51 protein-coding genes (2 of these 51 running past the window's edge) are annotated in these 56,651 nt (G+C 60.4%); 25 read left to right on the top strand and 26 right to left on the bottom strand.

Going from position 1 to position 56,651, the window contains the following annotated elements; translation table 11 throughout:
* The 3 genes from ACZCWR_RS30725 to ACZCWR_RS30715 form a co-directional block, all read right to left on the bottom strand.
* Window positions 1-1,330 carry the 5' portion of a malate synthase G gene (locus ACZCWR_RS30725; protein ID WP_487305436.1) on the bottom strand. It extends 848 nt beyond the left edge of the window, so only the first 1,330 of its 2,178 coding nucleotides appear in the window; its start codon is at window positions 1,328-1,330; the stop codon falls past the left edge of the window.
* 123 nt (window positions 1,331-1,453) lie between these two features.
* Entirely contained in the window at window positions 1,454-2,161 is a 708-nt protein-coding gene (locus ACZCWR_RS30720) for a UPF0149 family protein (RefSeq protein ID WP_487305435.1), read from the bottom strand.
* A 412-nt stretch (window positions 2,162-2,573) separates the two neighbouring features.
* Complete coding sequence (locus ACZCWR_RS30715) at window positions 2,574-3,890, bottom strand: MFS transporter (RefSeq protein ID WP_487305434.1); 1,317 nt, start codon at window positions 3,888-3,890, stop codon at window positions 2,574-2,576.
* A 156-nt stretch (window positions 3,891-4,046) separates the two neighbouring features.
* On the opposite strand from ACZCWR_RS30715, the gene ACZCWR_RS30710 reads away from it, so the two are divergent.
* Together ACZCWR_RS30710 and ACZCWR_RS30705 are read left to right on the top strand one after the other, a co-directional pair.
* A complete protein-coding gene (locus ACZCWR_RS30710; RefSeq protein ID WP_487305433.1) occupies window positions 4,047-5,243 on the top strand; it encodes a M20 aminoacylase family protein in 1,197 nt (398 codons plus the stop codon).
* Between the two features lie 307 nt (window positions 5,244-5,550).
* Window positions 5,551-6,069, top strand: a complete 519-nt coding sequence (locus ACZCWR_RS30705) for a DUF4019 domain-containing protein (protein ID WP_487305432.1) — start codon at window positions 5,551-5,553, stop codon at window positions 6,067-6,069.
* A 7-nt stretch (window positions 6,070-6,076) separates the two neighbouring features.
* On the opposite strand, the gene ACZCWR_RS30700 is transcribed toward ACZCWR_RS30705, so the two are convergent.
* The gene (locus tag ACZCWR_RS30700) at window positions 6,077-6,382 is read right to left on the bottom strand and encodes a high-potential iron-sulfur protein (RefSeq protein WP_487305431.1); all 306 of its coding nucleotides are present in this window, start codon (window positions 6,380-6,382) and stop codon (window positions 6,077-6,079) included.
* 289 nt (window positions 6,383-6,671) lie between these two features.
* On the opposite strand from ACZCWR_RS30700, the gene ACZCWR_RS30695 reads away from it, so the two are divergent.
* Together ACZCWR_RS30695 and ACZCWR_RS30690 are read left to right on the top strand one after the other, a co-directional pair.
* Entirely contained in the window at window positions 6,672-6,794 is a 123-nt protein-coding gene (locus tag ACZCWR_RS30695) for a hypothetical protein (protein ID WP_487305430.1), read from the top strand.
* 828 nt (window positions 6,795-7,622) lie between these two features.
* A complete protein-coding gene (locus tag ACZCWR_RS30690; protein ID WP_487301204.1) occupies window positions 7,623-8,753 on the top strand; it encodes an IS481 family transposase in 1,131 nt (376 codons plus the stop codon).
* A gap of 170 nt (window positions 8,754-8,923) precedes the next feature.
* Here ACZCWR_RS30690 and ACZCWR_RS30685 read toward each other — a convergent pair whose 3' ends face one another.
* Both ACZCWR_RS30685 and ACZCWR_RS30680 read right to left on the bottom strand, forming a co-directional pair.
* Entirely contained in the window at window positions 8,924-9,052 is a 129-nt protein-coding gene (locus ACZCWR_RS30685) for an MFS transporter small subunit (RefSeq protein ID WP_487305429.1), read from the bottom strand.
* A 31-nt stretch (window positions 9,053-9,083) separates the two neighbouring features.
* Window positions 9,084-10,481 (bottom strand): L-lactate MFS transporter, encoded by a 1,398-nt coding sequence (locus ACZCWR_RS30680; RefSeq protein WP_487305428.1) that lies wholly within the window; start codon window positions 10,479-10,481, stop codon window positions 9,084-9,086.
* A 500-nt stretch (window positions 10,482-10,981) separates the two neighbouring features.
* On the opposite strand from ACZCWR_RS30680, the gene adh reads away from it, so the two are divergent.
* Entirely contained in the window at window positions 10,982-12,502 is a 1,521-nt protein-coding gene (gene adh, locus ACZCWR_RS30675; RefSeq protein ID WP_487305427.1) for an aldehyde dehydrogenase, read from the top strand.
* Window positions 12,503-12,584: 82 nt separating this feature from the next.
* Window positions 12,585-12,974 (top strand): DUF779 domain-containing protein, encoded by a 390-nt coding sequence (locus ACZCWR_RS30670; protein ID WP_487305426.1) that lies wholly within the window; start codon window positions 12,585-12,587, stop codon window positions 12,972-12,974.
* Between the two features lie 856 nt (window positions 12,975-13,830).
* Here ACZCWR_RS30670 and ACZCWR_RS30665 read toward each other — a convergent pair.
* Both ACZCWR_RS30665 and ACZCWR_RS30660 read right to left on the bottom strand, forming a co-directional pair.
* On the bottom strand, window positions 13,831-14,613 hold the full coding sequence (locus tag ACZCWR_RS30665) for an enoyl-CoA hydratase (protein ID WP_487305425.1): 783 nt from the start codon (window positions 14,611-14,613) through the stop codon (window positions 13,831-13,833).
* A 12-nt stretch (window positions 14,614-14,625) separates the two neighbouring features.
* The gene (locus tag ACZCWR_RS30660) at window positions 14,626-16,293 is read right to left on the bottom strand and encodes an acyl-CoA synthetase (RefSeq protein WP_487305424.1); all 1,668 of its coding nucleotides are present in this window, start codon (window positions 16,291-16,293) and stop codon (window positions 14,626-14,628) included.
* Window positions 16,294-16,513: 220 nt separating this feature from the next.
* Here ACZCWR_RS30660 and ACZCWR_RS30655 point away from each other — a divergent pair, with 220 nt between their 5' ends.
* Window positions 16,514-16,756 (top strand): hypothetical protein, encoded by a 243-nt coding sequence (locus ACZCWR_RS30655; RefSeq protein WP_487305423.1) that lies wholly within the window; start codon window positions 16,514-16,516, stop codon window positions 16,754-16,756.
* A 36-nt stretch (window positions 16,757-16,792) separates the two neighbouring features.
* Here the strand turns inward: ACZCWR_RS30655 and ACZCWR_RS30650 are convergent, their stop codons facing one another.
* From ACZCWR_RS30650 to acuI, 3 genes are all read right to left on the bottom strand, one after another.
* Window positions 16,793-17,419, bottom strand: a complete 627-nt coding sequence (locus ACZCWR_RS30650) for a glutathione S-transferase family protein (RefSeq protein WP_487305422.1) — start codon at window positions 17,417-17,419, stop codon at window positions 16,793-16,795.
* A 12-nt stretch (window positions 17,420-17,431) separates the two neighbouring features.
* Window positions 17,432-18,058: a glutathione S-transferase family protein gene (locus tag ACZCWR_RS30645; protein ID WP_487305421.1), complete on the bottom strand. Its 627-nt coding sequence runs from the start codon at window positions 18,056-18,058 to the stop codon at window positions 17,432-17,434.
* A 1,052-nt stretch (window positions 18,059-19,110) separates the two neighbouring features.
* Window positions 19,111-20,088, bottom strand: a complete 978-nt coding sequence (gene acuI / locus ACZCWR_RS30640; RefSeq protein WP_487305420.1) for an acrylyl-CoA reductase (NADPH) — start codon at window positions 20,086-20,088, stop codon at window positions 19,111-19,113.
* A 113-nt stretch (window positions 20,089-20,201) separates the two neighbouring features.
* Here acuI and ACZCWR_RS30635 point away from each other — a divergent pair, with 113 nt between their 5' ends.
* Window positions 20,202-20,597, top strand: coding sequence for a DUF1801 domain-containing protein (locus ACZCWR_RS30635; RefSeq protein WP_487305419.1), 396 nt, complete (start codon window positions 20,202-20,204; stop codon window positions 20,595-20,597).
* Window positions 20,598-20,817: 220 nt separating this feature from the next.
* The gene (locus ACZCWR_RS30630; RefSeq protein WP_487305418.1) at window positions 20,818-21,954 is read left to right on the top strand and encodes a porin; all 1,137 of its coding nucleotides are present in this window, start codon (window positions 20,818-20,820) and stop codon (window positions 21,952-21,954) included.
* A 1,017-nt stretch (window positions 21,955-22,971) separates the two neighbouring features.
* On the opposite strand, the gene ACZCWR_RS30625 is transcribed toward ACZCWR_RS30630, so the two are convergent.
* Window positions 22,972-24,138, bottom strand: coding sequence for a porin (locus tag ACZCWR_RS30625; protein WP_487305417.1), 1,167 nt, complete (start codon window positions 24,136-24,138; stop codon window positions 22,972-22,974).
* A gap of 331 nt (window positions 24,139-24,469) precedes the next feature.
* Here ACZCWR_RS30625 and ACZCWR_RS30620 point away from each other — a divergent pair, with 331 nt between their 5' ends.
* Window positions 24,470-25,072, top strand: a complete 603-nt coding sequence (locus ACZCWR_RS30620) for a hypothetical protein (RefSeq protein ID WP_487305416.1) — start codon at window positions 24,470-24,472, stop codon at window positions 25,070-25,072.
* 51 nt (window positions 25,073-25,123) lie between these two features.
* On the opposite strand, the gene ACZCWR_RS30615 is transcribed toward ACZCWR_RS30620, so the two are convergent.
* Entirely contained in the window at window positions 25,124-25,288 is a 165-nt protein-coding gene (locus ACZCWR_RS30615) for a hypothetical protein (RefSeq protein ID WP_487305415.1), read from the bottom strand.
* A 442-nt stretch (window positions 25,289-25,730) separates the two neighbouring features.
* On the opposite strand from ACZCWR_RS30615, the gene ACZCWR_RS30610 reads away from it, so the two are divergent.
* The 7 genes from ACZCWR_RS30610 (at window position 25,731) to ACZCWR_RS30580 (ending at window position 30,211) form a co-directional block, all read left to right on the top strand.
* Complete coding sequence (locus tag ACZCWR_RS30610) at window positions 25,731-26,510, top strand: acetoacetate decarboxylase (RefSeq protein ID WP_487305414.1); 780 nt, start codon at window positions 25,731-25,733, stop codon at window positions 26,508-26,510.
* A gap of 24 nt (window positions 26,511-26,534) precedes the next feature.
* A complete protein-coding gene (locus ACZCWR_RS30605) occupies window positions 26,535-27,317 on the top strand; it encodes a 3-hydroxybutyrate dehydrogenase (protein ID WP_487305413.1) in 783 nt (260 codons plus the stop codon).
* A gap of 9 nt (window positions 27,318-27,326) precedes the next feature.
* Window positions 27,327-28,568 carry a DUF3734 domain-containing protein gene (locus ACZCWR_RS30600; protein WP_487305412.1) on the top strand — a complete coding sequence of 414 codons (1,242 nt, stop codon included), beginning with the start codon at window positions 27,327-27,329 and terminating at the stop codon, window positions 28,566-28,568.
* A 182-nt stretch (window positions 28,569-28,750) separates the two neighbouring features.
* Window positions 28,751-29,242, top strand: coding sequence for an Hcp family type VI secretion system effector (locus ACZCWR_RS30595; protein ID WP_487305411.1), 492 nt, complete (start codon window positions 28,751-28,753; stop codon window positions 29,240-29,242).
* Entirely contained in the window at window positions 29,239-29,661 is a 423-nt protein-coding gene (locus tag ACZCWR_RS30590; RefSeq protein WP_487305410.1) for a DUF3592 domain-containing protein, read from the top strand. The genes ACZCWR_RS30595 and ACZCWR_RS30590 overlap by 4 nt, the downstream gene beginning before the upstream one ends.
* Window positions 29,648-29,947, top strand: coding sequence for a hypothetical protein (locus tag ACZCWR_RS30585; protein ID WP_487305409.1), 300 nt, complete (start codon window positions 29,648-29,650; stop codon window positions 29,945-29,947). The genes ACZCWR_RS30590 and ACZCWR_RS30585 overlap by 14 nt, the downstream gene beginning before the upstream one ends.
* Window positions 29,948-29,965: 18 nt before the next feature.
* Window positions 29,966-30,211, top strand: a complete 246-nt coding sequence (locus ACZCWR_RS30580) for a hypothetical protein (RefSeq protein ID WP_487305408.1) — start codon at window positions 29,966-29,968, stop codon at window positions 30,209-30,211.
* 42 nt (window positions 30,212-30,253) lie between these two features.
* Here the strand turns inward: ACZCWR_RS30580 and ACZCWR_RS30575 are convergent, their stop codons facing one another.
* Window positions 30,254-31,879 (bottom strand): ABC transporter substrate-binding protein, encoded by a 1,626-nt coding sequence (locus ACZCWR_RS30575; protein ID WP_487305407.1) that lies wholly within the window; start codon window positions 31,877-31,879, stop codon window positions 30,254-30,256.
* A gap of 142 nt (window positions 31,880-32,021) precedes the next feature.
* On the opposite strand from ACZCWR_RS30575, the gene ACZCWR_RS30570 reads away from it, so the two are divergent.
* The 3 genes from ACZCWR_RS30570 to ACZCWR_RS30560 all read left to right on the top strand — a co-directional run bounded on the left by ACZCWR_RS30570 (window position 32,022) and on the right by ACZCWR_RS30560 (window position 37,700).
* Window positions 32,022-32,993: a threo-3-hydroxy-L-aspartate ammonia-lyase gene (locus tag ACZCWR_RS30570; protein WP_487305406.1), complete on the top strand. Its 972-nt coding sequence runs from the start codon at window positions 32,022-32,024 to the stop codon at window positions 32,991-32,993.
* Window positions 32,994-33,306: 313 nt separating this feature from the next.
* Window positions 33,307-35,628, top strand: coding sequence for a DNA-binding protein (locus ACZCWR_RS30565; RefSeq protein ID WP_487305405.1), 2,322 nt, complete (start codon window positions 33,307-33,309; stop codon window positions 35,626-35,628).
* A 101-nt stretch (window positions 35,629-35,729) separates the two neighbouring features.
* On the top strand, window positions 35,730-37,700 hold the full coding sequence (locus ACZCWR_RS30560) for a hybrid sensor histidine kinase/response regulator (protein ID WP_487305404.1): 1,971 nt from the start codon (window positions 35,730-35,732) through the stop codon (window positions 37,698-37,700).
* A gap of 7 nt (window positions 37,701-37,707) precedes the next feature.
* On the opposite strand, the gene ACZCWR_RS30555 is transcribed toward ACZCWR_RS30560, so the two are convergent.
* Genes ACZCWR_RS30555 through ACZCWR_RS30545 form a run of 3 tightly spaced genes read right to left on the bottom strand, consistent with a single transcriptional unit; the run spans window position 37,708 to window position 39,918 of the window.
* Window positions 37,708-38,295 carry a flavin reductase family protein gene (locus ACZCWR_RS30555; protein WP_487305403.1) on the bottom strand — a complete coding sequence of 196 codons (588 nt, stop codon included), beginning with the start codon at window positions 38,293-38,295 and terminating at the stop codon, window positions 37,708-37,710.
* Between the two features lies 1 nt (window position 38,296).
* Complete coding sequence (locus ACZCWR_RS30550; RefSeq protein ID WP_487305402.1) at window positions 38,297-39,013, bottom strand: GntR family transcriptional regulator; 717 nt, start codon at window positions 39,011-39,013, stop codon at window positions 38,297-38,299.
* On the bottom strand, window positions 39,010-39,918 hold the full coding sequence (locus tag ACZCWR_RS30545) for a polysaccharide deacetylase family protein (RefSeq protein WP_487305401.1): 909 nt from the start codon (window positions 39,916-39,918) through the stop codon (window positions 39,010-39,012). Before ACZCWR_RS30545 ends, ACZCWR_RS30550 begins: the two co-directional genes overlap by 4 nt.
* Before the next feature lie 268 nt (window positions 39,919-40,186).
* Here ACZCWR_RS30545 and ACZCWR_RS30540 point away from each other — a divergent pair, with 268 nt between their 5' ends.
* The 4 genes from ACZCWR_RS30540 to ACZCWR_RS30525 are packed head-to-tail and all read left to right on the top strand — an operon-like array spanning window position 40,187 to window position 44,356.
* Window positions 40,187-41,242 (top strand): ABC transporter ATP-binding protein, encoded by a 1,056-nt coding sequence (locus ACZCWR_RS30540; RefSeq protein ID WP_487305400.1) that lies wholly within the window; start codon window positions 40,187-40,189, stop codon window positions 41,240-41,242.
* Between the two features lie 37 nt (window positions 41,243-41,279).
* Window positions 41,280-42,533, top strand: a complete 1,254-nt coding sequence (locus ACZCWR_RS30535; RefSeq protein ID WP_487305399.1) for an ABC transporter substrate-binding protein — start codon at window positions 41,280-41,282, stop codon at window positions 42,531-42,533.
* Between the two features lie 13 nt (window positions 42,534-42,546).
* Entirely contained in the window at window positions 42,547-43,464 is a 918-nt protein-coding gene (locus ACZCWR_RS30530) for an ABC transporter permease (protein ID WP_487305398.1), read from the top strand.
* A gap of 1 nt (window position 43,465) precedes the next feature.
* Window positions 43,466-44,356: an ABC transporter permease gene (locus ACZCWR_RS30525; protein WP_487305397.1), complete on the top strand. Its 891-nt coding sequence runs from the start codon at window positions 43,466-43,468 to the stop codon at window positions 44,354-44,356.
* Here ACZCWR_RS30525 and ACZCWR_RS30520 read toward each other — a convergent pair.
* Window positions 44,353-46,119 (bottom strand): tannase/feruloyl esterase family alpha/beta hydrolase, encoded by a 1,767-nt coding sequence (locus ACZCWR_RS30520; RefSeq protein WP_487306193.1) that lies wholly within the window; start codon window positions 46,117-46,119, stop codon window positions 44,353-44,355. The genes ACZCWR_RS30525 and ACZCWR_RS30520 overlap by 4 nt on opposite strands.
* Before the next feature lie 471 nt (window positions 46,120-46,590).
* Here ACZCWR_RS30520 and ACZCWR_RS30515 point away from each other — a divergent pair, with 471 nt between their 5' ends.
* Entirely contained in the window at window positions 46,591-47,106 is a 516-nt protein-coding gene (locus tag ACZCWR_RS30515) for a hypothetical protein (protein ID WP_487305396.1), read from the top strand.
* A gap of 34 nt (window positions 47,107-47,140) precedes the next feature.
* On the opposite strand, the gene ACZCWR_RS30510 is transcribed toward ACZCWR_RS30515, so the two are convergent.
* The 8 genes from ACZCWR_RS30510 to ACZCWR_RS30475 form a co-directional block, all read right to left on the bottom strand.
* Window positions 47,141-47,887, bottom strand: coding sequence for a hypothetical protein (locus ACZCWR_RS30510; RefSeq protein WP_487305395.1), 747 nt, complete (start codon window positions 47,885-47,887; stop codon window positions 47,141-47,143).
* Window positions 47,888-47,951: 64 nt separating this feature from the next.
* Window positions 47,952-51,917, bottom strand: a complete 3,966-nt coding sequence (tssM, locus tag ACZCWR_RS30505; RefSeq protein ID WP_487305394.1) for a type VI secretion system membrane subunit TssM — start codon at window positions 51,915-51,917, stop codon at window positions 47,952-47,954.
* A gap of 33 nt (window positions 51,918-51,950) precedes the next feature.
* Complete coding sequence (gene tssL, locus ACZCWR_RS30500; protein WP_487305393.1) at window positions 51,951-53,267, bottom strand: type VI secretion system protein TssL, long form; 1,317 nt, start codon at window positions 53,265-53,267, stop codon at window positions 51,951-51,953.
* Between the two features lie 41 nt (window positions 53,268-53,308).
* Window positions 53,309-54,655 (bottom strand): type VI secretion system baseplate subunit TssK, encoded by a 1,347-nt coding sequence (gene tssK / locus ACZCWR_RS30495; RefSeq protein ID WP_487305392.1) that lies wholly within the window; start codon window positions 54,653-54,655, stop codon window positions 53,309-53,311.
* Window positions 54,656-54,666: 11 nt separating this feature from the next.
* Window positions 54,667-55,179 carry a type VI secretion system lipoprotein TssJ gene (gene tssJ, locus ACZCWR_RS30490; RefSeq protein WP_487305391.1) on the bottom strand — a complete coding sequence of 171 codons (513 nt, stop codon included), beginning with the start codon at window positions 55,177-55,179 and terminating at the stop codon, window positions 54,667-54,669.
* 85 nt (window positions 55,180-55,264) lie between these two features.
* Window positions 55,265-55,747 carry an Hcp family type VI secretion system effector gene (locus tag ACZCWR_RS30485; protein WP_487305390.1) on the bottom strand — a complete coding sequence of 161 codons (483 nt, stop codon included), beginning with the start codon at window positions 55,745-55,747 and terminating at the stop codon, window positions 55,265-55,267.
* Window positions 55,748-55,843: 96 nt separating this feature from the next.
* Window positions 55,844-56,356: a hypothetical protein gene (locus ACZCWR_RS30480; protein ID WP_487305389.1), complete on the bottom strand. Its 513-nt coding sequence runs from the start codon at window positions 56,354-56,356 to the stop codon at window positions 55,844-55,846.
* On the bottom strand, window positions 56,353-56,651 hold the 3' portion of the coding sequence (locus ACZCWR_RS30475) for a tlde1 domain-containing protein (protein ID WP_487305388.1). It continues 64 nt past the right edge of the window; only the last 299 of its 363 coding nucleotides appear in the window; its start codon lies beyond the right edge, outside the window — the gene reads right to left on this strand; its stop codon occupies window positions 56,353-56,355. The genes ACZCWR_RS30480 and ACZCWR_RS30475 overlap by 4 nt, the downstream gene beginning before the upstream one ends.

Raw genomic sequence — 56,651 nt, 5'->3', positions numbered from 1 at the left:
CCGCCGCGATACATGCCTTGAGGTTCACGCTCGTGCGGCGTTCCTCGTCCATGATGCCCATCTTGATGGTATGACGCGGCAGCCCGAACAAATCTTCCACGCGCGAGAACAGTTCGTCCGAGAACGCCACTTCGGCCGGCCCGTGCATCTTCGGCTTCACGATGTACACCGAACCCGTGCGCGAGTTCTTCTTGTTCTTCAGATCGTGCAGCGCGCCGAGCGTGGTCATCACCGCATCGAGGATGCCTTCGGGAATCTCGCGGCCGTCGCGGTCGAGCACGGCGGGATTCGTCATCAGATGCCCGACATTGCGGATGAACAGCAGCGAACGGCCGTGCAGCTTCAGCGTTTTAGAGCCGTCCGGCGAGGTGTATTCGCGGTCCGCGTTCATGCTGCGCGTGAAGCTCTTGCCGTTCTTCGTAACCTGTTCGGCGAGATTGCCCTGCATCAGCCCGAGCCAGTTGCGGTAAAGCTGTGTCTTGTCGGCGGCATCCACGGCAGCCACCGAATCTTCACAGTCGATGATCGTGCTCACCGCCGCTTCCATCAACACGTCCTTGACGTGCGCCGCATCCGTCTTGCCGATGGGACTGTTCGCATCGATCTGGATTTCGAAGTGCAGATCGTTGTGCTTGAGCAGGATGGCGTGCGGTTCCTTCGCATCGCCCTGATAGCCCGCGAATTGCTCGGGATTGGCAAGACCGCTCTTGCCGTCCTTCAGCGTGACGACGAGCGCGCCCTGTTCGACGCTGTACTTCGTGGCATCCGCATGCGAGCCGTGCGCGAGCGGCGCGTTGTCATCAAGGAAGGCGCGCGCATACGCGATCACCTTCGCGCCGCGCTTCGGATTGAACTGCGCGGTGCGCTCCGCGCCGTCGGTTTCGTCGATGGCGTCCGTGCCGTAGAGCGCGTCGTACAGGCTGCCCCAGCGCGCGTTCGCGGCGTTCAGCGCATAGCGCAGGTTCGAGAGTGGCACGACGAGCTGCGGCCCCGCCTGCTCGGCGATTTCGCGATCCACGTTAGCGGTCGTCGCGCGCACTTGCGCGGGCACCGGCACGATATAGCCGATCTCTTCCAGAAACTTGCGATACGCGCGCACGTCCTTCACAGGCCCCGGATTGCTGCGATGCCAGTTGTCCAGTTCCGTCTGCAGACGATCGCGCTCGGCCAGCAACGCGCGGTTTTTCGGGGCGAGGTCATGCACCAGCGCGTCGAATCCCTTCCAGAAAGCCGCGCTGTCGATGCCCGTGCCGGGAATGGCTTCTTCATCGACGAACTGGACGAGGCTCGGGGCGACCTTGAGGCCGTGTTGTTGGGTCATGTCGTTCATTGGGCACTCCGGCTGAGTGTGCTTGAGGCACAGGGGTTTGGGGTGGCTGGGCGATATGGTAGCGCGTTGGGCCGCGCTTCGAGGAAGGCTGAGCCGGCTTTTGCCCCGCACGGGGGTCCGGGCTCAATGCATGGTCGGCTTCGCCCCGCAGCATTGCTTGTACTTCTTCCCGCTGCCGCACGGGCATGGGTCGTTGCGCCCGATCTTGGGCTCCTCCCGGCGCATCTGCGCTTGCATGGCCTGCTCGTCGCGTGCCCGGCGAAAGGGCTCGAAATACGCGTATATCTGCGCCACGGCCATGGTCACCACGTTGAACAGTATGTCGCGCTCTTTGTCGGGGATGGGATACGTCCGGAGCTTCGGGTCCGGGTCGTCCTCGTGGTGCAGCATGAGAATGGGTTCCATCCAGACCCTGCGTTCTTCGGTTTCGAACAGCGGCGTCCAGTCGTCTTCCCGCAGCAGCACACCGCATATGAAGCCATGCGCCCAGTCGTTGCCGTGTGCTTTGCCGTGGTCGTCTTCCGCCAGAAGAAGCTGACGCGCGTCCGGATCGACCACCGCGCGTGTCATTTCGTCCGCCACCACGTTCCAATGCCTGAACAGCAGATCGAGGAGCTCCACCGCTTCCTGCTCGCTTTCAATAGAGATCTTGCCGCCCCAGATCTCGGGTACCCATTCGGTGGGTTTGATGAGCTCGGGACCGCACAGGAGCGCGGTGAAGAAGCCGTCGATGATCTCGAGATTCATCGCCGCGGGACCGAGCGACGCCAGAAATTCGTCGAGACGGTCGATCTCTTTGTCGTTAAGCGGTTGATTGAACTTTGCTTTCACGATGTGTCGGAACGCTGTAGAACGGGTTTGATGCCGAGAGTTCCGGGTCGATGGCGCTCACGGATGGAGCGACTATTTTACGCGGGTGGGCGGGGAGGGTGATTGGTGCCTTGATTTGCTTACGCCGTGACCCGTTGCAAAGAGACGCGGCTCAATACCCATTCAAACCCGCACAAGAACCGACAACAACGTCACCCCCACCGCCGCGAACGCCACCACCGCCACCAGCACAAAAACCAGCCGCACAATGATCTGCAAGACGTCGCTCCAAAAAAAATGGCCGCTTGCGCGGCCGGAAGGAGGGGTGGGTCGGTCAGGCTTCAGACTAAGGGCCGTCCCTTAAAACAAACTTAAGCGAACCGCGCCCACCCTTTCCTTCCGTTACACGAACGATGCCTCGTGTTCCAAAGCATCAGCGAAGGGCTTCACTATACCGGTCCCGCAGCGGAAGGATGGTGATGAGCGCCACCGCGCAGCCGAACATCACGTAATAGCAGATCGAAAGCGCGTCGCCGGTCGTCATGGTCAGCCAACTCACGATGGCGGGCGCGAAGCCGCCGAAGATCATCACCGCGACGTTGTAGCTCACGGAAATGCCCGTCGAACGCACGCTCGATGGCAGCAACTCCGAAATGAACGCCGGATAGCAGCCCTGGAAGATGCCGAGGTAAGTCATCAGCAAGGCCTGACAGACGATCAGCACCGGCAGCACCGGATGCGCCGTCAGCACGGAAAAGATCGGATAGGCGGTCACGAGCGCGAGCAGCAGCGCGGTCGTCATCAGCTTTTTGCGGCCGATGCGGTCCGACAGCTTGCCAAAGATCGGGCAGCAGAAGAGATACACCAGTGCGCCGATGCTCGAACTGACGAGGCCATCGGTCAGCGCCATGTGCAGCACGCGCGTCGCATGCGTCGGCAGATACAGCAGGAAAATGTATGTGCCGATGGTCCCGAACACCGTCAGCCCGAAGCCCGCGAGCACGGGCATCCAGTGCTTGGTGGCAGTATCGCGGATCGGGCTGGAAGAAAGCTCGTTCTTCTGCGCTTTCTCGACGAACACGGGCGATTCGTCCAGTTTCGAACGCAGATACAAACCGACCGGCACGATCATCAGGCCGATCACAAACGGAATGCGCCAGCCCCAGCTATTCAAATGCTCGGGACTCAGCGTGCGCGTGAGCACCGCGCCGAAAAAAGAACCGAGCAGGCTCGCCGCGGCCTGCGCGACCATCTGGAAACTGCCGAAGTAACCGCGCCGGTTGGCCGGTGCATATTCGACGAGAAACGCCGTCGCGCAGCCCACTTCGCCGCCTGCGGAGAAGCCTTGAATGAGCCGCCCGAGCAGCATCAGCAAAGGCGCGGCGATGCCGATGGACGCATACGTCGGCGCAAACGCGATGATCGCGATGCCCACCGCCATCAACGAGATAGTCAACGTGAGTGCCGACTTGCGCCCGACGCGGTCCGCCACCGCGCCCAGCACGATGCCGCCGAGCGGACGCGTCATGAAGCCGACGCCGAACGTGGCCCACGTGGCAAGCAGGGAAACCGTGGGACTGGTAGCCGGAAAATACAGTTTGGCGATGACGACAGCGAAGAAGCCATACACCATGAAGTCGAACCATTCGAGCGCGTTGCCGATGGTCGACACGACGATGGCTCGCCGGCCTGACATGGTGAGCGCGGCGTTGTGTTCTGCCGCGTGTGAGGCGGGTAGTGCGGTGCTCATCGTGGACGCTCCGGGCATGAAGTTCGAAAGAGATTACGCCTGGCTGAAATAAGAAAATATAGAATTTGCGTATCGATACCGGTATCGGTACGCACCCGATCATTCGTGAAAGGTATTTTTAAGCTTTAGATTTCGTCATCCTCAAGGGTCTACGCCATGTCCGTCATTCCTGAAATCGCCGAATCGCACGAAGCCATCAAGGCCATCCGCCGCGATATTCATGCGCACCCCGAACTCTGTTACGAAGAAGCGCGCACGGCGGATGTCGTCGCGAAAGCGCTCGAAAGCTGGGATATCGAAGTAACGCGCGGGCTTGGCAAGACGGGCGTGGTCGGCGTGTTGCGCAAAGGTGCGGGCAAGCGCGCCATCGGCCTGCGCGCCGACATGGATGCCTTGCCGATCCCCGAACAAAACACCTTCGCGCATGCCTCGCAGCACGAAGGCAAGATGCACGCGTGCGGCCACGATGGCCATACCGCCATGTTGCTCGGCGCGGCGCAATATCTGTCGAAGCACCGCGATTTCGATGGCACCGTGGTCTTCATCTTCCAGCCCGCCGAAGAAGGCGGCGGCGGCGCGAAAGCCATGATCGAAGACGATCTGTTCGAGCGTTTTCCCGTCGATGCCGTGTTCGCGCTGCACAACTGGCCGGGCATGGCGGCGGGCGAATTCGGCGCGCGCGTGGGCGCGACGCAGGCATCGAGCAACGAGTTCGAGATTCGCATCGAAGGCGTGGGCGCGCATGCGGCCATTCCGCACGATGGCGTCGATCCCGTGTTCACGGCGTTGCAGATCGGACTCGGCTTGCAGAGCATCGTGACGCGCAACAAGCGTCCGATCGATGCTGCCGTGCTCTCCATCACGCAAATGCGCGCGGGTCATGCCGTCAACGCCATTCCGACCACCGCGACGCTCGGCGGCACGGTGCGCACGTTCTCCGTCGAGGTGCTCGACCTGATCGAAACGCGCATGAAGGAGATCGTCATGGCGACGGCGGCGGCGTATCGCTGCAAGGCCGAAGTGGATTTCGTGCGCAACTATCCGCCGACCGTCAACACCGAGGCGGAAACGCACTTCGCGCTGGACGTGATGCGCGATATCGTCGGTGAGGCGCGCGTGACCCGCAATATCGACCCGACCATGGGCGCGGAAGACTTCTCCTACATGCTGATGGAGAAGCCTGGCTGCTATGCGTATATCGGCAATGGCACGGGTGGGCATCGCGATCATGGGCATGGCATCGGGCCGTGCATGCTGCATAACAGCAGCTACGATTTCAATGATGATGTGCTGCCGCTCGGCGCCACGTATTGGGTGAAATTGGTCGAGCGGTTTCTCTCGCGCGAGTCCTGAGTCCTGATTTCGGTCAGCAAAAGCGCGGGTTGGATTGCCAATGGCAGCCTCGAATCAAACGAAAAATAAAATCTTCGCCCGCGCTTTATCAATTGTTTCAAACGTGCTCAGCTATTGAGCGCTTCTCGATTGCTTAGTCAACCTGAATTCACTACATTGATCGTGACCGGATGACGGGCATGCCGCTCCGTGCCGGGCGCATGAACATGCCCGTTCGCCATTACAGCCGCCGAAACGCTCTCTTGCCTGCCGTCTCGAAAAAAGCGCGGGCTACAATCCGCGTCACGCAAGTGAAGGTTGAAACGTCATGAAATCAAGCAACATCAAAATCTGGCTGGCTGTGCTCTCGCTGATGTCGTTCGGCGCGGTGTCGGAAGCGCAGGAATCCATCGAGTACAAACGCGCGCAACAGGCGCAGCAGCAAGCGCCGCAACAAGGGCTCACGCGCGATCAACAGGCGGCGCTGGACAAGCAGGATCAGGACATCGCGCAGGTCGCGGCCACGATCGTGAAGATGATCGATCAGAACAAGGCCGGCGAAGTCTGGGATACGGGCTCGCCCATCGCGCAGAAAATCATCACGCGGCAGGACTTCATCGGCAAGGTGACGCATGACCGTGCCCCGCTCGGCATGCCGGGCCTGCGCATGCCGATGGGCGTGCGGCACCTGCGCTACGACGGTACGGGCAACATGCCTGCGGGCGCGTTCGTCAACGTGTCGTTCGATACGCAATTCAGCCAGGTGGGGCAGTCCGTTCACGAGAATGTGACCTTTATTCTCGATCAGGACAAGACCTGGCGCTTCGTCGGTTATTCGTTGCGTTGAGACGCGGTCACATGTTCGTGTAGGAACTGCACCAGCCGCGTCCGGCGACCGATTTGCCGTCGAACAGCGAGCAGCCGCCCCATGCGTCCGTGGACTTGCCCTGAAACAGCGAGCAGTTGCCGCATGTCTGACCGGCGACGTAGTTCGTGGCTTTCGTCTTGTCCACTTTCGATGCGTCCTCTGTGTAGGCAACGGCTTTCGCTGCCGGATCGGAGACTTTCAGATGCGGGGCGTCGGCACGGGCTTGCGTGAGCCAGAGCGTCGCGCCCGCGCTCATGCCGCATATCATGAAGTTTCGGCGGGATACGTTCATTTTGTCGAAGTCGCTTTTCTTTGTGGGGATGTGTGCGTGATGCGTTTAGTGCTGCGCACGCCAACGCCACGATACCCTAAGCTGTTCCTGCCAATCAAACAACGCATCGAACGTGCGATCGCTTTTCTTCGTTTAGCAAACGAGCAACTTCTTGTAAAACGTCTGTAACGCCGTTCATTGCGCCTTTTGTTTTTACACACCGTTAAACCTTTGCGCGTTGATGCCGTAATTCTGACCAGAAGAGTGAACCTCGCGGCTCAGGCTGCGATTTTGACGAAGGAGAATGACGGTGAGTGATGCAGATTGGTTGGCGACGGGGCTTTATCTGGCGATGCTGCTGTCGGGTGGCACGTTCTTTATGAGCACGCTGGCGCGGCGGACGTTGAGTAAGTTGAAGGAGCAGGGGCATTGATGTTTTTGCTGTCGCTGGTGAGGTGGGTTTTTTTGTTCTTTCGTGGAAGGGGCTTCTGTTGATTGGGCTTTTATTGCAGTAGCCGCCTCCCCGGCGGGGGGGTAACTTTCTTTGCTGCTGCAAAGAAAGTCACCAAAGAAAGCTTTTACCCCCATGCCCGCTGGCTGGAAAGTGTGGCCTGAATTAACCATACAGTGGCCGCAATAGGAAGTCCTTCGTTTGCCTAAGCAAATGGGCAACCTCGCGATTTCGCGCTCCAATCCTAAAGTCTTAGTGGACCGCATTCATTCATTCGGCCATGCGCTGCGCGCGCCGAGAGCGTAAGAACGGAATCCCGCAGCGTATCAGCGCCCAGCCACATCACGCCACATCGCACCTCTCCCATTGGGCCCAACCTTGGTAAGCGCTTCCGGGCAAAGCGCACCCACCAACGCCAGTCACCTTAAGTCGGAGCACTTACCAAGGTAGGACCGAATAGCAATCTTGCGGGGAAGCGTGAGGTGGCTGGGCGCTAATAGGCTGCGGGATTCCGTTCTTACGTTCTCGGCGCGCGTAGCGCATGGCCGAAAGAATGAACGCGGACCACTAACGCTAAAGAATTCGAGCGCGCAATCGCGAGGTTGCCTAAGCGGCTCGTGATATGTGGAAAGTCCTATTGCGGCCACTGCATCGGTTAATCCAGACCAACACTATCCAGCCATCGTGCCTGGGGTAAAAAGCTGCTTTCTTTGGTGCTTTCTTTGCAGCAGTGTATAGACGGGAGACATCGCTGACAAACGTACGAGGACATGGTTGACACTTTCGGGTACTGAAACCCCGGTGCCGACCATGACTTGGAACATAAAAGACACGATGAGCCTGCGACAAGAATTCGTTCATTTGGCCACTCAACACACCCTCACGATGACGGAGTTGTGCGAGCGCTTCAACATCAGCCGGCAGACCGGCTACAAATGGCTCAAGCGGGGCGAACAGGCGCTGGCCGATCGCTCGCGCCGTCCCGCCAGCAGTCCTTCGAAGAGTTCTGAGGCTATCGAGCAGGAAGTGGTTCGACTGCGTCTGGCCCATCCGTGCTGGGGCGGACGCAAAATCAGCCGACGCCTTCAGGATCTGGGCTTTGAAGGGGTGCCGCACCCCAGCACCGTGACTTCGATCCTGCATCGGCACCAACTCATCCTGCCGGCCGAGTCGGCGCGGAGCGAGCCCTGGAAGCGCTTTGAGCACGCGCAGCCCAACGCGCTCTGGCAGATGGATTTCAAGGGACACTTCGAGACGCTGGACAAGCAGCGCTGCAGTCCGCTGACCGTGCTCGATGACCATTCGCGCTTCAATATTCTGCTGCGTGCCTGTGGTCCGACCGACACCGCAGCCGTGCAGGCGGGGCTGTGCGAGGCGTTCGCACGGTATGGCTTGCCTGCGCGCATCAACACCGACAATGGTGCGCCGTGGGGCTCGCCCAGCAGTCCGGGGCAACTTACTGAACTGGCGGTGTGGCTGATCCGGCTGGACATCGGCATCAGCTACAGCCGGCCCTATCACCCGCAGACCAATGGCAAGGAGGAACGGTTTCACCGCACCCTGAAGGCCGAAGTCCTGAACGGGCGATGCTATGAGAACCTGGAGCGCGTGCAGACGGTGTTTGAGCGCTGGCGCATCGTCTATAACTGCGAGCGGCCGCACGAGGCAATCGGCATGGCCACCCCCGAGAGCCGTTATCGGGCAAGCTCGCGCGCGTATCCCTCCGTCCTGCCGGAGATCGAGTACAGCCCGGACGACGTGGTGATGAAGGTCAGATCGGGTGGGCGCGTGGACTTCGAAGGACGACGCATCAAGCTATCCAACGCGCTTTATGGGCTGCCGGTTGCGGCTCGTGCAAAGCCCGGTGAAGACGGGGTATTCGACTTCTGGTTTGCCCATCATCGGATACTGACACTTGACCTGAGGGACCCAAAAGCCTGACCATAAAACTGTCAACGATGTCCTCGTACATCTGTCAACCATGTCTCCGGTCTATACACAGCAGCAAAGAAAGTTACCCCCCCGCCGGGGAGGCGGCTACTGCAATAAAGACACAAACAGCAGCAGCCCCTTGCACGACAGGCGCGCGCCTACTCAAATACTCAAAACCCTCAATGAAACAGCTTAACCGCCTGCGTCAGCGTATTCGTCACCCCCCACGCCAGCGGAATCAGCACATAAAGCCAGAACAGCAGCATCAACCCTTTATTGGACGATGCACCTTCGGATCGCTCGTTCATGTCATCTGTCTCCTGTGAACGGGTCAGCGGATCAGCGCGCGTTCTGCGCCCCCGTGCTCATGTGATGTTTATCGTCAACACGCTTGATAAGCAGATTGCAGACGAACCCGATCACCAGCAGCGCCGCCATGATGTGCAGCGTCATGGTATAGGCATCCGCCTTGGCGACACCATGCGCCACTTCATACGCGCGGATGTAGTTCACCAGCACCGGCCCGGCGATGCCCGCCGCCGCCCATGCCGTCAGCAAGCGGCCGTGAATGCCGCCCACGAACGCCGTGCCGAACATATCCGCCAGATACGCGGGAATGGTCGCGAAGCCGCCGCCGTACATCGACAAAATCACGCCATACGCCAGCACGAACAACGCGATATTGCCCGCCTGCGCGAATTGCGGCACGAGAAAATACAGCACCGCGCCAAGCGCGAAAAACACGAAGTATGTGTTCTTGCGCCCGATCCAGTCCGATGCCGACGCCCACACGAACCGTCCGCCCATGTTGAACAGCGACAGCAGCCCGACGAAACCCGCCGCCGCGCCCGCCGTGATCGACGTCTTGAAACTCTCCTGAATCATCACCGAAGCCTGCCCGAGCACGCCGATGCCCGCCGTCACGTTGAGAAACAGCACGAGCCACAGCAGATAGAACTGCGGCGTCTTCAGCGCTTCGTCGATATGAACGTGGTTCTTCGTGATCATCTTGCTGGCCGTCGTCGGGGGCGTCCAGCCTGCGGGTTTCCAGTCGGCGGGCGGCACGCGGATGGCGAGCGCGCCGATGGTCATCGAGATGAAATAGAGCACGCCGAGCACGACGAACGTTTCCGCCACGCCCGCGCTGGTCGCGCTCTTGAAGTGGTTCATCAGCGCGACGGAGCCGGGCGCGGCGATCATCGCGCCGCCGCCGAAGCCCATGATCGCCATGCCGGTGGCCATGCCGCGGCGGTCCGGGAACCAGCGGATCAGCGTCGAAACCGGCGACACATAACCGAGCCCCAGCCCGATGCCGCCGATCACGCCATAGCCGAGATACAGCAGCACGATCTGATGCAGATAAACGCCCACCGCCGACACGAGAAACCCGCCGCCAAAACAGCACGCCGCCGTGAACATGGTGCGGCGCGGGCCGACCTTCTCCAGCCACTTGCCCGCGAACGCCGCCGACAACCCGAGAAACACGATGGCCAGCGAGAAGATCCAGCCGAGCGTGGTGAGCGTCCAGTCATCCGGCGCGGACTGCGTGATGCCGATGATCTTCGTCAGCGGCGCATTGAACACCGAAAAGGCATACGCCTGCCCGATGCACAAATGAACCGCGAGCGCGGCAGGCGGCACCATCCAGCGTGAAAAGCCGGGCTTGGCAATGGTGGCTTCCTTCGAGAAGAAGCCGTTCGGGCCGTGTGTAGGCCCGCGATCGACGGTACTGTTCATTGTGGTCTCCGTGGCGCGTCGTTACGAAGCCGCGCGCCTGTGTCGTTGCTTGTTTTTCAACCGAAGCGTGCGGGCAGTGCCGAACATGAGGCGAAGCGACATATGCGAAACCCAATACGCCACGGTTGCAAATGAACATAGACAAGTGCCGTGCGCTTTGCAATATGAACGCACGTGCCATAAGCGTTTGCCCGAATGAAAGCATGACGTTGTGCATTGCAATGCAAGCGTAATGATGACGACAGTTTGGACACTTGAACGATTGCATCGCCACGCGCCGGAACAGGTGTTTCGAATGTGAACAACCGGACTGAAACTGCCTTCATCGAGCGATGGAAGCGCGCACGCCGCCGCGCGTTACGCTGCAATGCTTTGCGTGATTCTTCGCCGTATATATCGCGTCATGGCATGGAACTCGCAGTCGTGGGTACGCGGCGGCGGGCATTCGCGGCATCGCCGCCGGAACATTTCCATGTCGACAATGCGAGGAGCACACAGCGATGAATCACGCAGAAATGCAGTTCCTGGGCACCGAATATCCGTACAAAAAGCAGTACGGCAACTTCATCGGCGGCAAGTGGGTCGCACCGGCCGGTGGTGAGTATTTCGACAACATTTCGCCGATCACGGGCGAGCCGTTCACCTCGATTCCGCGTTCGCGCGAAGCGGACATCGAAGCAGCGCTGGATGCGGCGCATGCCGCGAAGACCGCCTGGGGCCGCACGTCCGTCACGGACCGTTCGAACGTGCTGCTGAAGATTGCCGACCGCATGCAGCAGAACCTGCAACGCCTGGCGGTGGCGGAATCCATCGACAACGGCAAGCCGGTGCGCGAGACGATGGCGGCGGACATTCCGCTGGCGATCGATCATCTGCGTTACTTCGCGGCGGCGGCGCGCACGCAGGAAGGCGGCATCTCCGAAATCGATCACGACACGGTCGCGTATCACTTTCATGAGCCGCTTGGCGTGGTCGGGCAAATCATTCCGTGGAATTTCCCGATCCTCATGGCGATCTGGAAGCTCGCGCCGGCCATCGCCGCGGGCAATTGCGTGGTGCTGAAGCCGGCCGAGCAAACGCCTGCCTCCATTCTCGTGCTGCTGGAAGTCATCGAAGACTTGCTGCCGGCGGGCGTGCTCAACGTGGTGAACGGCTTCGGTCTGGAAGCGGGCAAGCCGCTCGCGTCGAGCAAGCGCATTGCGAAGATCGCGTTCACGGGCGAGACGACCACGGGCCGCCTCATCATGCAGTACGCGAGCCAAAACCTGATTCCGGTGACGCTGGAACTGGGCGGCAAGAGCCCGAACATTTTCTTCGACGATGTAGCGAGCGCCGACGACAGCTTCCTCGACAAGGCACTCGAAGGCTTCACCATGTTCGCGCTCAATCAGGGCGAAGTGTGTACGTGTCCGTCGCGCGCGCTGATTCAGGAATCGATGTACGAGCGCTTCATGGAACGCGCGCTCAAGCGTGTCGCTGCGATCTCGCAAGGTCATCCGCTCGACAGCAAGACGATGATCGGCGCGCAGGCATCGCAAGAGCAGTTGGAAAAGATCCTGTCGTATATCGATCTGGGCAAGCAGGAAGGCGCGGAATGTCTGACGGGCGGCGAACGCAACGCGCTCGATGGCGAACTGAAGAACGGTTACTACATCAAGCCGACCGTCTTCAAGGGCAACAACAAGATGCGCATCTTCCAGGAGGAGATTTTCGGGCCGGTGCTGTCGGTCACGACCTTCAAGACCGAGGAAGAAGCGCTCGAAATCGCCAACGACACGCTGTACGGTCTGGGTGCGGGCGTCTGGACGCGTGATGGCACGCGTGCTTATCGCTTCGGCCGTGCCATTCAGGCAGGTCGCGTGTGGACCAACTGTTATCACGCGTATCCGGCGCATGCGGCGTTTGGTGGCTACAAGCAATCGGGCATCGGACGTGAGAACCACAAGATGATGCTCGATCACTATCAGCAGACGAAGAACATGCTCGTCAGCTACAGCGACAAGCCGCTCGGGTTCTTCTGATCGACGGGTTGAGTTTGCCATCCGGCCGCCGCGTGCGCTTTGCATGCGGCGGCTTTTTGCCATTGACGAGAACGGGGAAATCATGAGCGAACAGGAAGTGCTGCGCGTGACCGCGACGCCTGCCGCGCTGGAACTGATCGGCAAGCTGCGGGCCGAACATGGCGATGTGCTGTTTCATCAGTCCGGCGGATGCTGCGACGGCAGCGCGCCGATGATGTTTCCGATCAAGGAGTTCATGGTCGGCGGCTCGGACGTGAAGCTGGGCGAGATTGGCGGCGTGTCGTTTTATATGAGCGATTCGCAGTTCGAATATTGGCAGCATACGCAACTCATCATCGATGCTGTGCCGGGGAATGGGGGTATGTTTTCGTTGGAGCGTCCGACGGGGTTGCGGTTTCTTACGCGGTCGCGGTTGTATAGCGATGAGGAGAATGCTTGGCTGGAGGGGCATCCGGTGGAGCATGCGGGGTGAGTTTGTTGTTTTGTCGTGGAAGGGGCTGCTGTTGTTTGTGCTTTTATTGCAGTAGCCGCCTCCCCGGCGGGGGGGTAACTTTCTTTGCTCTGCAAAGAAAGTCACCAAAGAAAGCAGCTTTTTACACCAGGCACGCTGGCTGGAGAGGGTTGGTCTGGATTAACGATGCAGTGGCCGCAATAGGATGTCCTACGTTTCGTTAAGCGCGTGGGCAACCTCGCGATTACGCGCTCGAATCCTTGAGGCTTAGTGGACCGCAATCATTCATTCGGCCGTGCGCTTCGCGCGCCGAGAGCTTTAGAACGGAATCCCGCAGCGTATAAGCGTCCAGCCACATCACGCTTCTCCGCAAGATTGCTATTCGGTCCTACCTTGGTTAGTGCTCCCACTAAAAGATGACTTGCGTTGGTGGGTGCGCTTTGCCTAGAAGCACTTACCAAGGTAGGGCCGAATGGGAGAGGTGCGATGCGGTGTGCGGTGGCTGGGCGCTGATACGCTGCGGGGTTCCGTTCTTACGTTCTCGGCGCGCGAAGCGCATGGCCGAAAGAATGAATGCGGTCCACTTTGACTAGAGAGTTGGAGCGCGTAATCGCTAGGTTGCCTAAGCGACTCGTTACGCGTGGAAAGTCCTATTGCGACCACTGTATCGTTAATCCAGACCACCCTTTCCAGCCAGCGTGCATGGGGGTAAAAGCTGCTTTCTTTGGTGACTTTCTTTGCAGCAGCAAAGAAAGTTACCCCCCCGCCGGGGAGGCGGCTACTGCAATAAAAGCCCCAAAAGCAGAAGCCCCTTGCAACACAGAACAGCAAAACCAAACCCCGCCTGTCAGCTCAAGCACTACCAAAATACAACAAACTAACGCCCCCAACGCGGCGCGCGTTTCTCAATGAAAGCCTGCGTACCCTCAAGCGCATCCCCATCCATCATATTGCAAGCCATGGTCTCACCAGCAAGCGCATAAGCCTCCTCGATGCCAACTTCAAGCTGCCGATAAAACAACCGCTTCCCCGCCGCAACCGCCGCACGCGGCTTCCCCGCAATACTCGATGCAAGCACGCGAACCGCATCATCCAACGCCCCCGCCGCAGCGACACGATTCACAAGCCCACGTTCCCGCGCAGTCTGCGCATCAATGAAATCGCCAGTAACGAGCATCTCGAACGCCGCCTTGCGCGCCACATTCCGCGTAAGCGCCACCGCAGGCGTCGCACAAAACAGCCCTAGATTCACCCCCGATACCGCAAACCGCGCCTCACTCGATGCCACCGCGAGATCGCACATCGCGACAAGCTGACAGCCCGCCGCCGTAGCGATGCCATGCACCCGCGCAATCACCGGCTGCGGCATGCGTTGAAGCATGAGCATCAGGCGCGAGCATCGCGCGAAAAGATCGCGGTAATAATCGAGCGATGGCTCCGCGCGCATTTCCTTGAGATCATGACCGGCGCAAAACGCGCGACCCGCGCCCGCCAGCACGACCACGCGCGCATCCGATCGCGCGATATCTACCAGCGCGTTTTCGAGCGCATCGAGCATGGCTTCCGAGAGCGCGTTGAAGGCATCGGGGCGATTCATCGTGACCTGCACCGCGTCACGAATGTCATGCACGTTCTGTTCGATTAAAACGAGTTCGCTCATGGCCTTTCTCCTTCAACTGTCGATGGCCGCAACCGACCCCGCGCGCTTGCGCAATTCGAACTTCTGAATCTTGCCGGTAGACGTTTTCGGCAACTCGCAGAATTCCACCGCACGCGGAATCTTGAAGCCCGCGAGTTGCGTTCTGCAATGCGCGATCAATGCTTCTGCGCTGACCTGCGCACCCGCCTTCAGTTCGACAAACGCGCACGGCGTTTCACCCCAACGCTCATCCGGCCGCGCGACCACGGCAACCGCCAGCACCGCAGGATGCCGATACAACACATCCTCCACCTCGATGCTAGAAATATTCTCGCCGCCCGAGATGATGATGTCCTTGCTGCGGTCCTTGATGCGCACATAGCCATCGGGATAGGTCACCGCCAGATCGCCGGTATGAAACCAGCCGCCGCGAAACGCTTCTTCCGTCGCAGCCGGATTCTTCAGATAACCCTTCATCGCGATGTTGCCGCGAAACATGATCTCGCCAATGGTCTCGCCATCGGGCGGCACGGGCTGCATGGTGAGCGGATCGCGCACGCTCACGGCATCCTGCAAGTGATAGCGCACGCCCTGACGCGCATTCAACCTCGCGCGTTCGCCGATATCGAGCGTGCTCCATTCGTCCTGCTGCGCGCAGACGGTGGCGGGACCGTAGACTTCGGTCAGGCCATAAACATGCGTGAGTTCGAAGCCGAGCCGCTCCATGCCTTCGATCATCGCGGCGGGCGGCGCGGCGCCTGCGACCATCGCGTGAACCTTGTGCGCGATGCCTGTCTTGAGATCATCGGGTGCGTTCACGAGCAGATTCTGCACGATGGGCGCGCCGCAATAGTGCGTGACGCCTTCGCTGCGGATCAGGTCGAAGACGGTCTTCGCGTCGATCTTGCGCAGACAGACATTCACGCCCGCGCGCGCCGCGACCGTCCAAGGAAAGCACCAGCCGTTGCAGTGGAACATGGGCAGCGTCCACAGATACACCGAGTGCTTCGGCATGTCCCATTCGAGGATATTGCTGACCGCATTCGTGTATGCGCCGCGATGGTGATACACCACGCCCTTGGGATGCCCCGTCGTGCCCGAGGTGTAATTCAGGCAGATGGCGTTCCATTCGTCCGATGGCTTCGACCATTCGTAGGCGGGGTCGCCGGAAGCCAGCAGCGCTTCATATTCGATCTCGCCGATGCGCTCGCCCGTGCCTTCGTAGTTCGAATCATCGACATCGATCACGAGAACGGTTTGCGGCACATCGGCGAGGGCCTTTTGTACGACAGCGGAATATTCGCGATCGACGAGGATCGCTTTCGCTTCGCCGTGCGTGAGCATGTAGGTGATCGTGGCCGCATCCAGCCGCGTGTTGAGCGCGTTGAGGACCGCGCCCGCCATCGGCACGCCGAAGTGCGCTTCGACCATTTCGGGCGTGTTCGGCAGCATGGCCGCCACCGTATCCCCCACGCCGATCCCGCGCGCCACCAGCGCCGATGCAAGCCGCCGAGCGCGCTCATAGGTCTCGGCCCAGTTGCGGCGCACGCTGCCGTGGACCACGGCCATACGCGTCGGATAGACCGTCGCCGCCCGCTCGATGAACGTCAGCGGTGTTTGCACCGCGAAGTTGGCGGCGGTTTTAGGGAGGCCTTCGTCGTAAAGATGGTTTGCCACGGTCGTCTCCTGTCGATGCGTCATTCTCGCCGTCCTTTATTAGTTTCTCATTATGCGCCCAGCCTTACGACACGCTGACGCACCGCGTTGTCTCGTTATTAGCCGATACATGAATGCGTCAACGCTTGCCGCGCCACCGCGTTATTCGCTGTAGTGCCGTTGCGCGGAGGCTTTGCAAGTACAACGGACGAAATCCCGAACGCGACGCGTTCGGATCAACGTTTCAAATCGTAAGGAGTTCGGAATGAAGCGCATCATTGCAGGGTTGGTGTTGGCAGGCATCGCTGTCGGCGCGATGGCGGATCTGAATCACTTCGGCGGCTTCAAGCCCGAGCAAAAGATGATCGACGATACGATCGGTCGCATCGAAGCTCAGCATCGCGCAGACAATGTGGGCTTTGGCGGTCACGTCGAAAGGGCCGAAGTGCTGTTGCGTCAGGCGAAGGACGAGCTGACCGCTGCTGAAGCATTCCGCGCGCATCGTTAAAGCTTTATGTTTATGGAGCCCGCATGCGTGCGGGCTTCAGTCCAGTTTGACTTCGAAGCCGCGTTTTACCGCAGGGCGCGCGAACATCGTTTCATACCAGCGCTTTACGTTGGGGAATTCATCGAGCGAAACTTGATGGCGTTCATGCCGCCACGCCCAGCCGAGAATGGCGAAGTCCGCTACCGATATTTCACCCGCTACGTATTCAATTTCGCTTAAACGTGTGTTCAATACGCGATAAAGCCGACGCGTTTCATCCGAATAACGTTGGAGTCCGTAACGTCGGTCGCTCTCTGCCTCGACCGCGCGGAAGTGATGAACCTGTCCGGGCATTGGACCAAAGCCGCCCATCTGCCACATGAGCCATTCGAGCACGGGCACGCGTTCGCGCAGGTTCGTCGGCAAAAACTGGCCGGTTTTTTCGCCGAGATAAAGCAGAATTGCGCCGGATTCGAAGATGCCGATGGGCTGACCGTCAGGCCCATTCGGATCGACGATGGCCGGAATCCGGTTGTTCGGGCTGATGCGCAAGAATTCCGGCGCGTGCTGCTCGCCTTTCGTGATGTTCACCGGCTTCACGGTATAGGGCAATTGCATTTCTTCCAGCGCGACGCTGATCTTGCGTCCGTTGGGCGTGTCCCACGTATGCAGTTCGATTGTCATGTCGATGGTCTCTTAGCTAAGCGGCGGCGCGATATAACGCGCAAACCCGGCATGCGAACTCTGCGCCGCGTACCACCGATCGAGTCCCGCCAACACAGGCCGCTTCAGTTCCGCGATGCCGTACCAACGCCGCGCGTAAGCCGCGATAACGAGATCGGCGAGTGTGAAGGCATCGCCTTCGAGGTAAGCGCGGTTTTGCAATCGGGCATCAATCACGCGCCAAAGCTTTTCGACTTCCTGCGCGTGCGTTTCGAGTTTTGCTGTGTCGCGTTCGGCAGCGCTCGTGCGGACATAGCCCCAGAAGACCGGGCGTTCGGTGGGCTGCAAGGTGGAAAGCGTCCAGTCGAGCCAACGGTCAACGCTCGCGCGCAACTTCGGTTCGGCAGGGTAGAGCGTATTGCCGGGCGCGTATTGCATCGCGAGATAGCGCAGGATCGAATTCGATTCCCACAACGTGAAGTCGCCATCCACGAGCGTTGGCACGCGGCCCATCGGGTTCATCGTCAAATATTCCGGCTGGTCGTTGCGACCGAACTGCATGCCCGCGTCGATGCGGTCATAGGCTAGCTTCAATTCCTCACAACACCATAAAACCTTCTGCACGTTGACCGAATTGGCGCGGCCCCAGATCGTCAGCATGAATCGTCATCTCCTGTGTTGTTGTCGGACAGTCTCGCGGTTTGACGTCGCTTGCCGCGCGCGTTTCGTAATGGCATGGCTCGATCGGGTCTGCATCGCGGCATCGATGTCTCTTCGATTATTGACGATTCGCATTTGGACTGCACGCGTTCGTATGGGGTGGATTTGTTTGCAGGGCAGGCGGATTACGGGTGTATTGGTCGATTCGAAGAACTTGTCGTGGAAGGGGCTTCTTCTGTTTGTGTCTTTATTGCAGTAGCCGCCTCCCCGGCGGGGGGGTAACTTTCTTTGCTGCTGCAAAGAAAGTCACCAAAGAAAGCAGCTTTTTACCCCATGCACGATGGCTGGAGAGGGTTGGTCTGGATTAACGGATGCAGTGGCCGCAATAGGACTTCCTTCGCTTAACTAGCCGCTTGGGCAACCTTGCGATTGCGCGCTCGAATCCTTTGGCCTTAGTGGACCGCGTTCATTCATTCGGCCATGCGCTACGCGCGCCGAGACAGTAAGAACGGAATCCCGCAGTCTATAAGCGCCCAGCCACATCACGCTTCCCCGCAAGATCGCTATTCGGTCCTACCTTGGTTAGTGCTCCGACTAAAAGGTGACTGGCGTTGGTGGGTGCGCTTTACCCAGAAGCGCTTACCAAGGTAGGACCAAATAACGACAAAACGGCGCGGTATGAGGTGGCTGGGCGCTCATACGCTGCGGGATTCCGTTCTAAAGCTCTCGGCGCGCGCAGCGCATGGCCGAAAGAATGAATGCGGTCCACTAAGTCATGAACATTCGAGCGCGTAATCGCAAGGTTGCCCACACGCCAAACCACACGAGGGACATCCTAACGCGGCCACTGTATCGTTAATTCAGGCCACACTCTCCAGCCATCGAGCCTGGGGTAAAAAGCTGCTTTCTTTGGTGACTTTCTTTGCAGCAGCAAAGAAAGTTACCCCCCCGCCGGGGAGGCGGCTACTGAACATAAAGCACAAACACCAGCAGCCCCTTGCACGACAAAGCAACAAAATCAACCGCAGGTCCAAACGACCGAGTGCTGCCGCCTACACATTAACGATCAAACGCCCTCGCACCTTGCCCTGAAGCAGTTCGCTCGCCAGGCCGATGGCATCCGCGAGCGGCACTTCGCGTGTCATCGCATCGAGCGCGTCCGCAGGCAGTTCTTGAGCGAGCGCTTGCCACGCGGCCTGACGCACATCAAACGGCGCCATCACACTGTCGATGCCCGCAAGCGTCACCCCGCGCAAAATAAACGGCGCGACGCTGCCCGGAAAGTCCATGCCCTGCGCCAGTCCGCACGCAGTCACAATGCCGCGATAACGCGTCGATGCACACGCATTCGCCAGCGTATGACTGCCCACGCTGTCTACCACGGCTGCCCAGCGCTCCTTCCCAAGCGGCTTGACCGGCGACGACAACTCCGCGCGATCGATCACGTCGCTTGCACCCAGCGCCTTCAAGTGTTCCGCCTCGTTCATGCGTCCCGTCGATGCCACCACGCGATACCCACGCTTCGCGAGCAGCATGATCGCCACGCCGCCGACGCCACCGTTCGCGCCGGTCACGAGCACATCGCCGCTGCCGGGCGCGACACCGTGCGCTTCGATCGCCTGCACGCAGAGCATGGCGGTATAGCCCGCGGTGCCGATTGCCATGGCGTGGCGCACGGTCATGCCTTCGGGCATCGGCAGGAGCCAGTCGGCCTTCACGCGCGCCTTCTGCGCAAGCCCGCCCCAATGCGTTTCGCCGACGCCCCAACCGTTCAGCAGCACGGCATCGCCCGGTTTATAGCGTGCGTCGCTGCTGGCTTCCACGGTGCCCGAGAAGTCGATGCCCGGCACCATCGGGAACTTGCGCACGACGGGAATCTTGCCGGTGATCGCGAGGCCGTCCTTGTAGTTGAGCGTGGACCACGCCACGCGCACGGTGACGTCGCCTTCGGGCAATTCGGCCTCGTCGAGTTCCGCGACGCGCGCCACGGTGCGATCGTCTTGCTGGTCGAGCAGAATGGCTTTGAACATCGAATGCGCTCCGGTTGAAAGGAATAACAAAGCCTATGCTACATTCTTCGCGCTTCGAATGATGCCGCCATTTGGCGCATCATTTCTTGTCTGCACTAAACACGGAAATACCCATGACGCCTTCACAAAAAATCGATGAACTCATTGCGAGTATTCCCGACTGGCGCAAAGAGACTTTCTCGACTATGAGAAAAGCCATTCTCGAAGCGGATAGCGAAATCGTCGAGGAATGGAAATACATGGGTAGTCCGGTTTGGTATCGCGATGGCATGATCGCGGTCGGCAATGCGCACAAAGACAAAGTCAAGCTCACTTTCCTTTACGGCGCGAGTCTGCCCGACCCGGATGGCCTATTCAACGCAGGGCTGGAAGGCAATGCGCGGCGTGCCATCGATTATCTGGAAGGCGACAAGGTGAATGTGCGTGCGCTCAAGGCGCTTATTCGCGCGGCCATAGAATTCAATCAGGGCAAGCAGAAGAAATCTTCTTCAAAGCCTAAAAAGGCTTAAGCGGTCGAACGTCAACTCTATTGTTATAAACAGCGCGTGTCCTTGCGTAAAACCCAACACCAATACGCGCGACTTAGCTAAAAAAGTGCCTAAAGCCATTCGATATGTTAAAAGTCCGCCAGTCTTGACGTGCTAAGACGGCGCTTCGACAGCGTTTCGAAAGCCCGCACGGTCAAGGCATCAAACAAGACATGAGACGATTTTGACTGACGGCACATCCATGAAGACAATGACATCGCGCGCGTTCGCCGCATTGGGCGCAACCGCTTTCGCACTTGCCTGCCAATCCGCGTTCGCGCAAAGCTCGGTCACGCTGTACGGCGTCGCCGATGTAAGCGTGCGCTATCTGACGAACGCCAACGCGAACAACGACGGCAAGTTCTATATGACCAACGGCGCGATCACGAATAGCCGCGTCGGTTTGAAAGGCACCGAAGATCTCGGCGGCGGGCTCAAGGCGATCTTCCAGTTGGAAAGCGGCATCGAACTGGAAAACGGCGCGCGCTCGGACCCGAACCGCGAGTTCAATCGCGCAGCGTTCGTCGGCCTGAACAGCCAGTACGGCACGCTGACGCTCGGCCGTCAGAAGACGCCGCTGTTCGACATGCTCGGTGATACTTACGATCCGCTCACCGTCGGCAATTACTTCGAAAACGCATGGCTGCCCGTCGCGCTCGGCGCGGGTCTCTATGCCGATAACGCGGTGAAGTACAACGGCACCTTCGCCGGTCTTACCGTCGGCGCGATGTATTCCTTCGGCACGAATTCCACGTCTACAGGCGCGGGCGGCTTCTCGGGACAAGTGCCGGGTCACATGGGCGCGGGCAATATGTATGGCTTCACGGCCTCGTATGCCTTGGGGCCGTTGTCCATCGGCGGCGGCTATCAGCAGAACAGCGACAACGCGAGCAATCATCAGAAAATTTGGAACGCGAATGCGGTGTATGCGATTGGCGCGGCCAAGCTGTATGTCGGCTATCTGCATTCGACCGACGACACCGGCTTCGTGGACAGCACGCTCGCGCAACGCAATCTCGTGGCGGGCGTGGATATCCTCAAGGGTTCGGGCCGGCGCGATGACGGTCCTTTCGCGGGCATCACGTATCAGTTCACGCCTGCGCTGCAGTTCACCGGCGCGTTCTACTACGACCACATGAAGAACGCGGCCATCGGCGGCGGCGCGACGGGCAGCGGCAATCGTTATACAGGCGTCGCGCTGGCGGAATACGCGTTGTCCAAGCGCACGGAAGTGTATGGCACCGTGGACTTCAACAAGGTCACGGGTGCGGGCGATGTCGAATTGCCGGGACGTTCGAACCAGACCGGCGTGTCGGTCGGCTTGCGCAATATCTTCTAAAGAGGCGTCTTTATAGCGTCTGGAAGCAACCGGCCGTTTTTGCATGGCTTCGTCAAGGAATCAGATGTAGACAGCAGCACTCGACCTGACAGACAGTGTCTGTTCTCGCACTATCGTTGCCGAGTTGGGTTTGTTGTTCTTTTCGTGCAAAGGGCTGCTGTTTTCTGGGCTTTTATTGCAGTAGCCGCCTCCCCGGCGGGGGGGTAACTTTCTTTGCTGCTGCAAAGAAAGTCACCAAAGAAAGCAGCTTTTTACCCCATGCACGATGGCTGGAAAGTGTGGTCTGAATTAACGATACAGTGGCCGCGTTAGGACGTCCCACGTTTCGTTAAGCGTGTAGGCAACCTAGCGATTACGGGCTCGAATCCTTGAGTCTTAGTGGACCGCAGTCATTCTTTCGGCCATGCGCTGCGCGCGCCGAGAACGTAAGAACGGAATCCCGCAGCGTATCAGCGCCCAGCCACCTCACACTGTATCGCACCTCTCCCATTGGGCCCTACCTTGGTAAGCGCTTCTGAGCAAAGCGCGCACACCAACGCAAGTCACCTTTTAGTCGGAGCACTAAACAAGGTTGGGCCGAATAGCAATCTTGCGGGGACGTGTGATGTGGCTGGGCGCTGATAGGCTGCGGGATTCCGTTCTTACGTTCTCGGCGCGCGCAGCGCATGGCCGAATGAATGAATGCGGACCACCAAGCCATGGAATATTCGAGCGCGCGATCGCGAGGTTGCCTAAGCGGCTTGTTATGTGTGGAAAGTCCTATTGCGGCCACTGTATCGTTAATCCAGACCACACTCTCCAGCCATCGTGCATGGGGTAAAAAGCTGCTTTCTTTGGTGACTTTCTTTGCAGCAGCAAAGAAAGTTACCCCCCGCCGGGGAGGCGGCTACTGCATAAACAGCACAACCAACAGCAGCCCCCTGCACAACATATACACAGAAGCCTCTCACCTGACAGACAGAGAAGACGAAACGTCACCTGACGCTGTCCGATAGGTCGAGTACCAGCTAATACAAATCAGAAGCGATGACGCACGCCCACGCGCGCGGCGAACTGCGTATCCGCGCCCGCCGTGCCGACATACGACGTCGACGAACCGATCTGCGCCTGCACCGGCACCACGCGTCCCGCCACGGTGTTTTCGCCCGAGGCCTTCTGATAAGCGCCGATCACATACACATCGGTGCGCTTCGAAAGCGCGTAATCCACCGATGCATTCACCTGATGCCACTTGCCTTCCACGCGATCATCCAGCTTGGAGAACGTGTAGCCGAGGCCCGTGGTCAGTTCCGGCGTGAAGCTGTACTTACCGCCGATTTCATAGTTGTTCAGCTTCGATTCCGCGCCCGTGACCGGCTCGAATTTCGTGTGCGTCCAGTTGGCGAACACCACGGCCGCGGCAATCGTGTACTTCGCGCCGATGCCGAAGGTTTCCAGATCGCGCAGGCCGCCCGTCGCCACGTTGGCGATGGTCGTGCTGAACGCAGGCGCCGCGCCGCTCGGGAAACGAATGTTCGTATAAGCCGCGCCGATGCCGAACGGTCCCTGCACGTAGTTCAGCCCGAAGCTATAGGTGCTCGAAGAACCTTGCGTCGTCACGCCGCCAACGGTCGTGGTGGGCGTGCCCGCGAAGTTGGTCGAGTTGGAGAAGCCGTACATGCCACCGAAGGTCACGCCGTAAAAGCTCGCGCTCGTGAACTTCACCGCGTTGTCGATGCGGCTCGAGACCAACTGATCCACGTCATTGATGTGATAGGCGAAGTTGCCCGATGCGGTCTGACTGCCGGTCGTGTAATTGCCGCCGATGATGTCGGTGGAGAACGAATACTGACGCCCGAACGTCAACGAGCCGATGCCGTTCTTCGACACGCCCACATACGCCTGACGCCCGAATTCGCGGCCACCCTGACCGAGCGTGCCGGTGCCGCTGTCGAAACCGTTTTCAAGCACGAACAGCGCCTTGAGTCCGCCGCCGAGATCTTCCGTGCCGCGCAGGCCCCAACGCGTGCCGGATGCCACGCCATCGCCGTATTTCCACAGGCTGTCATGGCCGGTCGCGGTCGTGACCTTGTTGGCGTAGGTGATGCCGGCATCGATGATGCCGTAGAGCGTGACACTGCTTTGTGCGTGCGCGGCGATGCCGAACGTCCCGAGTGCGGCGGCGGCTACGAGAGTCTTCTTCATGCTGTTCCTTGTTATTGGCATCGAACGGACGTGCAAAGGCGCTCGTCGAAGTGACGATCCGAATCGATACGTTTTTGGGGTGCTGCGAAAAAAGCGAATGCCTTGCCTGATGCAAAGGCGTGCGAACTTCGTTGCGCCCTTGAGCGGGACACTGACGGTTCGTTGTAGTGTCGGAAATATAGCGAACCGTTAGCCGATGGTAAAGAATTTTTACGGCGTTTGTAGTCTTTCTTCCACACAGCGTGCGCTAAGAATCCTTAAGCGATCTTTAGCCGGGAGCGCTGCTTGCATGCGCTTTAGCTAAGACGAATAAATGCTAAAGGAGGCACTCATGAGTGAAGATGCATGCGCCAAAGGCGTCAAATTTATCGATGAACAATTGCAGACGCTTTATACGCATGCCGCGTTGCTTGCGCGCTGGATAGAAACCGGCGAGCCGAAGCCCGATCTGAGCGCGGCGTCGGCGCTGCTTGCGCACGCTCATGCGAAACCCGAGGCGCATACGCATAGCGAAGACGGCAGCACCACGCGCGATGGCGACGCTTCGCCATCCGAATGGCCCGCGCTTGCGGATGCATCGCAGAGAATGACTTTTGTTTTGAACGTGCCGTGCGCGAACGCGATTGTCGCAGTCGCGAATTTCTTCGATGTGAACCGCTTATCGGCCTCACGCACGCCCGAAGTGCAATTTCTTTTGCGCGCCCGCGATGCCGCGCTCAACGCGGATACTTTTAGCATCGCGCAAGGCGAACATGCGCCGCATGCGGCATTCGGCGGTTTGATAATCGATGAAAAGCGGGACGGGCAGGCGCTGTTCGGCCATGGCGCGCGTACCGGATTGATCGCGTATGGCGATGTGGTGGGATTGCTTCGCTATCTGCGCAAGCTGTTGAGAAGCATGCAGACCATCGTCAGCTCAGGCGATGCCGGCTGAATACAATAAAAACATGCCGCCGATAAACCACTATCGGCGGCGTGCGAGTCTTTACTGCGCCGGTGCCGGCGTCGCCTTCTTGCTGTGATGCTTATGATGCTTGTGCGTCGGACGCGGCTTGTTGTTCGGGTATGCAGCTTCGGCGAACGACAGCGTCGGCATGGCGAAGGCGGCAAGGATCAGGACAGCAATGGCTTTCTTGAAAGACGTTTTCATTGAACACTCGCGAAGAAGGTGGCTTTGAGAATTTAGGCGGCGCATGGCTTGACGCTTAAGCGCCAAGGGCCATGTTTAGACAGCATTTGACGACGTGACCCGGGGAAAACGTCAGCACGGAAAAACCGTTACGACACCTTGCCTTTTCACCAAGCTGGGGCAAGATGCGCCTTTGCACGATCGTCGAACGGTTAACGCAGGAAGCTTGCTTTGCGTTGACGTCTTTTTACATCACGCTATATTGCAGCGCAACAGTATTTTGCATGAACTAAGCAAATAGAGCTAAGCGCGTGCGCGCGACTTTCCTAAGCCTTGTCTGGCAAGCCTTAGCGGAATTTATTTTGCCTTGAACACACGAATTAGGAAGGTTCGCCTTCCGCGACGATTTCATGAAGGACCACTATGATCGTCCCTGTTTTTTTAACTTTAGGGACAACCAAAAGTGAAAGAAGAAGATATCCGCAGACATGCGTTCGCCATGCCTGTCCACAATCCCGCCTATCCGCGTCCGCCGTTCCGGTTCGTCAACCGCGAATACTTCATCATCTCCTACGAAACCGACCGCGACGCGCTCGCCGCCATCGTGCCGGAACCGCTCAAGGTCGACAGCGGCCTCGTCCACTACGAATTCATTCGCATGCCGGATTCATCGGGCTTCGGGGACTACACCGAGAGCGGGCAGGTCATTGCCGTGATCGATCAGGAAGGCCGCAAGGCGTCCTACACGCACGCCATGTATCTCGACGATGAAGGCCCGATCGCCGGTGGCCGCGAAATCTGGGGCTTTCCGAAGAAGCTTGCCTCGCCGCGTCTCGCGGTGGACGGCAAGGACACGCTGCTCGGCACGCTCGACTACGGCACGCAGCGCATCGCCACGGGCACCATGGGCTACAAGTTCCGTCCGCTCGATCTCGAAGCCGAGCGCGTGAAGCTCGCCGACACGCCCAACTATCTACTCAAGGTGCTGCCGCATGTGGACGGTACCGCGCGCGTCTGCGAACTCGTGCGTTTCTTCCTGCGCGATGTCAGCGTGCTCGGCGCATGGGAAGGTCCGGCGGCGCTGGAACTGCATGCTCATGCACTCGCGCCGGTGGCCGATCTGCCGGTGCGCCGCGTGGTCGGCGCGCGTCACGTCATTGCGAATCTCACGCTCGATATCGGCGAAGTGGCTTACGACTATCTTGCTCATCCGGACGCGCTCAGGCTCGCGGTCAATCAATAAACAACGTTTAAAAGGAATTCAATCATGGCACTGCAGGGAAAAGTCGCGCTCGTGACGGGCGCAGCAAGCGGCATCGGTGAACAGACGGCGCGCAAGCTCGCGGCCGATGGCGCGGCGGTGGTCATCGCCGATCTGAATCTCGCGGCCGCGCAGAAAGTGGCGGACAGCATCGTCGCGGATGGCGGCAAGGCGATTGCCGTCGCCATGGATGTCACCGATGAAAACGCGGTGAACGCGGGCATCGAAGATACGGTGGCGAAGCTCGGCGGGATCGATGTGCTCGTGTCGAACGCGGGCATTCAGATCGTCGCGCCCATCGAGGAATACGCCTTCGCCGACTGGAAGAAGATGCTCGCCATCCATCTCGACGGCGCGTTTCTCACGACCAAGGCCGCGATCAAGCATATGTATGCGTCGGGTCGCGGCGGCTCGATCATCTACATGGGTTCGGTGCATTCGCATGAAGCGTCGAAGCTCAAATCCGCTTACGTGACGGCGAAGCACGGTTTGCTCGGTCTTGCGCGCGTGGTCGCCAAGGAAGGCGGTCCGCGTGGCGTGCGCGCCAATGTGGTATGCCCCGGATTCGTGCGCACGCCGCTGGTGGAAAAGCAGATTCCCGAGCAGGCCAAGGCGCTCGGCATCAGCGAAAACGATGTCGTGAAGAACGTCATGCTGAAGGACACCGTGGATGGCGAGTTCACCACGGTCGCGGACGTGGCCGACACGGTCGCCTTCCTCGCGGGCTTCGAATCCAACGCGCTCACGGGTCAGTCGATCGTCGTGAGCCACGGCTGGTTCATGCAGTAAGGAGGACGCATGCGCCGCAGTCAACGCAATACAATCGCGCAGCCGAATCACATCGATCTGCCGCCCTATGACGAAATCGGCCTCGTGCTGCAGGGCGGCGGGGCGCTCGGCTCTTATCAGGCGGGCGTGTTCGAAGGGCTCGCCGAAGTGCAGGTCGAGCCGACGTGGGTGTCGGGCATTTCCATCGGCGCGCTCAATACGGCGATCATCGCGGGGAACGCGCCGGAAAATCGCGTGGCCGCGCTGCGCGGGTTCTGGAACACGATCTGCCAGCCGGCGGATTTGGTGGGACACGTGAGCGCGCTCGTGCCGGCGGCTTTCGGCTTCGCCAATATCGGACGCAAGTTCTCCAGCATGTGGGCCGCCACGCGCGCGCTCACGGAAGGCCAGCGCGGCTTCTTTTCACCGCGCATGCAACTGCCGTTCGCGGAGTCGAAAAGCAAACGTCCCAACGACGTGAGCTTCTACGATACGTCGGCTCTGCGCGCCACCTTGCTGCAATTCGCCGACTTCGACCGTATCAACGATGGCGCCATGCGCGTGTCGGTGGGCGCGGTCAACGTGCGCACCGGTAATCTCGTCTACTTCGACAACACGAAGATGACGCTCGTGCCCGAGCACTTCATGGCGTCGGGCGCGTTGCCGCCGGGCTTTCCGGCGGTCGAGATCGACGGCGAGTATTACTGGGACGGTGGCCTCGTTTCCAATACGCCGCTCACGGAGATCTTTCGTGAGAGCCAGCACAAGGACACGCTCGTGTTTCAGGTGGACTTATGGAGCGCGCGCGGCACCTTGCCGGGCGATTTTCTCGATGTGGCCGAGCGGACGAAGGACATCCAGTATTCGAGCCGCACGCGCGCCATGACCGAGTTCGTCGCGCAGAATCAGAAGCATGCGCGGCTTATCAAGGAGTTGCTGGAGCATGTGCCGGAGAAGGTGCGGCGCGCGCATCCGCTGATCGCCGATGCCCAGCGCGTGGCGGATGGCGGCGCGATGAACGTGGTGCATCTCATCTATAAGAATAAGTTCTTCGAAGGGCACTACAAGGACTACGAGTTCAGCAACGACACGATGGATGAACACTGGGCGAGCGGGCTTGAAGATGTGCGGCGGTCGTTTGCGCATCCGGAATGGTTCGAGATTCCTAGCCATGATCTGGGGTTTGTTACGCATGATGTGCATCGGAGGGAGGCGGCGCCGCAGGCGGTGCCGGTGATGCCGGGGGAGGAGCGGGTGGTTGAGGTGGACTAAGGTAAGTTGATTTAAGGCAGTACAGCGGCCGAATCTCGTTGCGAGTCGGCCGTTTTCGTTTTCGTCGTTCAAATAATCGGCAATGCCAACAGACGTTAAATTGTATGTCAGTTAATCCGTCATGCTTACTTTCCCCGACACTATAAAATTCTTTGGCGGCGGTGAAAGTAAGGAGGACCGGCATGCTGACAGCCAGCAATATCTTTCTAAAAATCGATGGCATCACTGGCGACTCCCAAGCCTTCGGTCATGAAAATGAGATCGAGGTAGTGAGTTGGGACTGGAAGCTATACCGCGATTCGCGCGATCAGTCACCTCAAAACAAAACATCGGTTGACCACTTCACTTTTGTGCACCCGGTCGGCCTGGCGTCATCAGGATTGTTGAACTATCTCATTCAAAACAAGATGGCAGCCAAGGCACTGCTGCGCTCTTATCACCCGACTGCGCAAGCCCAATCTGAAGGTGTGGCAGGAAAGTCGATTCCGCCTCAACCGTTTCTGACATTGACACTCGAAAACGTCATGGTGATGAGCGTGACGCCATACGGTTGCCTGGGCGGACATTATGAAGAGATCGCGCTCTCGTTCAATAAATTCAAACATGAATATGCCAAGGGCGTGGGTGGCCTACCCGGTCCAAAGGCAACGGTCGAGCACGATCTGCGTCGATGATGAAGCCCTCGAAGCGCTGCATCAATTGGTTCGTGGTCGCGCAAGGCATTGCTATTTTTTGCATCCAACTGTGCTTCTTGCCGACCACTGTTGAGTTCGTCAGAAAGTCGGAGGTCGTGCAGGCCCGAGTCACTAAGTTGAATGCAGGCGGCAGACATCCACAAGTCGAATTTACTACTGACGACGGGCAGCGCATTTCGGTTCCGGCAAGCAGTTTTTTTAGTCCCGTCGACGTGGGCGACAGAATGGAGATGCGCTACGACCCGAAGCATCCACACAGCGCGTACGCGAACAGCCTGCTCGGTGTCTGGGGCATTCATGTGGTGCCCGTTTTCTTTTCGATTCTCTTTGTTTTAGGTGGGTTATTGGGCTTGTCGGCCAGAGAATCTGCGTTTGAGAGGGACAATGATTCTAAGTGAGTGGACGGTTGAAACATCGGCCGGTGGGAATATCGGACTGGGACGGGTCTCACTCTCAAACGGCATGTTTGTCCTGAAAGATCCAAACCAACACAAGTTCAAGTTTCACTACCGGACAGGCGGAATGGGTTTGGAAATCGGCGTTCGATTGCCGCCCCGGTTCCGTCTGCCCGACATCAAACTGCCCCGATTCATTTCACGGGACGGGACTGTGGCGGGGACCGGCGCAACCAGTGACTTTGATGGCGGTGGCATGATTTTCCGCTTCGGTAGCAAGGAGTTCTAACCTGGTGATTTCGCCGGCATGACGCTTAGCCTGGAGGCCGGCGGAGGCGTGCTCATCGCGGGCGGTACGACGTGGTTTCTCACGGGTTTGCAGCACAAGATGGTGGTGGCGTGGTTCTTCAATCCCGCGCTCTTCACCAATCTGCTCTTTTCCAGCGCGACGGCCGTTGTCGTATTGGTCGGCGTGAGCGAAGGGCTGGTGGATGGCCTCTTTTTATCGCCGATGCTTGGTTCCATTTCCTTCGATGGGCCGTATCGAGAGTAGATGCTTGCATTTCCCGATACGGCTCGAATATCGGATATGGCGCTAGTCGAGCGTAATCCCATCAAACCGATGCCCCCCCAGCGGGCTAATCAAATACCCTTGCACACGCTTCGAAATCGGCTGAAACGCGTTCGCATGCGCAAGCGGCGTGTACGGCACCTGATCCTTGAACACGACCTGCGCTTCCTCATAAAGCTTGGTGCGCGCATTCTGATCGGTAATAAGCCGCGCCTTCGCCAGCAAATCATCGAACTGCTTGTTGCACCACTTCGCCATGTTGCTGCCGTGAACGGCATCGCACCCTAGCGTGGTGCCGAGCCAGTTGTCCGGATCGCCGTTATCGCCCAGCCAGCCGTAGAGAATGGCGTCGTGCTCGCCATTGGTCTTGGCGCGCTTGTTGTACTCGGCCCATTCGTAGCTGACGATATTCGCCTTCACGCCGATCTTCGCCCAGTCCGACTGAATCAACTGCGCCATCAGACGCGCATTCGGGTTGTAGCCGCGCTGCACCGGCATGGCCCAGAGCGTGATGGAAAAGCCATCGGGAAAGCCCGCCTGTTTCAGCAGATCGCGCGCCTTCGCGGGATCGTGCGGCGCATCCTTTAACGCCTTGTTATAGGACCATTGCGACGGCGGCATCGGATTGGACGCCACCGTAGCCGCGCCTTCGTAGACTTCCTTGATGATCGCCGGCTTGTCGATCGCCATGTCGAGCGCGCGGCGCACGAGCACGTTATCGAGCGGCTTGTGCGTGGTGTTGTAGCCGACATACGCCACGTTGAAACCCACGCCCGACAGCACCGTAAGCTTGGGGTTCTTCTTCGCGCTGACGATATCGGCGGGACGCGCGAACGAGGTCACCTGACATTCGCCGCTTTCGAGCTTCTGCTCGCGCACGGCGGCATCCGGCGTGATCGCAAAAACGAGCTTATCGATGTGCAGATCCTTCTTGTTCCAGTAAGTCGGGTTCGCATCGAAACGGATGGTCGAGTCTTTCTGATAATCGCGGAACACGAACGCGCCCGTGCCGACCGGCTTCTGATTGATGTCCTCCGGCTTGCCTTCCTTGAGCAGTTGCGTGGCATATTCGGCGGACAGGATCGAAGCGAATTCCATCGCGATATTGCGCACGAAGACGACGTCGGGCGTCTTGAGCGTGAAGCGCACCGTGTAGTCGTCGAGCTTGTCGACGGACGCGATGTTCTTGTCGTAGCCGAGATCGGTCAGATACGGAAAGCTCACCGGATGCGCCTTCTGAAACGGCTCATTCGGGTCGATCATGCGCCTGAACGTGAACACCACGTCGTCGGCGTTGAAGTCGCGCGTCGGCTTGAAGAATGCCGTGGTCTGAAACTTCACGCCATGTCGCAGATGGAAGGTGAAGGTCTTCGCGTCCGGCGACTCGTCCCATTTTTCGGCGAGGCCCGGCGTCAGGTCGAGCGTGCCCCGCTTGAATTCGACGAGCGTGTCGTAGACGGCGTGCGCGCCGGCATCGAAATCGGTGCTGGTGGTGTATTGCGCGGAATCGAAACCGGCGGGGCTGCCTTCGCTGCAAAAGACCAGGGTCTTGGTTGCCGCGTGGGCCGAACCGAAAGCAAGAAGAAGAGATGACGCAAGCGCGCACAGCGTGGCGCGCGATCGACTACGTGGCAGGGCGTTTTTCGTCATTGGATCGCTTGAGCACGGAAGAGTTTGTGATGCCGCTTTGCGCGGGCGTCAACCTGTACTCTATCGCGGCTCGGCCAAGCCGCCACGAATGGAGGCTTGTACAATCGGTCGGGCCGCCGATCTCCAGAAAAATTCCATCGCCATGACCGAACTCCTCCTGCCTACTTTCGACGATGTCCTCGCCGCCGCCCACCGCCTCGACGGTTTTGCGCATCGCACGCCGGTGCTGACTTCGCGCACCGTGGACGAAGCGCTCGGCGCGACCGTCTTCTTCAAGTGCGAGAACTTCCAGCGCATGGGCGCGTTCAAGTTTCGCGGCGCGTTCAACGCGCTCTCCAAGTTCGATGCCAACCAGCGCCGCCGTGGCGTGGTCGCGTTTTCGTCGGGCAATCATGCGCAGGCCGTCGCGCTGTCGGCGAAGCTGCTCGGCATGCCGGCCACCATCGTCATGCCGAACGATGCACCCGCCGTCAAGGTAGCGGCCACGCGCGGTTACGGCGGCAACGTCGTGCTCTACGACCGCTACACCGAAGACCGCGAGCAGATCGGCCGCGATCTCGCCGCGAAGCACGGCCTCACATTGATTCCACCGTACGACCATCCCGACGTGATGGCCGGTCAGGGCACCGCCGCGAAAGAACTGTTCGATGAAACCGGTCCGCTCGATGCCTTCTTCGTCCCGCTCGGCGGCGGCGGTCTGACTTCCGGCTCGGCGCTGTCGGCCCGCGCGCTGTCGCCGGATTGCGCGCTGTACGCCGTCGAACCGGAAGCGGGCAACGATGGCCAGCAGTCGTTTCGCAGCGGCAATATCGTGCATATCGACACGCCCAAAACCATCGCGGATGGCGCGCAGACGCAGCATCTCGGCCAGTACACGTTTCCAGTGATCCGCCGCGACGTGACGGACGTGCTGACCGCCAGCGACGCCGAACTCGTCGATTGCATGCGCTTTTTCGCCTCGCGCATGAAAATGGTCGTCGAGCCGACGGGTTGCCTCGGATTCGCCGCGCTGCGCCGGATGAAAGATCAGTTTGCGGGCAAGCGCGTGGGCGTGTTGATCAGCGGCGGCAACGTCGATATTCAGCGCTTCGCCGAATTGCTGGCCTCGGACTGATTGGTTTCGATGCGCTCACGTTTTCGGATTAATCGACATTTCCCGGCTCGCCAAGCAGCACGCGGCACGGCCAGAATGTGAAAATCGTGTGAATGCCGCGATTCGTGTGCACTTGCGGGCCCCGTTATATCGTCCACCGAATATAATTTAATGCTCTGGATAATGATTCTTCGCGCAGGCTAAAGCCGTAACGTTTCAAAAGCTGCCTGTGAGCATGCAATTTGCGGCCTGAACGCAAATTGAACCGCGGCTTAACCGCACGGTAATCGAAGATTCATTTTTCTTCTGGCTGAATTGAATGATCGAGGCGCATATGGCCGCTGACGCAGATTACATAACCGATGACCAAATCGTTTCCATCGCCGAGCGGCTGAGCGGCGAAGGCCGCGCAGTAACGCCCATGACGGTCTGGCAGGAGTTGCGCGGCGGCTCGATGGTCGAGATCGCCGCCGCACTCCAACGCTGGCGCGACGCACGGCTGCCGCAGGCGCCGGCCGTGCCGGTCAGTGAAACGTTGCCGCCGGAACTGAGCGAGTCCGCGCTGGGCGTCGCGCATCGGTTGTGGGCGGCGGCGCGCGAAGAGTTTGGCCGCTTGCACGGCGAGCACGTGAGCATCGCCAATCAGCGGATCGACGCGGCGCGCGCCGAACGCGACGAGGCGCTCGGCGCGTTTCAGCACACCGAGGCGCAGGCATCGGCGTATCAACGGCAACTGAACGATCTGCAGGGCGAACTGAGCGCTTCGTCGGAAGCGGCCGCGCGGCTGCGCGACGACCTTTCGGCGGCGAACGCCCGTGCGGAACGCAATCAGGCACTCGTCGGCGAGATGGTCCAGCACGCGTCCTTGCAGGAAGAAAAGCTGCTTGCGGCCACTGCTTCGCTCGACGAACAACGCCGCGCGCACGAAGCGCTCGGCGCTGAACTCGCGCGCAAGAATCAGGACACCGCGCGCGTGGTGGAAGAACATCGCAAGGCGCGCGAGCATATCAGCCGGCTCACGCAGGATCTCGAAGACAAGACGAACGAAGGCGCGCAGCGGCTCGGCGCATCGCAGGCGGAACTGGAACGTCTGCGTGGCGAACTGGATATCGAGCGTGACGCGACGGCATCGCATGTCAGCGAAGCCATGACCATTCGCAACGACCTGCAGCGCGTGAACAGCGAACTGGATTCGGCACGCGCGCGCATCGACACGCTGGATCACGAAAAATCCGCCGCGCAGAATGAAACCGAGACGCTCCGGCATGCGCTGAGCGCCGCGCAGGGCGATTCGGACATCACGCGCCAGCGCATCAGTCAACTGGAAGAGCAACTTGCCGCGCGCGAACGTGGCGAAGCCGAAGCGCAGATCGAAGCCACGCGCTTCTCGCAGGAAATCGCGTCCACGCGCGAACGTTTGACGCAACTGGAACAACAACTGGCCGAGCGCGAACGCGGCGCGTCCGAGGCGCAGGCCGAAGCGGCGCGTCTCGCGCAAGACGCCGATGCCTCCCGCGAACGCGTCGCGCAACTCGAACTGCAACTGGCCGAATCCGAACGCCATGCGCAGGCGACGCAGGCGGAAACGGCGCATCTATCGCAGGAAAGCGTGACGGCGCGCGAACGTATCGCGGAACTCGAACAGCTTGTGGCCGGTCACGAGCAGGGCGCAACCGATGCCCACGCCGAAGTCACGCGCCTCGAACACGAAGCCGCCGCCGCCCGCGACGAAGCCGATGCCACGCGCGAGCGCGCGGCGCATCTGGAACAGCAGTTGGCCGAGCACGAACGCCGCCACGTGGATTCGCAGTCCGAGATCGCGCGCCTCGTGCAGGACGCATCCGCCGCGCACGAGCACAAGACGCAGCTCGAGCAGCAACTTTCCGCGCATGCGCAGGGCGCGACCGAAACGCAGGGCGAACTCGCGCGTCTGACGCAGGAAGCGTCGGGCTCGCGCGAGCGCATCGCCGAACTGGAGCAACAGCTTGCGGCGCGCACGCAGGGCGAGACATCCGCGCAGGCGGAACTGGCGCGTCTCACGCAGGAAGCCGACACGGCGCGCGAGCATGCCGCCAAGCTCGAACAACAACTCGCCGAGCGCACGCAGGGCGAAAGCGCCGCACAGGCCGAACTGGCGCAACTGAAACAAGACGCCGCCGCCGCACGCGACGAAGCCAACACCGCGCGCGAACGTGCCACGCAACTGGAACAGCAGCTTGCCGAGCGCGAGCGCAGCGCCGCCGCCGACAAGGAAGCGCAACACGCGCAACTCGTCGCGGCGCAAACGCGCAGCGCCGCCAATGAGGAAGAGATCGTCGGCCTGCAACGTCAGATCGCGAATCAGGCCAAGACGCACGCGAAGTCCTACGACGAACTGCGCACCAACGCCGAACAGTGGGTCACGTATGCGAAGGACCTCAAGCAGCGCCTGGACATCGCCAACGAAAAAATGGTGTTCATCGATGCCCGCAGCACCGGCGAAGTCGCGCTGTTGCGGCGCTTGTCATCGGAACTGGAACGGCTGAAGCCCGATCACGAACTCGTGTTCCGCGAGGCGCAGCAACGGCTGATCGGCGACAAGATGACTCAACAGTTGGCGCAGAAGGGCTATCGGTACGATCCGGCCACGGCGGTGATGAGCAAGATCGAGGGTTAGGCACGCGAACGCGCGAACGTGTCCGTCGTCATATACTGAGGCGTACCCGTTAATCCATCTCCGGGCCGCATCGTGCGGCCCGTTTCATATCTTCGATCGCCATGAGCAGCGACGTTTCGCAAGCGGAACACAGCAGGCATCTCGACATGGCGACGCTGCTCGCCCGCCATGACTGGAGCACGAGCGAACTCGGGCCGCCGAGCGCATGGCCCGATGCCTTGCGCACTGTTGTCACGCTCATGCTGGATTCGAAAGTGCCGATGTGGGCCGCGTGGGGCCCGGCGCTCTGCATGCTCTACAACCAGCCGTACAGCGAGATGCTCGGCGGCAAACATCCTGCCGCGCTCGGGCGTCCGCTGTCGGAGGTCTGGTCGGAAATCTGGAACGACGTATCGAAACTCGTCGCCACCACGCTGCAAGGGCGCGCGGTCTTTCAGGAAGACTTGCCGCTGCTCATCAATCGCAACGGCAGCGACGAACAAACGTGGTTCACCTTTTCCTACACGCCGGTTCGGGATGCGAGCGGCAAGGTCCACGGCCTCATGTGCACCGTGTGGGAATCGACGGAAAAGGTGCGCGGGCAACAACGCCTGCAACATAGCGAGGCGCGTCTGCGCGCGCTCACGCAGGCGAACTCCAACGTCATCTATCGCATGAGTCCGGACTGGAGCCGCATGCTCGAACTCAACGGGCACGGCTTCGTGGTCGATACGCCGACGCCCAGCGCATCGTGGATGGAGCATTACATCTGCCCGGACGATCTCGGCATGGTGCGGCAAGCCATTGACGATGCCATTCGCACGCGTTCCATGTTCGAACTGGAGCATCGCGTGATTCGCGCGGATGGCTCGATCGGCTGGACGCTCTCGCGCGCGGTGCCCATGCTCGACGAACACGGGCACATTCAGGAATGGTTCGGCACCGCGAGCGACGTGACCGAGCGCAAGGAAGCGCAGGCGCGGCTCGTCGATGCGGACCGCATGAAGGATCAGTTTCTCGCCATGCTTGCGCACGAGTTGCGCAATCCGCTCGCGCCCATTCGCAGCGGCCTGCATATCTTGCGGCTCAACGAGGAAACGCCGCGCGCCGACCGCGTGATCGGCATGCTCGACCGTCAGGTGGATCACTTGGTGCGGCTCGTCGACGATCTCATGGATGTCGCGCGCATCAGCAGCGGCACGCTTCAGTTGCGCAGGAAGCGTATCGAGTTGGCGGATACGCTCAAGGCCGCGCTCGATCTGAGCTTGCCCGCGGTGGAGAAGGGCGACCATACGTTGCAGGTGCATTTTCCGACCGAACGCTTATGGGTCGATGGCGACGATGTGCGTCTCGCGCAGGTTTTCTCGAACCTCGTGAACAACGCGGCCAAGTACACGCCTACGGCGGGCATTATCGATATTTCGATGGTGCGGGAAGGGCAGCGTGTCGTGGTGCGTGTGCAGGACAACGGCATGGGCATCGCGCCGGAAGATCAGGCGCGGCTGTTCACGCTGTTTGGCCGGCTCGATGCCACCTCCGCGCGCGGCGACGGTCTCGGCGTGGGTCTCGCGCTCGCGCGGCATCTGCTGGAACTGCATGGCGGCGAGATCACGCTGACGAGCGCGGGCGTGGGCGCGGGCAGTTGCTTCACCGTGACGCTGCCGCTCGTCGATGCGGATGCCACGCATGAAGCGCCATCGCCCGCAAGCGCGCCTTCATCGCTCGAAGGATTGAAGCTCCTGATCGTCGATGACAACCGCGACGCCGCCGACAGTCTCGCCACGCTGCTCGATCTTCTGGGCTGCCACGTCACCGTGTTCTATCACGGCGCGGATGCGCTCCGCGAACTCGACACGCTCCATCCCGATGCAGCGCTGTTCGACATCGGCATGCCCGAAATCAACGGTTATGAATTGGCGCAGACCGTGCGCGCGAAAGGTGCGCACCGCGAGATGATGCTCGTCGCCGTCACAGGTTGGGGGCAGCCGGAAGATCGCGCGCGCACGCGTGCGGCGGGCTTCGATCATCATCTGGTGAAGCCGGTGGATCTGGCGCAACTCGAACAGATTCTGTCGAACTTACCACGCAACTAAAGCGCCACTAAAGCACGAACCGGTCACGCGTCGTCACGTAATCGCTCGCGCCGAAGCGTCCAACCGGAAAGTAATTCTGCAAGCGCACGCGCCACGTATCGAGGTCGATCAGTTCATCGCGCGCGTGCAGCATCAAGACCTTGCCGATGAAGATATGCCGGCTCGCCGTCTCCAGCGTTTCCCACAGCGCGCATTCGAACGCCACCGGCGCTTCCGCGATGCGCGGCGGCTTCACCTTCGACGAAGCCAGCGACGTGAAGCCCACTTCGTCGAGTTCGCTGACATCGGCGGCAAAACGTTCGCCACAGCGATGCATCTTCTGCGCGATGGCTTCATCGGCGAGATGCACGACGAATTCCTTCTCGCGCGGCACGTTCACGGCGGTGTCTTTCAGCGTGCCGTCCGCGAGCCGGTTGATGCTGATCATCACGATCGGCGGTTCCTCGCCGAGCATGTTGAACATGGAAAAGGGCGCGGCGTTCACGGTGCCATCGGCGGAAAGGGTCGTGACCAGCGCGATGGGGCGTGGCACGATCAGGCTCGCCATCAGTTTGTAGCGCTGATATTCGGTGATCGTTTCGAAGTCGATCTGCATCTCACTCCACCTCGGTTCGTTGAGCGGGCGTCATGCCGAGCAGATGCGCGAGTCCGCGTTCGCCCGGCATGCCCGATGTCTCGATGCGCGCTTCCAGCCCGCGCAGATGCGCCATCATGTGCGCGACCGCGCCCGCTGCATCGCGGGCCTGAAGGCAATCGAGAATGGCCGTGTGTTCGTCGTGCTCGCACGGCGCGTTGCCCGCCGGTTCATACATGCCGACGATCAGCGAGCAGCGCGAAATGAGTTCGTTGAGATAGTGCGCGAGCGTCGCATTCCGCCCGAGCGCCGCGATCCGCAGATGAAACCCGCTCGCCAACCGCGCCCACGATGGCTGATCGAAGCGATGCATGGCCTCGTGCTCATGCGCGAGTTGTTCGCGCAGGGCTTCGATATCGGCATCGCTGGCGCGCGCGGCGGCCAGTTCCACGAGCGCGCGTTCCACCGCGCGACGCGCCTCGAAAATCTCGTGCGTTTCTTCGCGCGTGGGCTGCGCGATCACCGCGCCCTTGTTCGGCCTCAACACCACGATGCCATCGTACGCGAGCTTTTCCAGTGCACGCCGCACCACCGCGCGGCCCACGCCGAACAGCGCGCACAGTTCCGGTTCCGGCAGCTTGGTGCCGGGCGTGAGCCGCCGGTTCAGCACGCCATCGAAAATGGTTTGATAGATGCGTGCGTCCGCGCTTTCGTGGTCCTTCGCGCGTGGCGTGTTCATGCGGCGAGCGTCTCGTGCGCATGACGCGCAATGGCGCCGGGCGTCGTGAGCCAGATATCGCCGCGCGCCGCCGCGATGTGTGCAAGCGCCCGCCGCAAGTGCCGCAGCCGATACGGCTGCCCGACGATATACGGATGCAGCGCGATGCCCATCACGAGCGGCTGCGCATGCTCGCCACGCTCTGCCTGTTCGAGCATCTCATCGAACTGATCGACGATCATGTCCGCGAACGCGCGCATGTCCATCTGACGCGCCATGATCATCGGCAGATCGTTGAGTTCCTGCGGATAGGGAATGGACCAGAGATCGCCCGCGCGCGTGTGCATGCGCACCGGGCGGTCGTCGTGACACCAGTTGAGCGTGTAGCGATAGCCGGTTTCCGCGAGCAAATCCGGCGTGCTCTGCGACTCGGAGATCCACGGAGAAAGCCATCCCGTTGGCGCGATGCCCGAGGCTTCCTGCATGCGCGCACGGCAATGCGCGAGCAACGCACGCTCGCCGGTTTCATCGAGATCGCTTTGACGTTGCGCGTTTGTGTGACCGTGCGCGATGAGTTCGTCGCCACGCGCGGAGCATGCTTCGATCAGTTCGGGACAATGATCGTAAAGCGATGTATTGATGAGCGTGCCCGCCGGCATGTCCAACGAATCGAACAATTCGATGCAACGCCACGCGCCCACGCGATTGCCATACTCGCGCCAACTATAGTTGAGCACGTCCGGTTGCGGCGACAGCGGCCCGAGCGCCGCGCCGAGTCCTTCACCGAATGCGAAGTGCTCCAGATTAAAGCCAAGGTACACCGCGAGCCGTGCGCCGTTGGGCCATCGATAAGACTCGCCTTCATGAATGGCGCGATAGTCGAAGCGCCCGTGCGTGGTCAAAGCATCGAAAGACAGATCGTTCATGTTCGGGTGTCGATGAACCGGTTTGGGTTTTACATGCCCCAATGCGGACGCAATCCGCACCGCGATCGCACACGTCATCCGTTCGAAAGTGTCGACGATGGGGCCGGCCGATCGTATGCAAGTTGCGCGCCGATTCGTCGACACAAGCGGGGTGGCGTTCCGCTATCTCATACGCCCGAATGCGAACCAGGTCCACGCAAATGGCATCCATCTTGCAATGGCTTGCGGCTGTCTTCAACGCTCATCCCTTGCGACAGGACACGCCTTCATGGTTCAGCCGGCTTCAACTGTGGTTCACGCCAGCCCCGCCGATATCGAACTCGTGCACGTCACGAAGCGATACGGCGATTCGCTCGCGGTCGACTCCATCGACCTGCGCATTCCCGGCGGCGCGTATTGCTGCCTGCTCGGGCCATCGGGATGCGGCAAGACATCGACCTTGCGTATGATCGCGGGACACGAATGGGTCTCCGAAGGCGATGTGCTGATCGCCGGGCGCAACGTCACGCGCGAGCAACCCGCCGCGCGCGGCACGGCCATGGTCTTTCAGAGCTATGCGCTCTTTCCGCATCTCTCCGCGCTCGATAACGTGGCCTTTAGCCTGAAGATGCGCGGCATCGCGAAGGATGCACGCAGGAAGCGGGCTGGCGAACTGCTTGAACTCGTCGCCATGTCCGCTTATGCGAACCGCAAGCCCGCGCAGTTATCGGGTGGTCAACAGCAACGCGTGGCGCTCGCGCGTGCCTTGCTCAACGAACCGCGCTGTCTCTTGCTCGACGAACCGCTTTCCGCGCTCGATCCGTTCCTGCGCGTGCAGATGCGTGCCGAACTCAAGCGCTGGCAGAAGGAACTGGGCATCACGTTCGTGCATGTCACGCATTCGCAGGAAGAAGCGATGGCGTTGGCCGACCTCGTCGTCGTGATGAGTCACGGACATATCGAACAGAGCGGCGCGCCGTTCGATGTATTCAATCGTCCGCGCACGGAGTTCGTCGCGCGCTTTCTCGGCGGTCATAACGTGCTTGGCAACGAGGGACGCTTGTTCACGGTGCGCGCGGACCATTTGCGTATCGCGCCGCAGGGCAGCGCGCCTGGAACCAGCGCGGGCGAGGGCGGTTTGATGCGCATCGGCGGTGTGGCGTGCACGGTGCGCGAGGCCGAGTATCAGGGCACGCATGTACGCATGACGCTCGCGCCGCTCGACGGTTCGCCCGAACTCGTCTCCATGATCGGCGATGCCGATTACGACGCACAACGCCTCGCACCGGACGCACGCGTGACCGTCTGGTGGGACGAACGCAACGCGCATCCGCTCGCGGCCTGACGGCGTTTCAGAACAACTTCAATCGAGGAGAGAACACATGAGCGATATTAAGGAAGGGCGTCGTACCTTTATTAAAGGCGCGGTTGCGGCGGCGGGCATCGCCGGGTTTCCGTATGTGCACGCGCAGGAAAAGATCACGCTGCGCTATCTCGGCACCGCGGTGAATCAAAGCTCGGACATCGCGAAGAAGTTCAAGGAAGACACGGGCATCGAGATTCAATATATTCCCGTGACGACGGACGATGTGACCAAGCGGATCATCACGCAGCCGAATTCGTTCGATATTGTGGATACCGAATATTTTTCGCTCAAGAAGCTGATTCCGGCCGGCACGCTCGCGGGCATGGATGCGAAGCGCATCAAGCTCGCCGACAAGATCACGCCGGTGCTGACCAAGGGCGAAGTGAACGGCAAGAAGATCGGCGATCAGGGCACCGCGCCCAAGAAAGTCATGTTCCTGACCGGCGCGCGCACGACCGAATTTTCCGCGACGCCCACCGAATGGATGACGCTCATCCCCACGACTTATAACGCGGATACGCTCGGCATTCGTCCCGACCTCATCAAGCGTCCGGTTTCGACATGGGCCGATCTGCTCAATCCGCAATTCAAGGGCAAGGCCGCGCTCCTGAACATTCCGGCTATCGGCATCATGGATGCAGCCATGGCGATCGAAGCAATGGGTCAGGTCAAGTACGGCGACAAGGGCAACATGACGAAGGCCGAGATCGATCAGACCATCAAGGTGCTGATCGAGGCGAAGCGCGCGGGGCAGTTCCGTGCCTTCTGGCGCGACTTCAACGAGAGCGTGAACCTCATGGCATCGGGCGAAGTCGTGATCCAGTCGATGTGGTCGCCCGCCGTCACCAAGGTCCGCACGATGGGCATTGCCTGCACGTTCCAGCCGTTGAAGGAAGGCTATCGCTCGTGGGCGTCGGGCTTCGGCTTTCCGCGTTCCTTGCAGGGCAAGAAGCTCGATGCGGCGTATGAGTTCGTCAACTGGTTTCAGGATGGCTGGGCGGGCGCGTATCTCATGCGTCAGGGCTACTATCCGGGCGTCACGGAAACGGCCAAGACGCACATGGAAGCCTATGAATGGGACTACTGGATGGAAGGCAAGCCCGCCGCGAAAGACATCCACGCACCCGACGGCCAGTTGCTCGAAAAAGCCGGCAGCGTGCGCGATGGCGGTTCGTACACGCAGCGCATGAGCGCGATCGCTTGCTGGAATGCGGTGATGGACGAGAACATTTACATGGTGCAGAAGTGGAACGAGTTCATCGCCGCATGAGGATGAACTGACGATGGCTTCCGTCGAATATCTTCAGGACAAAGCGAGCGCGAAACCGGTGCGGCACCGGCGCGTAAGCGCATGGCTTCAGGCCACGCCGCTCACGTTGACCTTCGTGTTGTTCTTCATCGTGCCGCTCATTATCACGTTGATCGTGAGCTTCTGGGACTTCAACGAATATCAGATCATCCCGGCGTTCACGCTCAAGAACTACGCGGCGATCTTCGACGGATGCAGTTCGCTCACCGACGTATGCGTGACCTTCAAGACGTATTGGTCCACGCTCAAGTTTTGCGTGATCGTGTGGGCCGTCACGCTCGTGCTCGGCTTCACGATTGCGTATTTTCTCGCGTTCCATATCCGTACCACGGCCATGCAGACGATCCTGTTCCTCGTCTGCACCATTCCGTTCTGGACCTCGAACGTCATCCGCATGATCTCGTGGATACCGCTTCTGGGCCGCAACGGTCTCGTCAATCAGGCGATGATGTCCGCGCATCTCATCGATCAGCCGCTGGAATGGCTGCTGTATTCGAACTTCTCCGTGGTGTTGGCGTTCGTGCATCTGTACACGTTCTTCATGATCGTGCCGATCTTCAACGCGATGATGCGCATTGACCGCTCGCTGCTCGAAGCCGCGCGCGATGGCGGCGCAAGCGGCTGGCAGACCATTCGCGATGTCGTGTTGCCGCTGTCTAAAACCGGCATCGTTATCGGATCGATCTTCGTGGTCACCATCGTGATGGGCGATTTTCTGACCGTGGGCGTGATGGGCGGGCAGCAGATTGCATCGGTGGGCAAGATCATTCAGGTGCAGACCGGCTATCTGCAATTTCCGGCGGCGGCGGCCAATGCCATCATTTTGCTGGCGGTCGTGCTGATGATCGTGTGGGCGCTCACGCGCGTGGTCGATATCAGAAAGGAACTGTGAGATGGCGAATGTCCGGCATCGCGAGCATCGATCGGCCAGTTTTTATTGGCTTGCGCTGGTGTTCGGCTTGTTCGTGCTGTTTCTGTATGGGCCGGTCATCACAATCTTTATTCTGTCGTTTCAGGGTCCGGAAGGCGGTCTCACGTTCCCGATGCGCGGTGTCTCGCTGCATTGGTTCGAAGCCTTGCGCCAGGGCGTCGGCGATGTCGATATCTGGGCTTCGTTCGGCCGTTCCGTGAAACTCGCGCTCGCGGTCACGGTGCTCACCGTGTTGTTTTCGCTCTGCGCGGGACTCGCGTTCAGAAGGCGTTTTCGCGGCGATACGGCGGTGTTCTACGTGTCGGTGGCGAGTCTCATCATGCCGTCGATCATCGTGTCGCTGGGCATTGGACTCACGTTCCGTTTGCTCGATAACGCCATCAAGTATCTGGCGAATGCGTGGGGCTTTCAGTCTTTTGCCGATGCTTGGACCACATCGATGGGCCTTTACACTTCGGCGCTTGGTGCGCATCTCACATGGACACTTCCCTTCGGATTGCTTGTCATGTTTGCCGTCTTCAACCGCTTCAATCCGGCCTACGAAGAAGCTGCGCGCGATCTCGGCGCGTCGCCATGGCAGAGCTTTAAAAACGTCGTGTTGCCGATCATCGGGCCATCGGTGATCGGCGTCGGCATGTTCGGCTTCACGCTTTCATGGGATGAAATCGCGCGCACGTCGCAGGCCATCGGCGAACAAAACACCTTGCCGCTGGAACTGCAAGGGCTGACGACTTCGGTCACCACGCCGGTTATCTACGCACTCGGCACCATGACCACGCTGATGTCGCTCGCCGTGATGATCGGCGGATTGCTGATCGTCACGGCGATTTCACGACGTCGAAAGGTGATTTAACGCTTGCCGTCCCAATCCCAACGGGCCGAATTCCAGTCGTCGTCATCGCGGCTCACGCGGGCTGCGCGCCAGTGGTTGCCGCCGTTGCAATCGAGCGTCGAACCTTGCGCGCTGCATGTCGCTTCATAGCCCGGCGAGTACAGCCATTCGCCGACCCAATGCGTCTCGACGTGCGATTTCGCGCGTGGCACGGGAACGAAGTTCGCCGCGTCGTCTGTGCTGCCGGTGCCCGTGTAATGCGCGACCAGCGGATACGGAAACACCGGGCGCGTGCGCGTGGTCTGTCCCGTGCCATCCACGATTGAAGCGATGATCTTGCCCGGCTTCATATCCGATTCGACCCATGCCATGGCAGGCGTGAGCACATCGAACACGTTCGGACCGTCGCCGCCGCCGCAATGCGCGACGCCGGGGAACAGATAGAAACGCGCGAACTTCTCGACGCGTTCATCGCCCATGTATTCCTTCATCTTGCGGTAATACTGCAAGGTCGATTGCGGCGAGATGTGCTGATCTTCCAGACCGTGCCACAGAATCAGCTTGCCGCCGTGCGCGTGGAACTTCGAAAGGTCCGGGTCGGTGGCCGCGAGATAGTTAGAAGTCTGAACCGTTTTGAGGAAGGCATCGACGGTGAACTTGAGATCGCCGAGCGTGGCGCCGGGGTTCGACGTGTTGAAGTAGTCGAGGTATGCAAGAAACGGCAAGATGAAGTTGATGCTGCCACTCGGACCTGCATCGGTCGTCGGCACGAACAGCGTCCATTGCAGTTCCGAACCCCATTCGCGCGAGATCGGCTGCTCCAGATGACGGCCGTATTGATCGGTCGCGCCGTCGTGAATCTTGCGAACGACGGCTGCTTGCGCTGCCGTGAGACACGTCGCGTCCGGCTGGCCTTGCGCGCAGACGAGCGTGGCGGGATCGAAGTGGCAGGACATCGGATCATCGACGATGCCGTCCGTCACGCCGTCGATTGCATCGCATGCTTTGAGCACGGCCGCGTGGATCAACGGCAGCTTGTCGGCGGTGAGGATGTACTTGCCCGTTTTCGGATCGATGTTCGCGGCCGCCGCCCAGCCATGGTGATACGTGTTCTGCACGATCAGATCGTTGGCCGGTGCGCCCGCCACGATGCCGTCGAAGTCGTCGGGATAACGTTGCGCTTCCATCAGCGCTTCACGTCCGCCGTCCGAACAGCCGTCGAAGTAGGAATACTTCGGCGCGCGCGCATAGAACTTGTTGATGATGGCCTTCGCGACTTGCGCGGTCGCGTGTTCGGCGCGATAAGCGAAATCGATCTTGGCTTTCGGGTCCAGCGCCCACGAGCCATCGTTGCCGCCTTCGTGTCCCATGTCCGTCGCGGCGATGGCAATCTGCCCGTTCGTCACCGGCGCGCAGGTGTTGGCCATCGGTGCGTTGATCGAGAGATTGCCGCACAAGCCGCCGCAGCCGGTTTGCAGATAGCGCTGCGTCCAGCCTTGCGTCGGTAAGCGCAATTCGAACAGCGATGCACCCGGCCCGATGCTGCCTTTCACATCGCACACGGCGGAGGGCAGCGCGGTGTTGCCAATGACCGTGCCTGCGGGCAACGCGGTCACGGACGTGATGGTGACCGTGCCATCGGTGACGCCGGTGAGATCGAGGCTTGCGACTTGCGCGCAGGTCATCGCCGGCATGACGGACGCGAGATCGGCGAGCCCCGATGACGTAGCCGCCGAGGCCGGGTTCATGAACATCAACATGAGCCATGCGCCGATCAGCGTCATGAACCTTATGGGATAGCGCCACGCGTGCTTCAAACGAACTGCTGTTGGGACTGCCGTCATCTTCGCCTCCGGAATTGTCATCGTCGATTGGCCTGCTGTACTGGACGCGAGAATGGTCGAGCGATGCTGACGGCGGCAGTGGGTGTTAACCCATGTGCGAATGACATTAAAAGAAGCGTCGATGCGATGCGCGCCATGCAGATGAACGCGTGAGCGTTGCATCGACCTTCTGCGCACGCGATAAACGAATTAGATAGCGGGGCAAACGTTTCGCAAGGCGTCTATAAACGCACGACCGCTTTGGTATGCAAAACGATTGTTGGGGTATCGAATTTGTTTATCGTTAAACGAAGCGACGCGCGCTTACACGCTGGCAGCAGCGGTTTTGCTTCTGGTTAACCCATGCTTTGTTAAACGCGAACGCGCGCATAGGGTGAGCGGCAACCTTTATCGCTTATTGGAGATTCGAACATGGGTAGCAATCCGCAAACGAGCAGCGTCAGTTATGCAGGCAGCACGCTAACCAGTCAGACCTTGCGCGCAGGTGTGGCGGGCGGCGTGACGGGCGCGGTCATCATCTGGATTTATGAGGCGCTGATCTGGGTCGGCGCGCAACATCTCATGCCGCTTGCGGGCATTCCGCGCAATGCGACGGGTCTCGTGTTCGGCAAGGCGTTTCAGGAGGCCATCGGCATCTGGGCGTATGTCATTGGCACGGGCATTCACTTCGTGTTCGCCATCGGCTGGGGCATTCTCTTTGCGATGATCTGGCCGAGCTTCCGGCGGCGCGGTTATGAGGCGACTTTTGTCGCCTTGTTCTATGCGATCTTCGCTTGGATCGTCATGCATGTTGCGATCATGATCGCTTCGACGAACCATCCGAATTACTTTGATCCGCAGGTTGTTATTGGCGGGTTCATGTCGCATTTTTGCTTTACGGTGCCGTTGGCGTTGGTGGTTAAGCGGAGGCTGGCGGGCGTGAAGTAAGAATGGCGAGCACCGGGTATCGATTGCGACGAACTCAATCCAAGGGCATGAAATGCCACTCGCGCGCTTCAGGGTCGAACAGCGCGAGATCCACATTTTCGCGAGTCGTGTCCGGCCGCTGTGTCATAGGACGGGCTTTGCGCAACGCATGAACCGCGGCGGCCTTTCGCGCCCGATAGTGTAAGTGGTCTTCCCAAGCAAACAATCCCGCCCGCTCATACAGGTAGGCCGCTTCGTCGAGCGAAAGCGCGTCGACTTCGAAACGCGCGGGCATCTCGGCGGGGGCAGCCTTCTCTACAGCGCGCCACAGCCGGCACGGAATGCCGTTGCGCCGCAGAATGACACGTCGGTCCTGAGCAAACCACGACAGATGCAGGAACAAGGTGAGATTGTTGTTCATTGCCCGAAAATAGTGGATCGGCAGTTTGCTCGCTTGCTCAACCTTATAGCGCAACCCCGGCTTCGCGCGAAGAATGCCCTCCATCATCGCGTCCACGGGTGAGAGGAAGCCGATGATTCCTTCGCCTTGAGGCGTAGATTCGGTCGCCAGAATGCAACTTCCATCTGGAGCCGTTTCGATGTGCACGAGGTAGACGTCTGGCTCACGGAAATACGGATAGTTGCCAGGTGCCAATCGGCCTTGCTCGCGCATGGTCCGTTCAAGTTTTTCATCTCCATCGCGGTCCAGCGTTTCGCGGAAACGCGAGGCTTTCTGTGGAAAGTCCTGTTTTTGGATAAGGTCGTGCCACCACGGCTTGCGGTCAGACTTGTCGTTGTTCATTTTCGCGCTTATTCGTGTCCCGGCAGGGCGCGGGCTTGTGTCGCTTGCAGGGGTCGTTCGGATTTCATCGAGGATCGCCGATGGTCGTCTTTGCCGCAGGCAACCCCGGCGGTGGCCCACTATCCGCAAGGTTGAACACCGGCAGCGAACTCGGGCAACGGAAACTCGTGAGCACATCGCTGGTCAGCGGATTCGCCACGCTGCCTGCGCTTGCGATATCGATCGCCGCCTTGCGCCCGTCGAAATCGAACACCACGCGCGTGCGACCGAGCGTGGCCGTTTGTTGAATCTGTCCGCGACGCAATAGCCGTATGAGCGCCCAAGGACCATCGGCGGCGATGGTCGATGTCTCCGCGCGAATCCGCGGACTCGCGGTTAGCTCGACATGCACGCCACCACGCGGTCCCGGCCATGCGAACTTAAAAGGCGTGACCGGACCGTGCTGATACAGCGTACTTTGTCCGTCGATGTCGATAAGCAGACCCAAGATCGTCGGATCGACTTCAGGCACGCGTAGTTCGGTCTTCCACGCAAGCTGCTTACCCTGATCGCCGAAGAAGACGCGACGAATTTCCTGCGCATGCTGGAACGGTTCAAGCTCCGGCCCATGCACCGGTTCCGTCGAGCCGGGCAAGGTTTTGTAACGCCACGGCTGCGCGGACGTATCGACGAACGGTGCAAGGTTCTTCGTGAAGAAATCGTCGATCACGCCGCCCTGGGCGAACACACGCGTGAAGTCCTCGATGCTGATATCGCGGCTGCTGTCCGGCGCGAACGGATAATTGCCTTCGACCGCGAGACGGCACGCATCACCCACGACCGCCTGCGTTTGACGCGAGAGCAATTGACCGACGCCCTGATTCACATCACGCGAGCCTTGCGTGGACAGTCCCAGCAAGACTTCGCGAAACGGCGCAGGCATGGTTGCGGCCGCCATTTTCAGTTTCGCCGATGCATCGCTTGGCGGCGGCAACCCGTTATTGACGAGCGCATTGTCCGCAATGGTCAGCGCCGTGTAGCTTTCGTTGAACAGCATCATGACGCTATCCAGTGCAGGCTTGCCGGGCGATGCTGCATCGGATGCGGCCTGCGCGCTGCCAGTGACCATCTCGCGCAGCGGCGCGAAGTGGTTATCGACCAATTCGCGTTCGACACGCTCTTGAGCACGGACGCCAAGCAGCTTCGCTTTTTCATCGAGCTTGCTGCTCGTCTTGTCGAGGAGCGTGCTGTCTGTGTCGGTGATCTTTTGCGTGAGGGTCGTCTCGCGCGCGGCAGCACGCGCGAGACGGGCGAGCGGCGAATCGGGTGCCGCGAACTGACGCAAAATCTGCAGATTGAACGCGATGCTCGATCCGGTGACAGGGCGAATGTCCGCGAGAAAATCATCCCAGTTCTGCGCGTATTCGGTCAGATAGAGTCGCCGGATCGCATCGGTGAGCGAATCGTCGGCGTTTGTTACGTTGCGCGCGAGTTCAAGTGTTTTTTTTTGAGCCGCGTCGGACCAGCTCGACAGATAGGCGCGACCCATGACCCATGCATCGTCTTCACGCGCGGCCTGCACGAATTCGGTGAGACGCTTGTCGAACAGATTGCGATAGCCGTCAAATGTGAAAAGCCCCGGCACGCCACGCGAAAGCGGCGCGCCGCTTGCACGCGTGAGCACGGTGCCCGCCTGTGGACCGACCACGCGCAGGAGCGTGAAGTCATCTGGCGCATCGCGCAACATCGCGGCTTTCGCGCGGTCGTAGAGACGCTGCACGCCGTTGCTCGTATCGAGGAAGGCGCGCGCGCGTTCGATCAGCGCATCGTTGCGAATGAGCGGCGATTGCACGACACGCTCGCCATTGAAAAGTCGCTCCACGTGACCCAGCATCGACGCGCGACCGCCGAAGATTGCCGCGCTGTCTGTGCGTGACCAGTCATCGAACACCCACGCCTTGACCTCCTCCGCGTGGAAATTCGTGCGGTCGTACATCATCAGATAGACGCGCAGAGCCGTATAGGCCGTCTGCGCATTCTTCTCGGCGATGGCCTGCGCGATCACGGCTTCCATTCTGCGCACAAGCTGCGGCAGAAAGAGGTTATCTTCCAGCGAGCGATAGACCTGTTCGCTCACATCGACGACGCCGGGCGCAGCATACAAACCGTAGCGAAAGCGCGCATCGGGATCGGCCAGATCGAGGCCGGTCCATGTCGGCAGATAGCGCGCTTCATTCAATGTATCGGGAATGCGCTCGGACTTGGGTTCGCGATAAAGCTGTGCGACCTGACCAGAAAGCGCCTGCGCCTTGCGCCTGACGACCTGTAGATAATCGCTGTTGTTGCCGAAACTCACGCGCAGAGCGAGCGCCAGCCACACGAAAAGCACGAGCGCGACGGCGTGCCCGAGAAGCCGAAGCACGCGTGAACGATATTCCCAGCGCAGATTCGGCCGCACCAGATACGCTTCGGGAAGAATCACCTTGGTGAAGAGATCGCGCAGGAAGAAGCCATGCGCGCTATCGCTCGTCGTCTTGTTGCTCCAGCTTGCTGTTGATGCGCCGAATGCGGCTGCCAGACGCTGCATGATCGTGAGCGGCTCTGCGGCCACCGTCGTGCCGCCCTGCATGGCGCTCGTGAAATACACGCCGCGCAGCATCGTCTGATGCTGCGTGTTGTCGTAAAGCGAATCGATGAACAAGTGCGAAAGCAAGTCCGACAGCGGCGCGATGATCGCTGCAAACGCTTCGGGAAGCGTCGTCAGTTGACGGCGGCGCTTCATGTCGTATTCGTCCTCGAGTTGCGTATTGACACTTGCGCTCAACCGTTCGCCCAGTGCTGCGAGTTCGCTCGCACAGTGCGCCTCGAACGATGCCTCGTCCAACGGCAACGTAAAGCCCCAGATTTGCGCGCGGCTTTCTTCAGTGAGCGAGTTGAAGTAATCGACGAACCCCGGCAGCCGGTCCATCTGCGTGACAATCAGATACACGGGGAAGCGAATGCCGAGGGATGTGCGCAGATCGGTCAGACGCGTGCGCAACGCCTGCGCTTCCTTCTCACGCACGGACGCATCGGGATTCGTGAGCAGATCGAGCTTGATGGTCAGCAAGGCGCCATTGATCGGCGTGCGCGGGCGGCGTCGACGCAGCAGGCGCAGGAAGCCGAACCATTCGTCCGTGTCGGCCTGACGGCGATAACCTGCCTGATCGACTTCAGCGGTGCGCTTCTCTGTCGTGCGAGCGAGGCTATCGTCGACACTACGCGCGGGCGTCTGCGGTGGCGGCAGTGTATGGCCCGACTCGCCGGGATGCACGAAGTGTCCGGCCGTATCGATGAAAACAGCCTCGTTGGTCAGCCGCCACTCGACCAACGCGTCCGACGATGAGCGGATTGCGCGCAGCGGCACGCTTGTCGTAGGCCACGCAAGTCCCGCATTGGAAATCATGCGCGTCTTGCCCGATTGCGCCGAGCCCAACGCAATGAACCACGGCAACTGATAAAGATGACGCGTCCCCTGAAACAACCGCGCCACGCCCCGCGCGCCCGTGCGCATCGACTTGAGGCGGTCGAGCGCGCCGCTCATGCGGGCTTCGATCTCCCGCAGTCGCGCCGCCGCCGGCGATTCACCAGGCTTGTCGCTTTCGACGGCGAGCGTCTTGCGCAGAAACTGCGGATCGCGGCGCATGCGTTGCCAGACCCGGTAGAGCGCCCACATCACGAAGAGCGCGATGACTACCGCAATCGCGATCATGCGCGCATCGACCGGCACGAACGGCTTCGACTCGCCGAGACTCAACAGCGGCGCGGCATGCCAGATGAGCAGGCACAGCAGCGCGCCGAAAATCACGGCCATCGACCAGCGCTTGATCCACAGCAGCGCGCCGCACAGCAGCAACACGATGATCGACACCCGCAGCGCGATGCTCTCCAGCGGCTTCAATCCGCCAAAAGCGATATACGGCCCGAGGAACCAGACGCCGAGCGCGAGCAGAATCAGCACCGCGAATGCCATGAACCCGCGCGAGCTCAGAAACGAGAGCAACTTCTTCATTCTTTGAAATATCCGTGGTGAAGCCGCAAAGGCCTAGGGCGTGACGTTGATCGCCACGCGCCGGTTCAGCGCGCGACCTTGCGCCGTGGCGTTGTCGCCGACCGGGTCCGCGTCGCCGCGCCCGATGGCTTCCAGACGGCTGGCGGGAATGCCTGCGGCTTGCAGCATCTGCATGACTTGCGTGGCGCGTTCGAGCGAAAGTGCTTCGTTGGATGCGAACTGGCGTGTCTTGACCGGCACGCTGTCCGTATAGCCGCTCACGGTGACCTTGCCCGGTACCTTCGCCACTTCGCGCGCGATCTTGACGATCAGCGGCGCCATCGACGCATGCACGTTGATGCCACCGGGTGCGAACATCGCGTCGCCGCGGAAGGTGACGGCGCTGTGACGCGCGTCTTCATCGACGCTGACGGTGCCCGCCGCGATCTCGTCCTTGAGCAACTCGCGCAGATGCGGCAGGCGGGGCGCGGCTGGCGGCGTCATCTTGCCGATGTCGGCGATCTGCTTCTCGACGGCAGCGCCATCGGCGAGCAAGTGGTACTTGAACCAGCCGAAGAGGCCGGCCAGCACGAAGCCCAGCAACGCGAAGCTGATCCACACCGGGAAGTCATAGACCGACAGGCGCTTGCCGCGCGCGCTGGACGATGCATGCGCGGACAGGGCAATGGCAACGGGCTTTCTCTGTGCCTGAATCTCGTGATAGAGCCGCTGGCGCACCGCATCATGCTTGCGCGCGCCATCGGCTTCGTGTCCATAGCGGCCCATGAATCCCAGACTCAGGATGCGAAAGATCACTTCGAGCAGATCGAGATGTTCGTGCGGCTGCGTGACCAGACGCCCGATCAGCAGATAGATCTTCACGCCGCCTTTGCGATCTTCGTGGAACTCGGTGGCGAGCCCGTATTTGATCCACGCCACGCCCGATGCCTGCTGGCCCCACGTGGTCTGCATGGCCGCTTCGTCGAGCGCGGTACAGAGGCAGTAGCGCGCACCGAGCATGTGTTCGCGGCGGATGTTGGCCTGTTCGCACAGGCGCTGAAAGCTGCGCACTTCGTCCTTGAGTAATGCGTGCAGCGCGTTGATCTGGACTTTTGTCAGCTCGTCCGGTATGTCGGCGATCGCGCGCAGGAGCGGACGACTCGCTTCGAGCAAGGGATTCGGAGCCTGCTCGATGGCGCGCAAGCGGGCGGAGGCGGCTTCACCGGGCGGAATTTTCTTGATGTATTCTGCCGAGAGAACCGCTTCGGCTTCTGCGGCCTTGGCCTTAGCTTCGGCCTCAGTCTTGGCCTTATCATCGGCGTCGGCCTCAGCCGCGTTCGTGTTCGTTGTCGGTTGCGCTTGATCCGTCATCCCGCTATGCCCCATCCTTCATGTTTGTCGCTCGAGCGCACTTACCCGCGCACGCCCCAAAGCTGTAGCTGCAACGACGGAAAGTCGCCCGCCACATGCAACGCGATGCCGCCGTGCTGCGCCACCAAGTCCCACAGCGGCCCGTTTTGCTCGATCTGAAAATACACATAGCCCGCGTTGAACGGGATCTGACGCGGTGGCACCGGCATGGATTGCATCGTGATACCGGGCAAATGCGCACGAACGAGATCGGGCAACCGTTCGGAGGGCGCGATCTTGGCCTGCGTGGCGAACTGCCGGGCGAGGGCTTCGGACGGCATCTGCGCTGAAACGGCCAGCACGAGCGCGGTGAAGCCGCGAATCTCGGCCGGATCGATGGACGCGTTGCGCATGCCATAACCCGCATCGGTGAGCGCGATGTGCTGCGCGCTGCGTACCAGCACCGCGTTGAGCAGCCACTGCGTGTCATCGACGAGCGGCCTCAGGCACACGTGCGGGGCGTCATGCTGATACGGCGGATGCGATTCCAGCGGCCGTCGCGTGCTCGGACGCACGTAGGTCGAAAGCTCGCCCGCGAAGCTCGACAACACCGCGTAGAGCGTCTCGGGCGATGTGGTCGGAATGCGGCGCAGGTGCTTGAGCAACGGCTCATAGCGATTGAGCGTTTGCAACAGCAGATAGTCCGACACTTCGGCAACCGAGCCGGCCTGTCCGTCGCTGCCGGTCAGGCGCTCGGCGAGCCGGTTGGCGCGCATGCGGGCGAGGTCATGAATATCGCCGAGCCACGTAGTCAGTAATTGGCTCGCGCCAAAGCCCGACACGGGCGGCACGAGCGTCCTGTCGAGTTCGATGCTGCCGTCCGCGCGCAAGGCGTTGACCTTGGTGAGCGGCAAGCCGATCCACGCATCGGTCAGTTCCTTGTGAGGCAGCAGGCGCACACGCAGATTCGAAAGCTGCACGGCCTTGAACCCCTGTCCCACGGAATTGGCGTCGCGCAGTTCCGTATCGAAGACGGCGTAGCGTGCAAGGGAATCGGGCGTGTTCTCGAAACTGGTTTCCTCGCCGTTCGGCACGCGAATCGGCACGGCCAGATAGATGACCTGCTCGAGATGCTCCTGACGGATCGTGAGCGGCGCGGGCGGCGGTGTGCTGCCCGGCGTGTCGAAGGGCGTGCCGTCAGCGAAAACGCCGCTTGCCGAGCGCAGGACGATCTTGCCGAGCGCGAGCGCCTCGTCATCGATCTCGTAGTGCGAGAAGCCGAAGAAGAACGGTGAAAGCGCCGCTGCGCGCTTATGCGCGAAATGTTCGAGGTAGCGCTCTTGCTGCTGGAACAGTTGCGGGCGCAGGAACAGCCCTTCGCTCCAGGTGACCTTGTTATGCCAGCTCATGGGAATGATCTTTAATTGTTCTGTGCATCGGCATCGCGGATATGGATCGAATCCGAACCCACATCGAGGACGAGTTTGAGTTTGGGCGCGCGGCGATACCACGCGGCCGGAGTGGTCACCGGCAGCGGCCTACTATCGCGCCAGACGGAATTGGGCAGATCGCGATAAGCGGCGATCACGCCGAGCGATGTGCTTGCCTCATTGATATTGCGAGTCAGTGTTTTGCTGTCGCCGGGACGCAGCAAGAATTGATCGCGGATGACGAGATCGTCGGCGAGGAGCGTCTTATCTTTGTCCTGCAGCGAGTAGAAGTCGGCCTGATTGAAGGCGTCGGCGTTTTTCAGTTCGTACACGCGCACGAGAATGGGCGCGGGGCGTTTCTGGTCGTCCGGATTCACGCTCGATGACGCGTTGATCGATAGCGTGAGCCTGAGCGGTTCGTTCGGCGCAGGCGTGCCACTGCTCGAACATGCCGAGAGCATCATCGAAACGAGAACGAAGAAGGTGATAAACGAAAGGCGCATGGAGTCGGAACAGTCGCCGGACCCGGAGACGTGCGCACCGGGTCCGGCTATTCAAGGCAATGGCGATGAACCGCAAGAAAACGACTTACGCTTCCTTGTTGCCCTTGATGTCGAACGCCGCGGTGACCGCGCCGCCGCTGCCGCCCTGTGCGTTTTGCACGATGTACTCTTGCTTGACCTTCGCGAACGACAGCCGAACCTGTTCGCTGATGCCGTTATCGGTATTGCTGCCGGAAGGCTGCACCTTGGTGACGATCACGTCGCTCATGGTGATCTTCAGGTATTCGAGCGGGTTGCCGCCGGCCTTGCGCACCGTGAGCACCGCCGAGTCGATATGCTTGCCGGTCAGGCAATACTTCATCAGGTTCGGGCTCGCGCGATCCATCAGGTGATCGAACGAGAGATCGTCGACGCTGGCCTTGCCCGCGCCGCCGCCGCTCCCGGCGTGCATCGTCGAATCTTGCGAGACGCGCCAGCCCCAACTGGAGACTTCGATCTCGCCCTTGTGCGCTGCGTCCTGCGATTCGCCATCGATGCCATTGATCTTGATGAAGATGTCTTGTGCCATCTTTAAAGCTCCTTTCGTTAAAAGTACTTCAGGCCTTGCAGCCTTTCTTTTCGCCGGGGACTTTTATCTCCGGCTTTTTCATCGCCTCAGCACGCCTTATCGTCGGGCTTCGAACTCCGTCTTCGCCCGGTGCAGGCTCGTGAGACAGGACGAACGGTGAGGGATGTCCCCGGTTTGCGCGACCCGCTCGACCGCCGGAATGGTCTGTTCGAGATAGGCTTTTATTTCGCTCGAGTCCGGCTCGATGAAGGGCACGCCGCATACCGCCGACGCGCCGAGCACCGGTCCGTCATCCAGGACGCGCAGAACCGCTGCGGGATTCTTGGGCAGCGCCGTGGCGAGTGCCGCCGTGAGGCCGGTCGAGTCGCCCGCATCCGTTCCTTTCGACAGCGGTCCGGCGAGATTCACCCAACCGGTTTCGCCGGTCGCGATCCGTTCGAGCACGGCATCGAACTGGCCTCGGCGATCGAGCGACATGACCGTCGGGCGCGCTCCGTTCAATTGGATGTCCCGGATGATCTGCTCGGCCCCGGGCAAGCGCGGCGCACCGATGCACGCGGAAGTCATGAACGCGAGCGCCATCGATACGAGAGGAAGGGTTCTTTTCATTGAACGACGAGCCTTCTGTCCGTGCCTTGCTGGATTTGCTCCCGCACCGTTCGCGACAGGATGATGCAGCCGTGCGAGGCCGTGTGAGACAGGTTGTCGCCGTGAATCATGAAGGCGCTGCGGCCGAAGGTATGCGTGTCCGCTTCCGGCGCGAGATCCATCGATACGGCGCCGGTCCTCGTCGAATGCCGTGCCTGGCCGATCCGATAGCTTCCTCGCGGAATGGGGCCAACGTTTTGTACCGCTTCCATGGCGGGATTGTTGCGGCCTTCTCCTGCGCCGGAATAGCCGTTGT

The organism is Caballeronia sp. A2-2 (assembly GCF_057612605.2).
Note: the sequence above shows the minus strand (reverse complement) of the source record. Positions and strands in the feature narration are given on the sequence as shown.

Excerpts from the sequence above, each read along its gene's own strand:
- ACZCWR_RS30715 (WP_487305434.1), bottom strand. The coding sequence starts at position 3,890 with ATGAGCACCGCACTACCCGCCTCACACGCGGCAGAACACAACGCCGCG.
- ACZCWR_RS30710 (WP_487305433.1), top strand. The coding sequence starts at position 4,047 with ATGTCCGTCATTCCTGAAATCGCCGAATCGCACGAAGCCATCAAGGCC.
- ACZCWR_RS30705 (WP_487305432.1), top strand. The coding sequence starts at position 5,551 with ATGAAATCAAGCAACATCAAAATCTGGCTGGCTGTGCTCTCGCTGATG.
- ACZCWR_RS30700 (WP_487305431.1), bottom strand. The coding sequence starts at position 6,382 with ATGAACGTATCCCGCCGAAACTTCATGATATGCGGCATGAGCGCGGGC.
- ACZCWR_RS30690 (WP_487301204.1), top strand. The coding sequence starts at position 7,623 with ATGACTTGGAACATAAAAGACACGATGAGCCTGCGACAAGAATTCGTT.
- ACZCWR_RS30685 (WP_487305429.1), bottom strand. The coding sequence starts at position 9,052 with ATGAACGAGCGATCCGAAGGTGCATCGTCCAATAAAGGGTTGATGCTG.
- ACZCWR_RS30680 (WP_487305428.1), bottom strand. The coding sequence starts at position 10,481 with ATGAACAGTACCGTCGATCGCGGGCCTACACACGGCCCGAACGGCTTC.
- adh (WP_487305427.1), top strand. The coding sequence starts at position 10,982 with ATGAATCACGCAGAAATGCAGTTCCTGGGCACCGAATATCCGTACAAA.
- ACZCWR_RS30670 (WP_487305426.1), top strand. The coding sequence starts at position 12,585 with ATGAGCGAACAGGAAGTGCTGCGCGTGACCGCGACGCCTGCCGCGCTG.
- ACZCWR_RS30665 (WP_487305425.1), bottom strand. The coding sequence starts at position 14,613 with ATGAGCGAACTCGTTTTAATCGAACAGAACGTGCATGACATTCGTGAC.
- ACZCWR_RS30660 (WP_487305424.1), bottom strand. The coding sequence starts at position 16,293 with ATGACGCATCGACAGGAGACGACCGTGGCAAACCATCTTTACGACGAA.
- ACZCWR_RS30655 (WP_487305423.1), top strand. The coding sequence starts at position 16,514 with ATGAAGCGCATCATTGCAGGGTTGGTGTTGGCAGGCATCGCTGTCGGC.
- ACZCWR_RS30650 (WP_487305422.1), bottom strand. The coding sequence starts at position 17,419 with ATGACAATCGAACTGCATACGTGGGACACGCCCAACGGACGCAAGATC.
- ACZCWR_RS30645 (WP_487305421.1), bottom strand. The coding sequence starts at position 18,058 with ATGCTGACGATCTGGGGCCGCGCCAATTCGGTCAACGTGCAGAAGGTT.
- acuI (WP_487305420.1), bottom strand. The coding sequence starts at position 20,088 with ATGTTCAAAGCCATTCTGCTCGACCAGCAAGACGATCGCACCGTGGCG.
- ACZCWR_RS30635 (WP_487305419.1), top strand. The coding sequence starts at position 20,202 with ATGACGCCTTCACAAAAAATCGATGAACTCATTGCGAGTATTCCCGAC.
- ACZCWR_RS30630 (WP_487305418.1), top strand. The coding sequence starts at position 20,818 with ATGAAGACAATGACATCGCGCGCGTTCGCCGCATTGGGCGCAACCGCT.
- ACZCWR_RS30625 (WP_487305417.1), bottom strand. The coding sequence starts at position 24,138 with ATGAAGAAGACTCTCGTAGCCGCCGCCGCACTCGGGACGTTCGGCATC.
- ACZCWR_RS30620 (WP_487305416.1), top strand. The coding sequence starts at position 24,470 with ATGAGTGAAGATGCATGCGCCAAAGGCGTCAAATTTATCGATGAACAA.
- ACZCWR_RS30615 (WP_487305415.1), bottom strand. The coding sequence starts at position 25,288 with ATGAAAACGTCTTTCAAGAAAGCCATTGCTGTCCTGATCCTTGCCGCC.
- ACZCWR_RS30605 (WP_487305413.1), top strand. The coding sequence starts at position 26,535 with ATGGCACTGCAGGGAAAAGTCGCGCTCGTGACGGGCGCAGCAAGCGGC.
- ACZCWR_RS30600 (WP_487305412.1), top strand. The coding sequence starts at position 27,327 with ATGCGCCGCAGTCAACGCAATACAATCGCGCAGCCGAATCACATCGAT.
- ACZCWR_RS30595 (WP_487305411.1), top strand. The coding sequence starts at position 28,751 with ATGCTGACAGCCAGCAATATCTTTCTAAAAATCGATGGCATCACTGGC.
- ACZCWR_RS30590 (WP_487305410.1), top strand. The coding sequence starts at position 29,239 with ATGATGAAGCCCTCGAAGCGCTGCATCAATTGGTTCGTGGTCGCGCAA.
- ACZCWR_RS30585 (WP_487305409.1), top strand. The coding sequence starts at position 29,648 with ATGATTCTAAGTGAGTGGACGGTTGAAACATCGGCCGGTGGGAATATC.
- ACZCWR_RS30580 (WP_487305408.1), top strand. The coding sequence starts at position 29,966 with ATGACGCTTAGCCTGGAGGCCGGCGGAGGCGTGCTCATCGCGGGCGGT.
- ACZCWR_RS30575 (WP_487305407.1), bottom strand. The coding sequence starts at position 31,879 with ATGACGAAAAACGCCCTGCCACGTAGTCGATCGCGCGCCACGCTGTGC.
- ACZCWR_RS30570 (WP_487305406.1), top strand. The coding sequence starts at position 32,022 with ATGACCGAACTCCTCCTGCCTACTTTCGACGATGTCCTCGCCGCCGCC.
- ACZCWR_RS30565 (WP_487305405.1), top strand. The coding sequence starts at position 33,307 with ATGGCCGCTGACGCAGATTACATAACCGATGACCAAATCGTTTCCATC.
- ACZCWR_RS30560 (WP_487305404.1), top strand. The coding sequence starts at position 35,730 with ATGAGCAGCGACGTTTCGCAAGCGGAACACAGCAGGCATCTCGACATG.
- ACZCWR_RS30555 (WP_487305403.1), bottom strand. The coding sequence starts at position 38,295 with ATGCAGATCGACTTCGAAACGATCACCGAATATCAGCGCTACAAACTG.
- ACZCWR_RS30550 (WP_487305402.1), bottom strand. The coding sequence starts at position 39,013 with ATGAACACGCCACGCGCGAAGGACCACGAAAGCGCGGACGCACGCATC.
- ACZCWR_RS30545 (WP_487305401.1), bottom strand. The coding sequence starts at position 39,918 with ATGAACGATCTGTCTTTCGATGCTTTGACCACGCACGGGCGCTTCGAC.
- ACZCWR_RS30540 (WP_487305400.1), top strand. The coding sequence starts at position 40,187 with ATGGTTCAGCCGGCTTCAACTGTGGTTCACGCCAGCCCCGCCGATATC.
- ACZCWR_RS30535 (WP_487305399.1), top strand. The coding sequence starts at position 41,280 with ATGAGCGATATTAAGGAAGGGCGTCGTACCTTTATTAAAGGCGCGGTT.
- ACZCWR_RS30530 (WP_487305398.1), top strand. The coding sequence starts at position 42,547 with ATGGCTTCCGTCGAATATCTTCAGGACAAAGCGAGCGCGAAACCGGTG.
- ACZCWR_RS30525 (WP_487305397.1), top strand. The coding sequence starts at position 43,466 with ATGGCGAATGTCCGGCATCGCGAGCATCGATCGGCCAGTTTTTATTGG.
- ACZCWR_RS30520 (WP_487306193.1), bottom strand. The coding sequence starts at position 46,119 with ATGACGCTGATCGGCGCATGGCTCATGTTGATGTTCATGAACCCGGCC.
- ACZCWR_RS30515 (WP_487305396.1), top strand. The coding sequence starts at position 46,591 with ATGGGTAGCAATCCGCAAACGAGCAGCGTCAGTTATGCAGGCAGCACG.
- ACZCWR_RS30510 (WP_487305395.1), bottom strand. The coding sequence starts at position 47,887 with ATGAACAACGACAAGTCTGACCGCAAGCCGTGGTGGCACGACCTTATC.
- tssM (WP_487305394.1), bottom strand. The coding sequence starts at position 51,917 with ATGAAGAAGTTGCTCTCGTTTCTGAGCTCGCGCGGGTTCATGGCATTC.
- tssL (WP_487305393.1), bottom strand. The coding sequence starts at position 53,267 with ATGACGGATCAAGCGCAACCGACAACGAACACGAACGCGGCTGAGGCC.
- tssK (WP_487305392.1), bottom strand. The coding sequence starts at position 54,655 with ATGAGCTGGCATAACAAGGTCACCTGGAGCGAAGGGCTGTTCCTGCGC.
- tssJ (WP_487305391.1), bottom strand. The coding sequence starts at position 55,179 with ATGCGCCTTTCGTTTATCACCTTCTTCGTTCTCGTTTCGATGATGCTC.
- ACZCWR_RS30485 (WP_487305390.1), bottom strand. The coding sequence starts at position 55,747 with ATGGCACAAGACATCTTCATCAAGATCAATGGCATCGATGGCGAATCG.
- ACZCWR_RS30480 (WP_487305389.1), bottom strand. The coding sequence starts at position 56,356 with ATGAAAAGAACCCTTCCTCTCGTATCGATGGCGCTCGCGTTCATGACT.